This window comes from Pseudomonas sp. NPDC089758 (assembly GCF_044748705.1).
Lineage (GTDB): Bacteria > Pseudomonadota > Gammaproteobacteria > Pseudomonadales > Pseudomonadaceae > Aquipseudomonas > Aquipseudomonas putida_X.
Map to the genome: position 1 here is coordinate 56474 of NZ_JBIVGN010000019.1, position 56168 is coordinate 112641.

At 63.6% G+C, this 56168-nt stretch carries 54 protein-coding genes and 2 pseudogenes (2 of these 56 running past the window's edge); 18 read left to right on the forward strand and 38 right to left on the reverse strand.

All coding sequences use genetic code 11. The features are described from left to right. The 6 genes from ACIPZH_RS22105 to ACIPZH_RS22130 all read right to left on the reverse strand — a co-directional run. A protein-coding gene (locus ACIPZH_RS22105; protein ID WP_267818301.1) for a hybrid sensor histidine kinase/response regulator crosses the window boundary here: on the reverse strand, positions 1-1106 show its 5' portion. 1162 nt of this gene lie to the left of the window's left edge; the window shows 1106 of its 2268 coding nt (coding positions 1-1106); its start codon is at positions 1104-1106; its stop codon lies off the left edge, out of view. Beyond that, entirely contained in the window at positions 1103-1768 is a 666-nt protein-coding gene (locus ACIPZH_RS22110) for a chemotaxis protein CheW (protein WP_400637850.1), read from the reverse strand. Before ACIPZH_RS22110 ends, ACIPZH_RS22105 begins: the two co-directional genes overlap by 4 nt. Next, on the reverse strand, positions 1765-3009 hold the full coding sequence (locus ACIPZH_RS22115) for a CheR family methyltransferase (RefSeq protein WP_400637852.1): 1245 nt from the start codon (positions 3007-3009) through the stop codon (positions 1765-1767). The genes ACIPZH_RS22110 and ACIPZH_RS22115 overlap by 4 nt, the downstream gene beginning before the upstream one ends. Beyond that, on the reverse strand, positions 3006-3512 hold the full coding sequence (locus tag ACIPZH_RS22120) for a chemotaxis protein CheW (protein WP_400637854.1): 507 nt from the start codon (positions 3510-3512) through the stop codon (positions 3006-3008). The genes ACIPZH_RS22115 and ACIPZH_RS22120 overlap by 4 nt, the downstream gene beginning before the upstream one ends. A gap of 5 nt (positions 3513-3517) precedes the next feature. Beyond that, a complete protein-coding gene (locus ACIPZH_RS22125) occupies positions 3518-5140 on the reverse strand; it encodes a methyl-accepting chemotaxis protein (protein WP_400637855.1) in 1623 nt (540 codons plus the stop codon). 128 nt (positions 5141-5268) lie between these two features. Beyond that, positions 5269-5958 (reverse strand): tellurite resistance TerB family protein, encoded by a 690-nt coding sequence (locus tag ACIPZH_RS22130; protein ID WP_400637857.1) that lies wholly within the window; start codon positions 5956-5958, stop codon positions 5269-5271. Positions 5959-6224: 266 nt separating this feature from the next. On the opposite strand from ACIPZH_RS22130, the pseudogene ACIPZH_RS22135 reads away from it, so the two are divergent. From ACIPZH_RS22135 to ACIPZH_RS22145, 3 genes and pseudogenes are all read left to right on the forward strand, one after another. Beyond that, positions 6225-6347 (forward strand): annotated as a pseudogene (locus ACIPZH_RS22135) (ABC transporter permease); the annotation flags it as partial. Between the two features lie 17 nt (positions 6348-6364). After that, on the forward strand, positions 6365-7789 hold the full coding sequence (locus tag ACIPZH_RS22140; RefSeq protein WP_400637858.1) for a gamma-aminobutyraldehyde dehydrogenase: 1425 nt from the start codon (positions 6365-6367) through the stop codon (positions 7787-7789). A gap of 127 nt (positions 7790-7916) precedes the next feature. Next, positions 7917-8113: pseudogene (locus ACIPZH_RS22145) on the forward strand (toxin-antitoxin system HicB family antitoxin); the annotation flags it as partial. Between the two features lie 8 nt (positions 8114-8121). Here the strand turns inward: ACIPZH_RS22145 and ACIPZH_RS22150 are convergent. Further along, a complete protein-coding gene (locus ACIPZH_RS22150) occupies positions 8122-9228 on the reverse strand; it encodes an NADH:flavin oxidoreductase/NADH oxidase (RefSeq protein WP_241804349.1) in 1107 nt (368 codons plus the stop codon). A gap of 357 nt (positions 9229-9585) precedes the next feature. Here ACIPZH_RS22150 and ACIPZH_RS22155 point away from each other — a divergent pair, with 357 nt between their 5' ends. Genes ACIPZH_RS22155 through ACIPZH_RS22165 form a run of 3 tightly spaced genes read left to right on the forward strand, consistent with a single transcriptional unit; the run spans position 9586 to position 11648 of the window. Further along, positions 9586-10194 carry a 2OG-Fe(II) oxygenase gene (locus ACIPZH_RS22155; RefSeq protein ID WP_400637860.1) on the forward strand — a complete coding sequence of 203 codons (609 nt, stop codon included), beginning with the start codon at positions 9586-9588 and terminating at the stop codon, positions 10192-10194. Next, a complete protein-coding gene (locus tag ACIPZH_RS22160) occupies positions 10187-11056 on the forward strand; it encodes a hypothetical protein (RefSeq protein WP_400637862.1) in 870 nt (289 codons plus the stop codon). Before ACIPZH_RS22155 ends, ACIPZH_RS22160 begins: the two co-directional genes overlap by 8 nt. Before the next feature lie 31 nt (positions 11057-11087). Next, entirely contained in the window at positions 11088-11648 is a 561-nt protein-coding gene (locus ACIPZH_RS22165) for a hypothetical protein (RefSeq protein ID WP_400637864.1), read from the forward strand. A gap of 189 nt (positions 11649-11837) precedes the next feature. Here the strand turns inward: ACIPZH_RS22165 and recJ are convergent, their stop codons facing one another. Then, positions 11838-13547 (reverse strand): single-stranded-DNA-specific exonuclease RecJ, encoded by a 1710-nt coding sequence (gene recJ / locus ACIPZH_RS22170; RefSeq protein ID WP_400637865.1) that lies wholly within the window; start codon positions 13545-13547, stop codon positions 11838-11840. 12 nt (positions 13548-13559) lie between these two features. Further along, positions 13560-14102, reverse strand: coding sequence for a YaeQ family protein (locus ACIPZH_RS22175; protein WP_046784361.1), 543 nt, complete (start codon positions 14100-14102; stop codon positions 13560-13562). Between the two features lie 132 nt (positions 14103-14234). Between ACIPZH_RS22175 and ACIPZH_RS22180 the strand changes: the two genes are divergently transcribed. After that, complete coding sequence (locus ACIPZH_RS22180) at positions 14235-15434, forward strand: CaiB/BaiF CoA transferase family protein (protein ID WP_400626273.1); 1200 nt, start codon at positions 14235-14237, stop codon at positions 15432-15434. A gap of 14 nt (positions 15435-15448) precedes the next feature. Next, complete coding sequence (locus ACIPZH_RS22185) at positions 15449-16309, forward strand: TIGR02285 family protein (RefSeq protein WP_400637867.1); 861 nt, start codon at positions 15449-15451, stop codon at positions 16307-16309. A 128-nt stretch (positions 16310-16437) separates the two neighbouring features. On the opposite strand, the gene ACIPZH_RS22190 is transcribed toward ACIPZH_RS22185, so the two are convergent. The 6 genes from ACIPZH_RS22190 to xerD form a co-directional block, all read right to left on the reverse strand. Beyond that, positions 16438-16719, reverse strand: a complete 282-nt coding sequence (locus ACIPZH_RS22190; RefSeq protein ID WP_267818334.1) for a DUF3509 domain-containing protein — start codon at positions 16717-16719, stop codon at positions 16438-16440. A 79-nt stretch (positions 16720-16798) separates the two neighbouring features. Further along, positions 16799-17197: a histidine kinase gene (locus ACIPZH_RS22195; RefSeq protein ID WP_400637869.1), complete on the reverse strand. Its 399-nt coding sequence runs from the start codon at positions 17195-17197 to the stop codon at positions 16799-16801. A gap of 126 nt (positions 17198-17323) precedes the next feature. Beyond that, positions 17324-18733 (reverse strand): threonine synthase, encoded by a 1410-nt coding sequence (thrC, locus tag ACIPZH_RS22200; RefSeq protein ID WP_241804342.1) that lies wholly within the window; start codon positions 18731-18733, stop codon positions 17324-17326. A gap of 158 nt (positions 18734-18891) precedes the next feature. Beyond that, positions 18892-20196: a homoserine dehydrogenase gene (locus tag ACIPZH_RS22205; RefSeq protein WP_241804341.1), complete on the reverse strand. Its 1305-nt coding sequence runs from the start codon at positions 20194-20196 to the stop codon at positions 18892-18894. A gap of 82 nt (positions 20197-20278) precedes the next feature. Continuing rightward, positions 20279-21040: a bifunctional protein-disulfide isomerase/oxidoreductase DsbC gene (gene dsbC, locus ACIPZH_RS22210; RefSeq protein WP_241804340.1), complete on the reverse strand. Its 762-nt coding sequence runs from the start codon at positions 21038-21040 to the stop codon at positions 20279-20281. Between the two features lie 152 nt (positions 21041-21192). Further along, positions 21193-22089 (reverse strand): site-specific tyrosine recombinase XerD, encoded by an 897-nt coding sequence (gene xerD, locus ACIPZH_RS22215; protein WP_400637870.1) that lies wholly within the window; start codon positions 22087-22089, stop codon positions 21193-21195. 68 nt (positions 22090-22157) lie between these two features. On the opposite strand from xerD, the gene ACIPZH_RS22220 reads away from it, so the two are divergent. Continuing rightward, on the forward strand, positions 22158-23984 hold the full coding sequence (locus ACIPZH_RS22220) for a cation:proton antiporter (protein WP_400637872.1): 1827 nt from the start codon (positions 22158-22160) through the stop codon (positions 23982-23984). Positions 23985-23988: 4 nt separating this feature from the next. Here the strand turns inward: ACIPZH_RS22220 and ACIPZH_RS22225 are convergent, their stop codons facing one another. From ACIPZH_RS22225 to ffh, 6 genes are all read right to left on the reverse strand, one after another. After that, positions 23989-24396: an acyl-CoA thioesterase gene (locus tag ACIPZH_RS22225; protein ID WP_267818343.1), complete on the reverse strand. Its 408-nt coding sequence runs from the start codon at positions 24394-24396 to the stop codon at positions 23989-23991. Positions 24397-24490: 94 nt separating this feature from the next. Then, positions 24491-24841 (reverse strand): 50S ribosomal protein L19, encoded by a 351-nt coding sequence (gene rplS / locus ACIPZH_RS22230; protein ID WP_008094487.1) that lies wholly within the window; start codon positions 24839-24841, stop codon positions 24491-24493. A 42-nt stretch (positions 24842-24883) separates the two neighbouring features. After that, the gene (gene trmD, locus ACIPZH_RS22235) at positions 24884-25636 is read right to left on the reverse strand and encodes a tRNA (guanosine(37)-N1)-methyltransferase TrmD (protein ID WP_008094486.1); all 753 of its coding nucleotides are present in this window, start codon (positions 25634-25636) and stop codon (positions 24884-24886) included. Between the two features lie 3 nt (positions 25637-25639). Beyond that, positions 25640-26176: a ribosome maturation factor RimM gene (gene rimM, locus ACIPZH_RS22240; protein WP_241804336.1), complete on the reverse strand. Its 537-nt coding sequence runs from the start codon at positions 26174-26176 to the stop codon at positions 25640-25642. 5 nt (positions 26177-26181) lie between these two features. After that, the gene (rpsP, locus tag ACIPZH_RS22245) at positions 26182-26433 is read right to left on the reverse strand and encodes a 30S ribosomal protein S16 (RefSeq protein WP_012315971.1); all 252 of its coding nucleotides are present in this window, start codon (positions 26431-26433) and stop codon (positions 26182-26184) included. A gap of 235 nt (positions 26434-26668) precedes the next feature. Continuing rightward, complete coding sequence (gene ffh, locus ACIPZH_RS22250; RefSeq protein WP_241804335.1) at positions 26669-28045, reverse strand: signal recognition particle protein; 1377 nt, start codon at positions 28043-28045, stop codon at positions 26669-26671. 295 nt (positions 28046-28340) lie between these two features. On the opposite strand from ffh, the gene ACIPZH_RS22255 reads away from it, so the two are divergent. The 3 genes from ACIPZH_RS22255 (at position 28341) to ACIPZH_RS22265 (ending at position 31944) form a co-directional block, all read left to right on the forward strand. Continuing rightward, positions 28341-29150: an inner membrane protein YpjD gene (locus ACIPZH_RS22255; protein ID WP_241804334.1), complete on the forward strand. Its 810-nt coding sequence runs from the start codon at positions 28341-28343 to the stop codon at positions 29148-29150. Between the two features lie 9 nt (positions 29151-29159). Further along, entirely contained in the window at positions 29160-30365 is a 1206-nt protein-coding gene (locus ACIPZH_RS22260; protein WP_400637874.1) for a transporter associated domain-containing protein, read from the forward strand. Positions 30366-30642: 277 nt separating this feature from the next. After that, positions 30643-31944: an MFS transporter gene (locus tag ACIPZH_RS22265; RefSeq protein ID WP_241804332.1), complete on the forward strand. Its 1302-nt coding sequence runs from the start codon at positions 30643-30645 to the stop codon at positions 31942-31944. Between the two features lie 107 nt (positions 31945-32051). Here ACIPZH_RS22265 and purT read toward each other — a convergent pair whose 3' ends face one another. From purT to ACIPZH_RS22290, 5 genes are all read right to left on the reverse strand, one after another. Beyond that, entirely contained in the window at positions 32052-33233 is a 1182-nt protein-coding gene (gene purT, locus ACIPZH_RS22270) for a formate-dependent phosphoribosylglycinamide formyltransferase (protein ID WP_400637876.1), read from the reverse strand. 76 nt (positions 33234-33309) lie between these two features. After that, positions 33310-33777: a VUT family protein gene (locus tag ACIPZH_RS22275; protein WP_174142354.1), complete on the reverse strand. Its 468-nt coding sequence runs from the start codon at positions 33775-33777 to the stop codon at positions 33310-33312. Between the two features lie 59 nt (positions 33778-33836). Beyond that, positions 33837-34037: a DUF1289 domain-containing protein gene (locus ACIPZH_RS22280; protein WP_267818359.1), complete on the reverse strand. Its 201-nt coding sequence runs from the start codon at positions 34035-34037 to the stop codon at positions 33837-33839. Then, complete coding sequence (locus ACIPZH_RS22285; protein ID WP_400637878.1) at positions 34030-34554, reverse strand: gamma carbonic anhydrase family protein; 525 nt, start codon at positions 34552-34554, stop codon at positions 34030-34032. The genes ACIPZH_RS22280 and ACIPZH_RS22285 overlap by 8 nt, the downstream gene beginning before the upstream one ends. A 40-nt stretch (positions 34555-34594) precedes the next feature. Next, complete coding sequence (locus tag ACIPZH_RS22290; protein WP_241804328.1) at positions 34595-35194, reverse strand: CoA pyrophosphatase; 600 nt, start codon at positions 35192-35194, stop codon at positions 34595-34597. A 126-nt stretch (positions 35195-35320) separates the two neighbouring features. On the opposite strand from ACIPZH_RS22290, the gene ACIPZH_RS22295 reads away from it, so the two are divergent. The 4 genes from ACIPZH_RS22295 to ACIPZH_RS22310 all read left to right on the forward strand — a co-directional run bounded on the left by ACIPZH_RS22295 (position 35321) and on the right by ACIPZH_RS22310 (position 42839). Beyond that, positions 35321-35872 carry an NUDIX hydrolase gene (locus ACIPZH_RS22295; protein WP_267818364.1) on the forward strand — a complete coding sequence of 184 codons (552 nt, stop codon included), beginning with the start codon at positions 35321-35323 and terminating at the stop codon, positions 35870-35872. Between the two features lie 18 nt (positions 35873-35890). Then, positions 35891-36445, forward strand: a complete 555-nt coding sequence (locus tag ACIPZH_RS22300) for a murein L,D-transpeptidase family protein (RefSeq protein ID WP_241804326.1) — start codon at positions 35891-35893, stop codon at positions 36443-36445. 160 nt (positions 36446-36605) lie between these two features. Beyond that, the gene (locus ACIPZH_RS22305) at positions 36606-38285 is read left to right on the forward strand and encodes a ShlB/FhaC/HecB family hemolysin secretion/activation protein (protein WP_400637879.1); all 1680 of its coding nucleotides are present in this window, start codon (positions 36606-36608) and stop codon (positions 38283-38285) included. Positions 38286-38312: 27 nt separating this feature from the next. Continuing rightward, a complete protein-coding gene (locus ACIPZH_RS22310; RefSeq protein ID WP_400637880.1) occupies positions 38313-42839 on the forward strand; it encodes a hemagglutinin repeat-containing protein in 4527 nt (1508 codons plus the stop codon). Between the two features lie 61 nt (positions 42840-42900). Here ACIPZH_RS22310 and gspN read toward each other — a convergent pair whose 3' ends face one another. From gspN to ACIPZH_RS22370, 12 genes are read right to left on the reverse strand one after another with little or no spacing between them, the layout of a single operon-like run. Further along, positions 42901-43560 carry a type II secretion system protein N gene (gene gspN, locus ACIPZH_RS22315; protein ID WP_400637882.1) on the reverse strand — a complete coding sequence of 220 codons (660 nt, stop codon included), beginning with the start codon at positions 43558-43560 and terminating at the stop codon, positions 42901-42903. Next, a complete protein-coding gene (gene gspM, locus ACIPZH_RS22320) occupies positions 43557-43943 on the reverse strand; it encodes a type II secretion system protein GspM (RefSeq protein ID WP_400626243.1) in 387 nt (128 codons plus the stop codon). Before gspM ends, gspN begins: the two co-directional genes overlap by 4 nt. After that, entirely contained in the window at positions 43940-45028 is a 1089-nt protein-coding gene (gene gspL / locus ACIPZH_RS22325) for a type II secretion system protein GspL (protein WP_400637884.1), read from the reverse strand. The genes gspM and gspL overlap by 4 nt, the downstream gene beginning before the upstream one ends. After that, positions 45025-45615: a type II secretion system protein gene (locus ACIPZH_RS22330; protein ID WP_400637885.1), complete on the reverse strand. Its 591-nt coding sequence runs from the start codon at positions 45613-45615 to the stop codon at positions 45025-45027. The genes gspL and ACIPZH_RS22330 overlap by 4 nt, the downstream gene beginning before the upstream one ends. Further along, the gene (locus ACIPZH_RS22335; RefSeq protein WP_400637886.1) at positions 45612-45980 is read right to left on the reverse strand and encodes a type II secretion system protein GspI; all 369 of its coding nucleotides are present in this window, start codon (positions 45978-45980) and stop codon (positions 45612-45614) included. The genes ACIPZH_RS22330 and ACIPZH_RS22335 overlap by 4 nt, the downstream gene beginning before the upstream one ends. After that, positions 45977-46414, reverse strand: a complete 438-nt coding sequence (gspH, locus tag ACIPZH_RS22340) for a type II secretion system minor pseudopilin GspH (RefSeq protein ID WP_400637888.1) — start codon at positions 46412-46414, stop codon at positions 45977-45979. The genes ACIPZH_RS22335 and gspH overlap by 4 nt, the downstream gene beginning before the upstream one ends. 3 nt (positions 46415-46417) lie before the next feature. Further along, positions 46418-46852: a type II secretion system major pseudopilin GspG gene (gspG, locus tag ACIPZH_RS22345; protein WP_241804317.1), complete on the reverse strand. Its 435-nt coding sequence runs from the start codon at positions 46850-46852 to the stop codon at positions 46418-46420. An 18-nt stretch (positions 46853-46870) separates the two neighbouring features. Then, positions 46871-48073, reverse strand: coding sequence for a type II secretion system inner membrane protein GspF (gspF, locus tag ACIPZH_RS22350; RefSeq protein WP_241804316.1), 1203 nt, complete (start codon positions 48071-48073; stop codon positions 46871-46873). A 3-nt stretch (positions 48074-48076) separates the two neighbouring features. Further along, a complete protein-coding gene (locus tag ACIPZH_RS22355) occupies positions 48077-49525 on the reverse strand; it encodes a GspE/PulE family protein (protein WP_400637889.1) in 1449 nt (482 codons plus the stop codon). Further along, positions 49525-51477, reverse strand: a complete 1953-nt coding sequence (gene gspD / locus ACIPZH_RS22360; protein WP_400637891.1) for a type II secretion system secretin GspD — start codon at positions 51475-51477, stop codon at positions 49525-49527. The genes ACIPZH_RS22355 and gspD overlap by 1 nt, the downstream gene beginning before the upstream one ends. A 3-nt stretch (positions 51478-51480) precedes the next feature. Beyond that, positions 51481-51906, reverse strand: coding sequence for a pilus assembly protein PilZ (locus ACIPZH_RS22365; protein WP_400637893.1), 426 nt, complete (start codon positions 51904-51906; stop codon positions 51481-51483). After that, entirely contained in the window at positions 51903-53543 is a 1641-nt protein-coding gene (locus ACIPZH_RS22370) for a lipoprotein UxpA (protein ID WP_400626229.1), read from the reverse strand. The genes ACIPZH_RS22365 and ACIPZH_RS22370 overlap by 4 nt, the downstream gene beginning before the upstream one ends. Before the next feature lie 223 nt (positions 53544-53766). Between ACIPZH_RS22370 and ACIPZH_RS22375 the strand changes: the two genes are divergently transcribed. Further along, positions 53767-55827, forward strand: coding sequence for a PhoX family protein (locus tag ACIPZH_RS22375; protein WP_400637895.1), 2061 nt, complete (start codon positions 53767-53769; stop codon positions 55825-55827). Between the two features lie 166 nt (positions 55828-55993). Further along, positions 55994-56168, forward strand: the beginning of a protein-coding gene (locus tag ACIPZH_RS22380; RefSeq protein ID WP_400637897.1) for a TniQ family protein. The gene runs 515 nt beyond the window's last position; 175 of the gene's 690 nt are visible here — the first part of the coding sequence; its start codon is at positions 55994-55996; the stop codon falls past the right edge of the window.

Here is a 56168-nt window from a genome sequence, read left to right on the forward strand (position 1 = left end):
GAGGCCCGCAGGCGCACTGCGCCTTCTGGCGGTTTGCCCGCCAGCAATCGTTGCTCAGGCAGTTCGATACCATGGTCGACTGCATTGCGCAGCAGGTGGGTCAGCGGCGCTTCGAGCTTTTCCAGTACATCACGGTCGACCTGGGTCTTTTCACCGTCTATCTGCAGACGCACCTGTTTGCCCAGCGAGCGGCCCAGGTCCCGCACCATACGGCTCTGGCCGGTAAGCACATCGGCAAACGGGCGCATGCGGCAGGCCAAGGCCGTGTCGTACAGCAACTGGGCGCGCTGGCTGGCCTGCCAGCCGAATTCGTCGAGGTCGGCGGTCTGCTGCTGCAGGATCTGCTGGGTTTCCAGCAACAACCGTTGCGTCTGGGCCAGTGCCTCGAGCACCAGCAGGCTCTGGCCGCTGCCTTCCAATTGGGCTTTCAGGCCATCGAGGGCGCGCATGCCTTGGCCGTGCATGCGCTTGAGGCGCTGCAGCGTGGCCAGGTAGGGTTTGAGGCGCTGAGTCTCGACCAGCGACTTGCTCGACAAGTCGAGCAGGCTGTTGAGTCGATCGGCGGTTACCCGCAACACCCGCTCGCCACCTGGTGCGCTGCGTTTGCCTGTTTTGCGCGGCACAAGCGGCTCTGCTTCTGGCTCAGGCTCGGCAGTGATCGGGTCGGCCGCAGCTAATGGTTTGTGCAGCGGCTCCGTGGCAGGCGCAGGTGCACTGGAAGGGCCCAGCAGGCCAGACATCTGGGCCAGAAAACCGGGTACCGCGCCCTCCCCGGCGGGGTCACCGGGTGTGGCGACATGCAGCAACAGGTCGGTCCCGCGCAGCAAGGCGTCGATATGTTCAGCGCGCAGCAGCAGCCGGCCTTCCTGGGCCGCTACCAGGCAATCTTCCATCACATGGGCCACGCTGACGCCGTCGTCGATGCCAACGATGCGCGCAGCCCCTTTCAAAGAGTGTGCAGCACGCATGCAGGCTTCCAGCTGATCGGCCTGGGTCGGGTCACGCTCCAGTGCCATCAGCCCGGTGATGAGCACCTGGGTCTGAGCTTCCGCTTCCAGGCTGAACAGCTCGAGCAACGATGCGTCGCGCATTTGCTCAGGGGTCATGACAGGCTCCGCTGCACGGCAGACAGTAGTTGTTGATCATCCAGCACACGCACGCTGCGACCGCGCCACTGCAGCACGGCGGCGGTGAAGGGTGCGCTATCTTCAGTGCCCCCCGGTAGTGTGGGCTGCAGGCGATGAATACCGTCGATCTCGTCCACCGCCAGCACCACTGGCCCGCCTGCCGCCGCCAGAATCAACATGCGCGGCATCGCCCGGCTGCTGTGCGCAGGCTCGGAGAAGTGCGCCACCCCCAGCAGTTCGCTCAGCGACAGGCACGGCACCAGTGCGCCACGCACATTGGCCACCCCTTGCAGCACTCTGGAGCGCTGATGCGGCAAGGAATGCACCGGCTGCACCGGGGCGATCTCGGCCAGGCAGGCAGTGGCCAGGGCCAGCCACTCCTCCCCCAGACGAAACAGCAGCAGCGAGCGCCCGACGCTGGCCTCGGCCTGCGCCGCCTCCTGCACATGATCGTCCTGGACCAATGCATAGCGGTCCAGCAGACGGGTAGCGGCCGCCGCATGGATTTCACAGTTGCGACAATGGATATGCCTTTCCAGCAGCGGGCATTGCTTGTTGCCGTGCACGCCGATCCGGTTCCAGCAATCGTCGATACGCTCAACGTCCTCGGCGAGCAGTGCAATCGCGTCTTCAACGCTCATCGTTCAGCCCCCCTGCCAGCGCGTGTCGCGCGCTCCTGCAAGCGGCGGGCACCTGCTTCGTCGCCCTGGGCCGCCAGCAACATGGCCAGGTGCAGCAGCGCCTCAGGGTGCTGCGGCTCCAGGTACAGGGCTTTGCGGTAGTGAGTCTGGGCTTGCCGGGCATCGCCTTCGGTATCGCTGAGCAGTCCCAGCCAGTAATACACCTGAGCCGTGGGTTCGAATTGCTGCAGGTAGCGCTGGCAGTTGGCACGCGCTTGCGCGCCCTCCCCGGCGTTGGCCTGCTTCGCGATCAGGGCCAGCAACTCACTGGCGCTCTCGCGCGGCACCGCAGTGGGCGGGGCAACCGGCACCGAGCGCAATGGCCGCAAAATGGGCGCCGGGGCCGGCACGGGGCGGGTCGGTGCGACTGGCACCGGCGGGCTGAGCCGAGGCTGGACTGGCGTCTCCAACGGCTGGCGAACGTAGGCGAACGACTGGGCAATGCCCAGTGGCCGCATCCCCAACCTTGCCAGCAAACTGCCCTCGGCCGGCCCGATGAACAGCACGCCGTGCTCGTGGGTAAGGCGCTTGAGCACCTCGAAGACTCGCTGCTGGGTCGCCACGTCGAAGTAGATCAGCAAATTGCGACAGAACACGAAGTCGTAACAGCCATTACGGCTGCCCAGTGCCGGATCGAGCACGTTGCCCACGGCCAGGTCCACCTGTGCGCGCACCCGCTCATTCAACTCATGGCCCTCGGCAAGCGCATTGAAGTGGCGCTCGCGAAAGCCCAGTTCAGCGCCGCGGAACGAGTTGCGACCGTAGATCGCGTGCACGCCCTTGGCCACCGAGTTGGGGCTGATGTCGATACCGTCGATGCGAAACGCAGCCGGGTTCATCCCCGAATCGAGCAGGGCCATGGCCAGGGAATACGGCTCTTCGCCCGTGGAGCACGGCAGGCTCAGCAAGCGTAGCGGCCGTTCGCCGGCGAGTTCGTGCAGGCGTTTGTGGGCCAGCCCGACCAGCGCGGTAAACGACTCTGGGTAGCGGAAGAACCAGGTCTCCGGGACGATAACCGCTTCGATGAGCGCTTGCTGCTCCTCTGCGGAGCGCTGCAGGTACAGCCAATAGTCGTTCAGGTCTTGAGCATTGACCGCGACACAGCGCTGCTGCAGGGCACGCTCGACCATGGGCACGCCAACCGACTCGACATCCAGGCCGATGCGCGCTTGCAGAAAGCGGAAAAACCGTTGCTCGCTCATGCCGACACCTGCCCCGATGCTGGTGGGAACAGCAGTTCGCGCACAGGATCCGACAGCAAGTCATCGACCTCGATACGCTGCAGCAGGCCATCGGCGTCCTGGCGAACCGGGCCCAGGTAACGCGCTTCGGGGTTGTCCAGCCCATAGGGCTGAAACTCCTCGGCGAGGCAGCGCAAGGTCTCGGTAGCCTGTTCGAGGATCAGCCCCAGTTGATGCTCGCCGCGATAGTGCACCAGCACCAGCCGTGTGCTGGTGCGCGCAGTGGCAGGCTGGCCGAAACTCAGGGCCGACAGGTCGACCACCGGCACCAGCACGCCTCGATGGGCGACAATCCCAGCGACCCAGGCTGGCGCCTGGGCGATCGGCTTGAGTGGCCGGCGCGGCAGCACCTCGATCACCTCGCGCACATCCAGGGCGAAGCGTTGCTCGTTGAGACGAAACAGCAGGTACAGCTTGCCCTTGGCGCTGGCCGTTACTAACGCATGCGAGTACAGGTCACTCATGGCGGTCAGACTTTGAAGCGCGATACACCACCGCGCAGGCCCGCGGCCACCTGGCTCAACTCGTCGATGGCGAAGCTGGCCTGGCGCAGCGATTCCACCGTCTGTGTGCTGGCATCGCTGAGCTGAGCCAGTGCCTGGTTGATCTGCTCGGCCCCCGTAGCCTGGGCCTGCATGCCTTCGTTGACCATCAACACCCGTGGCGCCAGCGCCTGTACCTGATGAATGATCTGGCTCAGTTGCTCGCCCACTTGCTGCACTTCGAACATGCCTCGGCGTACTTCTTCGGAAAACTTGTCCATGCCCATCACCCCTGCCGATACCGCCGACTGGATTTCCCGCACCATCTGCTCGATGTCGTAGGTGGCCACAGCCGTCTGGTCCGCCAGGCGCCTTACTTCGGTGGCTACCACGGCAAAGCCGCGCCCATACTCGCCGGCTTTTTCCGCTTCGATGGCAGCATTGAGCGAGAGCAGGTTGGTCTGGTCGGCGACCTTGACGATGGTCACCACCATCTGCGTGATGTTGCTGGCCTTTTCGTTGAGAATCGCCAGCTTGGCATTGACCAGGTCGGCTGCCCCCATAACCTGGTGCATGGTGTCTTCCATGCGCGCCAGGCCTTGCTGGCCGGAACCGGCCAGGCTCGAGGCCTGGTCGGCGGCACTGGTGACTTCGGTCATGGTGCGCACCAGATCGCGCGAGGTGGCGGCGATTTCACGCGAAGTGGCCCCAATTTCCGTGGTGGTAGCAGCGGTTTCGGTGGCGGTGGCCTGCTGTTGCTTGGACGTGGCGGCAATTTCGGTGACCGATGTGGTCACCTGCACCGAAGAACGCTGAGCCTGGGACACGAGCTTGGCCAGCGCCTCGGCCATCTCGTTGAAGCCGCTTTCGATGGCGCCGAACTCGTCCTTGCGCTCCAGGCTCAGGCGCATGCTCAAGTCGCCCGAGCGCAGCTTGTCGAGGGCGTGCACCACGCGCTGCACCGGGGCGGTGATGGCGCGCATCAGCAGCAGGCCGCAGATGCCCGCGGCGATGATTGCCAACAACAGCGAAACGATCATGCTGCCTTTGGCAGTGCTCACGGCACCGACGATCTGGTGGTTAGCGGTGTCAGCGGCTTCGCGGTTGTACTCGATCATCGTGTTGAGGTGGTTCCGGCCCTGGGACCAGACCGGTGCCAGCACGTCCTTGATCAAGCGCTCTGCCTCGGCGTAATCACGCTGACGGTAGGCTTCGATCACCTGGCCAATGATTTGGGTGTAGTTCGCCTCCATCTGGATGAAGGCGTCGAAATGGGCCTGGTCGTCCTTTTCGTGAATGGTGCCTTGGTAGCTGGCCAGATATTGCTTGAGGCGTTCGTCGAAGCTTTTGAACAGCTCCATGTCGGCGGCTGTGATCTCGCGGTGGTCGGACAACCCCACCAACTGCTGGCTGGTGACATAGCTGTCGACCCAGGCACTGCGGATCATCGAGCTGTAGTAGACCCCGGGAATGCTGTCGGTACCCACTGCCTCCTCGGCACTTTCGATCGCCACCAGCCGCGAGTAAGCAGCTACGACCATCAGCAACATGATGGCGATGATCATGGCGAAACTTGCCAGGATCCGTTGGCGCAAGGTCCAGTTCTTCACATTCAGCCCTCAGGAATTCACAACGAGCGGGAAAAATCGCCGAAGTATAGCCCAGGCTTCCTACGCTTAGGCGGCTGAATATGCGGGGCAATCAGGCATCCCTGCCTTGAGATCAGGCCATTTGCGCGTCATTGACCTGCGGCGGCAAGGCGGGCCTGGCTTTCCAGTTCCTGACGCAACGCTGGGTCCAGGCGAAGCTGGCGGGCCAGTTCGTCCAGGTACGCGCGCTCCATGAAGTTCTCCTGATCGACCATCATCAGGCTGGCCAGGTACATCTCGGCAGCCATCTCTGGTGTTTGTGCGGCGCGCGCGACTTCGGCCGGGTCCAGCGGTTTGTTCAGCTCGGCGTGCAACCAGTGCTGCAGTTCACGGTCGCTGTCCAGGCGGGTGAATTCGCCTTCGATCAACGCACGCTCACGGTCATCGATGTGACCATCGGATTTGGCCGCTGCCACCAACGCCCGCAGTACCGCCTGGCTGTGCTGCTCGACCTGGGCCGGGGGCAGGCGATCGAGGGTTTGCGGTTCGGCCCCCTGCCCTGCGCCCTGACGGGCCTGCCAGTTGCCATAGGCCTTGTAGGCCAGCACACCGAGCGCGGCGAGGCCACCGTAGGTGATCACTTTGCCCCCGTACTTGCGCGCCTTCTTGTTGCCCAACAGCAAGCCCAGGGCGCCGGCACCCAGCGCCCCGCCCCCAGCGCCGGACAACAGGCTGCCCAGGCCGCCTGAGCCTGCGGCCGGCTTGCCTGCGCCGCCCTGTTTGTTCAGCAGTTCCTGGCCGGATTTGAGCAGTTGATCGAGCAGACCCCGAGTATTCATTGGCATGGCTCCACGCTGCGGAAAATGACGTTCAGAGTAAGGCCTGCAGGGCCCAGGGCCACCCGTGGATTTGCTTCCGGATGTTGCATCGGTAGGCAAAAAGCCAACTAGACTCGATTTCGCCACAAGCGCTTTACACCTATGACGATCGCTTCACTGCTTTCTTGATTGCAGCCGATAAATACCGGGCCGATTCCCAACTGGAAACACCTCGACCTGCGTCTGCAGGACGACCGAACGAGGGCCGCGCTCAGGCCGATGACGGGCCCATCGACGTGCCGGTGACCAACGTGGTTGCCATGCTGGTGATGCTGGTGACCATGCTGCCGATCCTCGGCGCCTATTACCTGACCCGCGACGGTGAAAGCGTTGCGGGCAGCGGCAAATGACCCACAAGGAGCCCCCGATGCAAACCAACATGCTGATCAACGGTCGCCTGGTCGCAGGCGATGGCCCGGCCTGGACCGTGCTCAACCCCGCCGAAGGCAGTGCCTTGGCACAGATCAACGAAGCCACCGAGGCCCAGGTCGATACGTCAGTGCGCGCCGCCGACCTGGCTTTCGACAGCTGGTCGCAGACCAGCCCGAAAGAGCGCTCGCTGGCCCTGCTGGCGCTGGCCGACACGATCGAGGCGCATGCCGATGAGCTGGCCAGGCTGGAGTCGCAGAATTGCGGCAAACCGTTCGCAGCGGCCCTGAACGACGAGATACCGGCCATCGCCGATGTGTTCCGCTATTTTGCCGGCGCCGCCCGCTGCCTCGGTGGCTCGGCGGCTGGTGAATACCTGCCCGGGCACACGTCGATGATCCGCCGCGACCCGCTGGGCGTAGTGGCCTCGATTGCGCCCTGGAACTACCCGCTGATGATGCTGGCGTGGAAGATCGCCCCCGCCTTGGCGGCTGGCAATACCGTGGTCATCAAGCCGTCCGAACTCACCCCGCTGACCGCCCTGCGCCTCGGCGAACTGGCCAAGAACGTACTGCCGGCCGGCGTGCTCAACATCCTCTTCGGCCGCGGCCAGACGGTGGGCAGCCCACTGGTGACCCACCCCAAGGTGCGTATGGTCTCGCTGACCGGTTCGATCCCCACCGGCGCGCACATCATCGGCGCCACGGCGGGCAGCGTTAAACGCATGCACATGGAGCTGGGCGGCAAGGCGCCGGTGCTGGTGTTCGACGATGCCGACATCGATGCCGCCATCGATGGCATCCGCACCTTCGGTTTCTACAACGCAGGGCAGGACTGCACTGCGGCCTGCCGCCTGTATGTGCAGGCGGGCATCTACGAACGCTTCGTCGAACGCCTCGGCAAAGCCGTGGCCAGCCTTAAAACCGGCCTGCAGGATGCCGAGGACACCGAACTCGGCCCGCTGATCAGCGCCCAGCACCGTGACAAGGTAGCCGGCCTGGTCGGGCGCGCCATCGCCCAGCCGCACATTCGCCTGGTCACCGGAGGCAAGGCACTACCGGGGGAGGGTTTCTTCTTCGAGCCAACAGTGCTGGCGGATGCGCTGCAGGATGACGAGATCGTGCGTCACGAGGTGTTTGGCCCAGTGGTGTCGGTAACACGCTTCACTGACGAAGCGCAGGCGCTGGAATGGGCCAACGACTCGGAGTACGGCCTGGCTTCGTCGGTGTGGACCCGCGACACCGGCCGCGCCCACCGCCTGGCGGCGCGGTTGCAGTATGGCTGCACCTGGGTCAATACCCACTTCATGCTGGTCAGCGAAATGCCCCATGGCGGGCAGAAGCATTCGGGGTATGGCAAGGACATGTCGATGTATGGGCTGGAGGACTACACCTGCGTCCGGCATGTGATGATCAAGCACTGAACGTGAGGTGAAGCTACCGGCCTCTGCTGAGACAAGTCCGCAAGGAGGCCGGTACAAAGTGGCGATCGTCCTCGCATGGATACCTAGGACCTTTCCTTCAAGCACGGTCCCTATCTCCTACAGTCCGGCTGTCGAGGAGGCCGTTGATGACACCTCGAAACCTGAGAACGCCTTGGCCGTGAGCCGCACAAGACCTATTCGGGGAAGCTGAGACTGCGCCTTGAGCCCACCCTTCCCGCCAGCGTGGCCGCAGAGGCCGAGCTGGCGGAAAAAAGCACCAATCAGTGGGTCAGCGATATGCTGCGCAAGGCCGCTTACAGCTGAGGGGTCAATCAGTCCCGCAGATCCGACTCATGTATCGGATTTGCCCGGCTGGTAGCCCGTTGATACTGCGCCGGCCATGTAGCCCTGTTACCGCCCAGGTCATCATCGGCATGCAACGGCCAGTAAGGGTCGCGCAGCAGCTCGCGAGCCAGGAAGATCAGGTCGGCCTGCCCGGTGCGCAGGATGTGTTCAGCCTGGGCCGGTTCGGTGATCATGCCCACCGTGCCGGTAGCGATTTCCGATTCCTTGCGTACACGCTCGGCGAAACGGGTCTGGTAGCCGGGGCCGGTGGGGATTTCCGCATTCATCGAAGTACCGCCGGAGGACACGTCGATCAGGTCGACCCCGAGCACACGTAGCCGGCGGGCCAGTTCCACGGTTTCGTCCGGGTTCCAGCCGTCCTCTACCCAGTCGGTCGCCGACACACGCACGAACAGCGGCAGTTCCTGCGGCCAGACCTTACGCACCGCCTCGGTCACCTGCAGCGTCAGGCGGATGCGGTTTTCGAAGCAACTGCCATATTCATCGCGGCGCTGATTGCTCAGCGGCGAGAGGAACTGGTGCAGCAGGTAGCCATGGGCGGCGTGGATTTCGACCACTTTGAAGCCCGCTTGCAACGCGCGTTCGGTGGCTTTGACAAACTCGGCTACAACATCCTGGATCTCGTCCTTGCTCAACTCACGCGGCGCCGTGTGTTCAGGGTCGAAAGCAATCTTCGACGGCCCCACCGGCTGCCAGCCTCCTTCCTCGATTTTGACGCTGCCATGCTTGCCCAGCCAAGGGCGATAGGTGCTGGCCTTGCGCCCGGCGTGGGCCAGCTGGATGCCCGGCACAGCGCCCTGGGCTGTGATGAACCGCGTAATGCGTTGCAATGGGGCGATCTGATCATCGGTCCACAGACCAAGGTCCTCGGCAGTGATACGGCCCTCGGCGGTCACGGCTACCGCTTCGGTGATGACCAGCCCGGCGCCGCCGACGGCGCGGCTGCCCAGATGAACGAGGTGCCAGTCGTTGGCCAGGCCATCGACGGCGGAATACTGGCACATCGGCGAGACGGCGATGCGGTTGGGCAACGTCAGCTGACGCAGGGTGTAAGGCTCGAGCAGCAGGCTCATGAGGGCACCTCCCAAGGACTCCAATGGTGATCCAGCCCGGGCATTCAAGTGCACATCCCTGGCCCGGTGCCGGTCATTAATCAGACTAGACCAGATTGGTGGGGGGGAGGTTCGATGGGATTGTTGACAGCGCTGACGCCATGGGTGCTACCACCCTCCAGAGCGATCTGATGCCGATCGACTGGCCTATCTAGAAATAACCTACAAGATAACTTTAATAATCCTACGGCCCGGTAAGAATCTCTTCTCAATAAGCGAGTGCTGCGTCCTATCGCCGCCCTACCCAAATAAAACTATCGTCACTGCCGACCTCGACTTGCGAAAGATCCTCGCAAATCGAGGAATATATCTATCGACATGACGATCATGATAATGGAAGAGCTTTTCTCATCACAAAATATATGCACGCTCGATAACGCCATTACCGACCACGAACAGCTGCTGCTTACCCAGGCATTTTCTGATGCCCTATGGAGATATGACTGGCCGGTAAACTCAACACCCTTCTCTCGTCCCTGCTGGCATTTTTTCATCGCAGGAAGCCGCCGCGAATCGCTCGAATGCTGTGAGGAAGAGCTGGAAAACAATAAACGTTGGGGTTTTCTGGCTCATATCTGGCACCGATTGAAAACAACGCACATTAAAGACTCCAGACTACTTGGCGTGTACGCAAACGGACAAACAACAGGGCAGGACAGCCCGATTCATCGAGACAACCTACCAAGCGAACCCGGCCAGACAGCAGTGATTTTCTGCAACGACTATTGGGCCACGACTTGGGGAGGCGAACTCATGTTTTGCAATGATGTGAAAAACGACATTATCGCCGCCGTACTTCCGAAACCTAAACGCATAGTAGTGTTCAACGGCGAAATCCCACACCGGGCAAAATCGCCAGCAATTGAATGCGATCGTTTGCGAGTCACACTTGCATTCAAAACAATTAGGAGCAAGTCGCATGAATAATCGTGTGGAAATATTTGTTGCCATGGTAGACCGGGTGGGCAAACCTGGATTCCAGGCTGGAGCAGCTTCGGCTGTCCATGATCAGTTTAATACCGATAAAAAGGGATTTTCACTGGTAGTACAAGGTGCTCAAACCAGTACCGCAGTCGCCTCTGTACTTTCAGTCACCCTGATGACGGCGGGGGCAGTACCATTTATCAATATCGCTACCAACACCCTCGCAGGTACGGTTACTTTCTTGAAAATCGTTGCCGAATACAATTCAAAAAAAGAGCTACAAATAGGAGACTATGTCAGCCTCGTAGGCAACGTCGCCGGCGTTGTCGCGGGATTTGCACTATTACTAGGTTCACCACTGACCGCAGGTTTTTTTACCGCGGTGTCCCTAGGAGCAAGCCTGATAGGAACCTATAATTCGGAGTTAGCCAAAAAAATCCAGAAAACTGCTATAGATCCAATATTCAATGCGTTGAAAAACAACGACGTGACGCGAGAGCCTACCTCCCCCTTAATAGCACCAAATCTGACAATAACAAATCCAAAGTCGATAACTGCTCATTTCGGCGGACTCATCACCGTCATCACATGGAACCCTACAAATCACGACATCAAACTAGATACTCGCTTGCTTGAACACTTTAAGGCCAATTCAAGTACCCAACCCGTCATCCTGGGTGGTGGCAACCTAGCAACTCCACCCTCTGTACCTCAGCCCCCAGGTGGAGCGACAGTGACGATAGGGATTGAAAGCTTAAACGGGCAGATACCCACAGGGCCCAAGCCATCAATCACTGTCGGGGTAGGCGGAGGCCAAGACCAATATGCTTGCTGTATTGCCCCTCAGCAAGACAAATACCGCTGACCGAAAACTATTCTGAAGAGAGGAATGATCAATGCTGACTTGGGGAGCGTGGATCAAACAAATGCGCAGCCTGCCGCCGCATGACCGTGCGAAGTGCCTGCTCGGAACAGGGTTCGCCTTCCTGTGCTTCCTGCCCATATTCATATACAACTTGAATATAAAAGTCGAACCCATCGCCGCGCCATGGATCCGCCTGCCAGCCTCACTGGCTTCCGACGTCGAGCCGTGGGAATACGATAAATCAATTTACACTGTGAGCATTTACTACAAAACACCCGGTGGTCGACGGACCAAAGCCGGAATATACATCTATAGGTCCCGCTATGATGCGGCCAATATAAGCAAAGCAACGCCTTTATTCGTGGAAATCGAAGACACACTTTCCGGCCCGATCGCGAGGACGTTATCGACTGAAGATGAAATCTTGTCCGACCTTTCACTCAGACACTATGTAAACGAAACAAGTGATCGAAAAGCTGTCGAAGGGATCGTGTTCTTCTGCACGCTCAGCCTACTCTCATTTATAGGGGCTGCAGTGATTCACTGGCAAAATCTGCGAAATAAGAGACAACAGGGGGCAGTCAGAACATAACCACATTTTTCGGCTTCGGCGCGCGAGTGCCGGAACGCAAAAGGACGTTGCAGCGATAGGGCCGCAGCGAACTGCAGAGCGACCAAGTGCCCACCGGTAGGTTCGCATTGCCTATGAGAATGAGCGCCGCGCCGGCGGCGCTCGATTTGCGCAACCCCGCAAAAATCGAGGCAGGCACCTGCAGGCTCCTCAGCGCGGCTCCATATGCGCAATCATCAATTGCACACTTTCGTTCCCGCGGAACTCGTTCACATCCAGCTTGTACGCCATCTCCACCCAGCGCACGGTCGGGTTGGGCCACACTTCGCGGTCAATGCCAAAGGCGATGCCGTCCAGACGAACCGAGCCACATTCGCTCTTGAGCACCACCTTCAGGTGCCGCTCGCCGACCACACGCTGCTCGACCAACTGAAACACGCCATGGAACAGTGGTTCGGGGAAGTGTTGCCCCCAGGGCCCGGCATTACGCAGGGCCTTGGCCAGGTCCAGGTGAAATTCCTCCACCGCCAGGCTGCCGTCCGAAAGCAGACGGCCGGTCAAATCGTCTTCGCGCAACTGGCGACGGACTTCTTCATCGAACGCTTCGGCGAACGCCGGGAAATGACTTTCGGGCAACGACAGGCCTGCAGCCATAGCATGGCCGCCAAACTTGCTGATCAACTGCGGATGGCGCGCCGCCACTGCATCCAGCGCATCGCGGATATGGAACCCCGGCACCGAACGTGCGGAGCCCTTGAGCATGCCGTCGCCAGCATCGGCAAAGGCGATGGTCGGGCGGTGGTAACGCTCCTTCAGGCGCGAGGCAAGAATGCCGATCACACCTTGGTGCCATTCGGCATCGAACAGGCACAGGCCGTACGGCATGGCCTCGACCGGCAAATCCTTGAGCTGGGCCAACGCTTCGCGCTGCATGCCCTGCTCGATCGACTTGCGGTCCTGGTTCAGGCCATCGAGCTGCTGCGCCATGTCCTGGGCCAGCGCCTCGTCCTCGCACAACAGGCACTCGATACCCAGGCTCATGTCGTCCAGGCGCCCGGCGGCATTGAGCCGCGGGCCTAAAATGAAGCCCAGGTCGGTGGAGGTGATACGCCGGTGGTCGCGACGTGCCACCTCCAGAATCGCCTTGAGCCCCGGCCGTGCCCGGCCGGCGCGGATGCGCTCAAGGCCTTGGTGCACCAGAATGCGGTTGTTGGCATCCAGCGGCACCACGTCGGCAACGCTGCCCAGCGCGACCAGGTCGAGCAGTTCACCGATGTTCGGTTGTGGTTGTGTTTCGTAGCGGCCCAGGCTGCGCAGGCGGGCGCGCAAGGCCATCAGCACATAGAAGATCACCCCGACCCCGGCCAGCGACTTGCTCGGGAAGCCGCAACCTGGCTGGTTCGGGTTGACGATGGCGTCGGCGTCCGGCAACTGCTGGCCTGGCAGGTGGTGGTCGGTGACCAGCACTTTGAGCCCGGCCGCTTTTGCTGCCGCCACACCCTCGACACTGGAAATGCCGTTATCGACCGTGATCAGCAAGTGTGGCTGGCGCTGCAGCGCCACCTCGACGATCTCTGGCGTCAGGCCGTAGCCATATTCGAAACGGTTGGGCACCAGGTAGTCGACATGGGCTGCCCCCAGCAGGCGCAGCCCGAGTACGCCGACCGTACTGGCGGTGGCGCCGTCGGCATCGAAGTCGCCGACGATGATGATGCGCTGGCGCTGGTCGAGCGCTTCGACCAGCAAGTCTACCGCGGCATCAATGCCTTTTAGCTGCTGGTACGGCAACAGCCTCGCCAGGCTCTTGTCCAGCTCTGCCTCAGATTGCACGCCACGGGCGGCATACAGTCGGGTCAGCAAGGGTGGCAGGTTACCGAGAAACGGCAGTGTCGGCGGCAGCGGGCGGGGTTCGATACGCATGGGTCGGTTGGCTCAGCCACGCTCACCGAGCAGCCACTGCAGCTGCACTTCGTGCTGGCCACGGTCGTCAGTGACGAACACCGTGCCTTCGCTGATCATCACGTCCCACTTGATGCTGCGCGGCATGTCCGTGGCCAGCACTTCGAGCACCTCTTGCGGTACAGCGGCGATGTTCAGGTTTTTCAGGTTCTTGACCGCGCCGACCACCTTGGACTCCCATACCCGCAAGCTGCCGTAGGCCAACAGGCTGGTGCGCTCGGTACGGCGCGAACACCAGGTCAGGCGATCAGCGTCAGGCTGGCCCACTTCGATCCAGTGCAGCACGCGGTCGTCCAGGCTCTTCTCCCACAGGGCAGGCTCGTCGACATCCGACAGGCCGCGGCCGAACGACAGATTCTCGTTGTACCAAAGTGCGTAGGCCAACAGCCGCACGGCCATGCGCTCCTCGGTTTCCGAAGGATGACGGGCGATGGTCTGCTTGACGCTTTCGTACACGCCGCGATCGAGATCGGTCAGATTCAGTTCGAATTTGTAGGTGGTGGACGGCTGGGCCATGGTCGACGGGCTTCTTGCGCAAAGAAAAGTCACACAGTCTACCCGATCCTGCTCTTCGTTGCGCCGCAGCAGTATCTGCCGCCAACGACCTATGATAAAACCACGCCTCTGCCCACTCGCCCCGGATGCCCCATGCCTACACCGAGCAAACCCCTCGCCGGCCTGAAAGTGATCGAGCTTGGCACCCTGATCGCTGGCCCGTTCGCCTCGCGCATCTGCGCCGAGTTCGGGGCCGAGGTAATCAAGGTCGAGTCGCCCGACGGCGGTGATCCGCTGCGCAAATGGCGCAAGCTGTACGAGGGTACGTCGCTGTGGTGGTTCGTGCAGGCGCGCAACAAACAGTCACTGACCCTGAACCTGAAGCATCCCGATGGCCGCGAGGTCCTCAAGCGGCTGCTGGCCGAGGCGGACATTCTCATCGAGAACTTCCGCCCGGGCGTGCTGGAAAAGCTCGGCCTGGGCTGGGATGTGCTGCACGAGCTCAACCCGAAACTGGTGATGGTGCGCCTCTCAGGCTTCGGCCAGACCGGGCCGATGAAGGATCAGCCAGGCTTCGGCGCCGTGGGCGAGTCGATGGGTGGCCTGCGCTACATCACCGGCTTCGATGACCGCCCACCGGTACGCACCGGCATCTCCATCGGCGATTCGATCGCGGCATTGTGGGGCGTGATCGGCGCACTGATGGCGCTGCGTCACCGCGAAGTCAACGGCGGCCAGGGCCAGGTAGTGGACGTGGCGCTGTACGAGGCAATCTTCGCCATGATGGAAAGCATGGTCCCGGAGTTCGATGTGTTTGGCTTCATTCGCGAACGCACCGGCAACATCATGCCAGGCATCACGCCCTCCTCCATCCACACCAGCGCCGACGGCAAGCACGTGCAGATCGGTGCCAATGGCGATGCGATCTTCAAACGCTTCATGCAGGCCATCGGCCGTCACGACCTGGCCGACGACCCGGCGCTGGCCAGCAATGATGGCCGCGATGCACGGCGTGACGAGCTGTATGGCGTTATCGACCGCTGGGCCAACAGCTTGCCGCTGGAGCAGCTGATGCAGACGTTGACCGTCGCCGATGTTCCGGCCAGCCGCATCTATTCGGCGCAAGACATGTTCAGCGACCCGCAGTACCTGGCCCGCGAAATGTTCCTGCAGGCCCGCCTGCCAGACGGTAAAGCGTTCAAGATGCCAGGCATCGTACCCAAGCTGTCCGAGACACCCGGCTCGGCCGAGTGGGTGGGCCCGGCGCTAGGCGAACACACAGATGCCCTGCTTGGCACCCTGGGGTATGACGCCGCCGCCATCGCCCGCTTGCGCCAGGCCGGCGCGGTCTGAGGTCGCCTCCGCCCGTGCGCGCGCGCCTGTCCCTGCTGTGCGGGCTGCTGCTCGCCATGGCCATCGCGCCAGTGCAGGCCAAGGAACGCCTGCTATGGCTGGTCCGCGACCTGCCGCCTTTCACCATCCTGGAGGGTGCGGCCAAAGGCCAAGGTGCGATCGACCGGATGCTGGCGCTGCTGATCGAGCAGATGCCCGAATACGACCACGACATCGTGCGCGTCACTCGGGCACGCGGCATACAGATGCTGCAGGACCCTGCCAGCTTCACCTGCGACCCGACCTTGATGTGGACACCGGAGCGCGCGAAGTTCGTGCACTTCTCCAAACCGGCGCTGGGGGCGATGAGCGGTGGCCTGGTCGTGCGCAAGCAAGCCGGACCGCTGCTGGCACCGTTTCTGGATGGCGCGCAGATCGATCTCAGGCGCTTGTTGAGCGATACGCAACTGAAGCTCGGCATCGTCGCCGGGCGCAGCTACAGCACCCAGATCGATGCGATCCTGCACCCGCTTCCCGACTCGGTTCTCAGCCGCCACTATGGTAACGATGCCACTGCCAACCTACTGCAGATGCAGCGCCTGGGGCGCCTGCAACTGGTGCTCGGCTACTGGCCGGAAGTGCGCTACCTGATCCAGCAACAAGGCGGCTCGCTCGATGACTATCAGTTTCACCCGATACAAGGCGTGGACCGCTATCAGTTCCTGCATGTGGGCTGCTCCGATACGCCATCGGGGCGCGCAGCCATCGCGCATGTAGACCAACTGCTGTCGGCGCTGCGCCAGGACACACTTCCAGCGCTCTATGCCAGTTGGCTGGACCCGGAGTTCCAGACAGAGTACCTGGAGCAGAGCAGCCATTTTTTCGAAGGGCGATAAAAAAGAAACCCCGGGACGCTGGGGAGGACGCCCGGGGCCAATCGAAAGTCCTCATGGACTTCCCGTGACAACCCGCCATCACCGGAGCTGTGTGCTGGCTGGCTGCCCTACTGTGTCTGATGCGCCACTCAGGCAAAGGTTCCCGCAGGTTGTTGGCGTTGCTGCAAAGCCGCGATGACACAGGGTTGCAGGCGCCCCTCGGCGATCTGCAGGTCACGGTGAAGGCCATCGACCAGGTCGATCAGCAGGCGCTGCTCCTGTAACTGGCGTTGGCTGACCGTTCGGCGCAAGGTCATGCCACCGAGGCTGTCGAAAACGGTGAGTTGCCGATTACCACTGGCATCGGCGGCGCCAAGCTGGGTCTGATAAGGGCTCAGTGCGTCATTAAGCAGGCTGCAGATTCTTTCCATCCGGATCACTCGCTGCGTGGTGGTCTATGAAGAAACTGACCAGCAAGCGCAACGGAAAGTTCGTTACGCTTGAGCTGTTTCAATGAGCATGCGTGGGGGATGTGAACCTTTGAATACGCTGCAAGGCCTGTTGCCAGCGCCGCACCGGCAGCGGCCACGGCAAATCGGCCAGCACCCAGAGGCCACGCTCGCGTGCTTGCTCGGCAAGGTTGGGACGGTGCTCGCTGGCACAGCCGACGAAAAGCAAGGCGTGTGAACAGCGGTTGCGCTGCAGACGTTCGAGCAGGGCCTGGCCGCCTTTCATCGAATGGTCGAGGATCAGCAGGTCTGCACCGCGCTTGCGTGCAAGGCAGGCATTGAGGTCAAGCAGATCATGGGTGATGCGCACGTCGAAAACGCCCAGGGCATTGCACGCCTGATGCAGGAGAATCTGGTGGGAAGGCCGAGCCTGGTGAATCAACACGTAGGGCTGATGCATGAGCCGCTCCTGAGGGAAGGACGGGCCACTGTATGCAGCGCTTAACGCGTTTTACATAGGAAAAATCTGAATGAAACCAGGGAAAAGTCTAAAAGCGGGGCCGCGCAGCGGCCCCCTTCATCACGATTAAAGCGGCTTGCCGCGGTTACCGTGCTGGCTGACGAAGGCCTGGACGGCCTTGAGGTCGTTGGCCAGAACCGTGCAGCGCTCCTCTCGGCCGAACAGGTCGCTCAGGTGCGCAGGCAGCTCCAGCGCCTTGCCGACGCCCGCCTTCTCCACGGCCTCCGGGAACTTGACCGGGTGCGCGGTGCCCAGCACCACCATCGGCGTATCCAGGCTGCGACGGCATTCGCGCGCGGCCTTCACACCGATCGCGGTATGCGGGTCGAGCACTTCCCCTGTGCTGGCGAAGACCTCGGCGATGGTCTGGCAGGTCTGCTCGTCGCTGACGGCCAGCGAATCGAACAGCTTGCGCGCCTCGGTCCAGCGGTCCTGGTCGACGCTGAAACCGCCACCCTGCTTGAAGTTGGCCATCAATTCGCCGATAGCCGCGCCGTTGCGACCATGGAGGTCGAACAACAAGCGCTCGAAGTTGGACGAGACCATGATGTCCATCGACGGCGACAAGGTCGCGTGCAGGGTTTCCTTGACGTACTGGTTGCCGCTCATGAAGCGGTGCAGGATGTCGTTGCGGTTGGTGGCAACCACCAGCTGGCTGACCGGCAGGCCCATGTTGCGTGCCAGGTAGCCGGCGAAGATGTCGCCAAAGTTGCCGGTCGGCACCGAGAACGCCACCGAACGCGCCGGGCCGCCAAGCTGCAGGGCAGCGTGGAAGTAGTAAACGATCTGGGCCATGATCCGCGCCCAGTTGATCGAGTTGACCGCGACCAGGCGGGTGCCTTTGAGGAACGACTGGTCGGCGAAGCTGGCCTTGACCATCTCCTGGCAGTCATCGAAGTTGCCTTCGATGGCGATGTTGTGGATGTTGTCGCCGAAGATGGTGGTCATCTGGCGGCGCTGAACTTCCGACACGCGCTGGTGCGGGTGAAGGATGAAGATGTCGACGTTGTCGCAGCGGCGGCAGCCTTCGATCGCGGCAGAGCCGGTGTCGCCGCTGGTCGCGCCGATGATCACCACGCGCTCGTTGCGCTTGGCCAGCACGTGATCGAGCAGGCGCCCGAGCAGCTGCAGGGCGAAGTCCTTGAAGGCCAGCGTCGGCCCGTGGAACAACTCAAGAACCCACTCGTTGCTGTTCAGCTGGCGCAGCGGAGCGACCGCGGCGTGGGCGAATTCGCCGTAGGTCTCTTCCAGGATCTTCTTGAAGTCGGCGTCGGCAATGCTGCCCTCGACGAACGGGCGCATCACACGGAAAGCCAGCTCGTGATACGGCAGGCCCGCCCAGGAAGCGATTTCTTCCTGGGTGAAGCGTGGGAGGTTCTCTGGCACGTACAGGCCGCCATCGCTGGCCAGGCCAGCCAGCAGGACGTCTTCGAAATTCAGGGCCGGTGCCTGGCCGCGGGTGCTGATATAGCGCATATGCAAACCTTCGGTTTGAGCGGCAAGCTGCGAGTTGCAAGAAAAAGCCGATCGGCATTTCTCTTACGCCCTGCACTGCCCTTGCCGCAAATTTAAACTGTTAAAAGCCTCAACACCGAACTGCTTTTTCTTGCAGCTTGCAGCTTGAAGCTTGCCGCTTAGTTGAGCTGTTCGACGCGGATACGCACGACCTTGCCGACCACGTCCTGCAAGGCTTCCAGAGCAACGATGGCGTCGTTGATGCTCTTTTCGACCACACGGTGGGTCAGCAGAATCATCGGCACCAGGCCGTCCTGTTCCTCGGCTTCCTTCTGCATGATCGACTCGATGTTGATGCCGCGCTCCGAGAGGATGCTCGCCACCTGGGCCAGTACGCCCGGGTGATCCTTGGCCTGGATACGCAGGTAGTAGGCACTCTGGCAGGCGTCGATCGGCAGGATCGGGTGCGCCGACAGCGAATCCGGCTGGAAGGCCAGGTGCGGTACGCGGTTTTCAGGGTCGCTGGTCATGGCGCGGACAACGTCGACCAGGTCGGCGACCACCGAGGAGGCGGTGGGCTCCATGCCGGCGCCGGCGCCGTAGTAAAGGGTGGAGCCTGCTGCATCGCCATTGACCATCACGGCGTTCATCACGCCATTGACGTTGGCGATGAGACGGTCGCTCGGGATCAGCGTCGGATGCACGCGCAGCTCGATGCCTTCTGCAGTGCGGCGGGCCACACCCAGGTGCTTGATGCGGTAGCCCAGGGCTTCGGCGTAGTTCACGTCGGCGGTGGTCAGCTGGGTGATGCCTTCGGTGTAGGCCTTGTCGAACTGCAGCGGGATACCAAAGGCGATGGACGCCAGGATGGTCAGCTTGTGCGCGGCATCGATACCTTCGACGTCGAAGGTCGGGTCGGCTTCGGCATAACCCAGCGCCTGCGCTTCGGCCAGCACGTCGGGGAAGGCGCGGCCTTTTTCACGCATCTCGGTGAGGATGAAGTTGCCGGTGCCGTTGATGATCCCGGCCAGCCAGTTGATGCGGTTGGCCGACAGGCCTTCGCGGATCGCCTTGATCACCGGGATGCCACCTGCCACTGCGGCTTCGAAGGCGACGATCACGCCCTTCTCACGGGCCTTGGCGAAGATTTCGTTGCCGTGTACGGCGATCAGCGCCTTGTTGGCGGTGACCACGTGCTTGCCGTTGTCGATGGCCTTGAGCACCAGGTCGCGGGCGATGGTGTAGCCACCGATCAGCTCGATGACAATGTCGATCTCCGGGTTGCTCGCAACGTCGAACACATCAGCGGTAATGGGGGTACCGGTAATCTGGCAGTTCGGGTTAGGCGAGCGCATGGCGATCTGTGCCACTTCAATACCGCGCCCGGCACGGCGGGCAATCTCCTCGGCGTTGCGCTGAAGTACATTGAAGGTTCCGCCACCGACGGTCCCCAACCCACAGATGCCTACTTTGACCGGTTTCACTGTGAACTCCCCATTGAACGGCCGGCACCTGCGCCGACCGTGAAACATGCCGTCACCCCATGACGACGGCGTACTGAATGATTTACTTGGCGGCCTGCTGTTGGCCGGCCAGGGCCAGTTTGGCCACTTGCGGTGCCGGTTGATAACCTGGAATCACCTGGCCATTTTCGAGCACGATCGCCGGCGTGCCGTTTACGCCGATCGACTGGCCCAACTGGAACTGCTTGCCGACCGGGTTGGTGCATTTGGCGGCCTTGATTTCCTTGCCGTCGATCATCTTGTCCAGCGCTGCGCGGCGGTCACTGGAGCACCACACGGCCTGCAGCTGCTCGTCACCCGGCGAGCCGAGCCCCTGGCGCGGGAAGGCGACATAGCGCACTTCGATACCGCGACGGTTGAGCTCTGGCACTTCGGCGTGCAGCTTGTGGCAATACGGGCAGGTGGTGTCGGTGAATACGGTGATGTGCGACTTGGTCTGGCCCTTTGCAGGATAAACCACCATCTCGGCGGCTGGAATGCCATTGATGAGCTTGGCGACCCCTTGGCGTTCGGTCTTCTCGGTCAGGTTGACCGGCTTGCCGTCCTGGATCTGGTACAGGTAGCCCTGCATGACGAACTGGCCATCGGCGCTGGCGTACAGCACACGGCCGCCCTGCAGCTTGACTTCATACAGGCCGTTGAGCGGGCTGCTGGCCACGCTCTCGACCGGCACTTCCAGCTCAAGGTTCTGCAACGACTTGCGAATCGCCTGCTCGGCAGCGGCATTGCTGTCGGTCGCCGCGGCAACGGCAAAGGTACTGGCCAGCGCCAACGCGGCGGCGGCGAAAATCTGGGTCACGCGCATGGGAACTCCTGAAGGCGGACAGGGGCCGAGGGGCGTCACCTGCGGAAAAACGCGGCGACCGTGCGGCCCTTGGTGCAAACCGCCCAAGCCTACCACAACACGCTACCGGTGAAGGGGTCTGCGAGTACCGGCCGGCGGAACATGAAAATCATTCATCCACGTGGGTGGTGCTGTGCGTGCAGTTGCTGCAGGCGGGCCTTGGCCACATGGGTATAGATTTGCGTGGTCGACAGATCGCTGTGCCCCAGCAGCATCTGCACCACGCGCAGGTCGGCACCGTGGTTGAGCAGATGAGTGGCGAAGGCGTGACGCAAGGTGTGCGGCGACAGTGGCTTGTCGATACCGGCTACCCGCGCGTGATGCTTGATGCGGTGCCAGAACGTCTGGCGGGTCATCTGCTCCCCGCGCAGGCTGGGGAACAACACATCGCTCGGGCGCCCGCTGAGCAGCTCGGCGCGCCCGTCGCGCAGGTAGCGCTGCAGCCACAGCACCGCCTCTTCGCCCATGGGCACCAGGCGCTCCTTGCTGCCCTTGCCCATCACCCGGAGCACGCCCTGGCGCAGGTTCACCTGGTCCAGGGCAAGGCTGACCAGTTCGGTAACGCGCAGACCACAGGCGTACAGCACCTCAAGCATGGCACGGTCGCGCTGGCCAATGGCTTCGCCAAGGTCGGGGGCCTGCAACAGGGCCTCGACGTCGGCTTCCGACAGCGACTTGGGCAAGGGCTTGCCCAGCTGCGGCATCTCTATCTGCAGGGTCGGGTCGACGGCAACGAGCTTTTCCCGCAGCAAGTAGCGAAAAAAGCCACGCAGACCGGAGAGAAAACGCGCTGTAGAACGGGGTTTGTAACCCTGATCCAGGCGCCAGGCCAGGTGATCGAGGATCAGCTCCCGACCGGCCTCAGGCAAGGCCAGGCCGTGATCCTGCAGCCAGCCATTGAACAGCGCCAGGTCACTGCGATAGGAGAGGCGAGTGTTGTCTGAAAGGCCTTTTTCCAGCCACAGGGCATCAAGGAACTGGTCGATCAAGGGGTGGTCAAGGGCAGGCATGAAAACTCGGTGGCAAACGACGAAATGACGCTTAGTCTTTCATAACAACGCCGGCATAGGGAGCCCGCATGAACGAACAGCAGATCCTTCTCAGTGTGGGCGGTATCGGTGCCGCCGCCCTCGCCTGCCAGTGGCTGGCCTGGCGCCTGAAGCTTCCGGCGATTCTCTTCCTGCTGCTGGCCGGCATAACGCTCGGGCCGTTGCTCGGCTGGCTCGACCCGCAAGCGCTGTTCGGCCCGTTGCTGATGCCTCTGGTGTCACTGGCGGTGGCACTGATCCTGTTCGAAGGCAGCCTGACCCTGCACCTCTCGCAATGGCGGGAGATCGGCAGCGTGGTGCACCGACTGGTCACCGTCGGCGCCCTGTCGACCTGGCTGGTGATCGCCCTGGCCACGCACTGGCTGCTGGGGTTCGACTGGCCGCTGGCAATCCTGTTCGGCACCTTGACCCTGGTCACAGGCCCTACGGTCATCGTACCGATGCTGCGCGTGGTACGGCCCAAGGCGACCATTGCCAACATCCTGCGTTGGGAAGGCATCGTCATCGACCCGATCGGTGCCCTGCTCGCCGTCGTGGTGTACAGCTTCATCATCGCCAGCGCCGATGGCGATGGCCTGAGCCAGAGCCTGGGCACCTTTGCCGGGGTGATCTTCTGCGGCAGCGCCCTTGGCGCCGCCGGCGGCTGGCTACTGGGGCAGATCATGCGCGAGCAATGGCTGCCGGAATACCTGCACAACCTGGCGTCGCTGGCTGCCGTACTGGGTATTTTCATCGCCGCCAACCAGATCGTTCACGAGTCCGGGCTGCTGGCGGTGACGGTCATGGGCATGTGGCTGGCCAACATGCGTGGCGTGGATGTACGGCAGATCCTGCACTTCAAGGAGAACCTCAGCGTACTGCTGATCTCTGGCCTGTTCATCCTGCTGGCCGCACGGCTCGACCTGCACGCCCTGCTGGGGCTGGGCCCGGCCGTACTGGCACTGCTGCTGGTGATCCAGCTGGTGGCGCGGCCGTTGAATGTCTTGCTGTCAACGCTGGGCTCCACGCTGAACTGGCGGGAACGGGCGCTGCTGGCCTGGATCGCACCGCGCGGTATCGTAGCCGCCGCAGTGTCGGCGATATTCGCCATCCGCCTGGATGAGGCCGGGCATCAGGACGCGCTGCTGCTGGTGCCGCTCACCTTCGCAGTGATCATCGGCACGGTCGTGCTGCAGAGCGCGACGGCGCGCCCCTTGGCGCGCCTGCTGAAAGTGGCGGAGCCTGCGCCCAGCGGTTTTCTCATCGTCGGCGCCAACGAGCCTGCACGCACCCTCGGCAAGGCTCTGCAGCAATTGGGTTGCCGTGTGTTGCTGACCGATTCGAGCTGGGAAAACATTCGTGCGGCACGCATGGAGGGGCTGCCGACCTACTTTGGCAACCCGGCTTCGCAACATGCCGACGCGCACCTGGACCTGGTAGGCCTCGGCCACCTGCTAGGGCTGTCACCTGCCGGGGAAATCAACGCCTTGGCCTGTGCGCGCTTTCGCCATGACTTCGGCCACGGCCGTTTGTATGTGCTGGCCAGCGGCCTGGAGAAGCAGCGCAGCGACAAACACCGGGCCAGCGAAGAGCACCGCGGCCAACTGCTGGGCTCCAGCCCGATGACCTACCAGCAAATGGCCAATCGCCTGCATCATGGCGCGGAGCTGTACAGCACCCACCTTACCGAGGGCTTCGACTGGGGCAATTACCAGGCGCTGCATGGCGAGCGCGCACATCTGTTGTTTGCCCGGGATACCCAGGGCTGGGTGCATGTATCAAGCCCCGAGAACCCGCTTGCGCCGCAGCCTGGCTGGACCTTGGTGGCACTGGTAGAACCGGCCCCCGTCACCGAGACGACTGCCGCGCCGGGTTGAGCCCTCAGGCCTGTGGCAACACCGGCACCGGGCGCTTGTCCTCGTCGATGGCGACAAAGCTGAACACACCATGTATCGCCCGCTCGCGCCCATCCAGGTACATGTTCTCGACGAATACGTCCACTTGAACCTGCAGGCTGGTGTTTCCGACCTTGATCACCGTTCCCACCAGCTCGACGATAGTGCCCGCCGGGATCGGGTGCTTGAAGTCAATGCGGTCGGTGGAGACGGTCACCAGCGGTAACCGGCAAAAGCGCGTAGCTGCGATGAACGACACTTCGTCCATCCAGGCCAGCGCAGTGCCGCCGAACAAGGTGTTGTGGTGGTTGGTGGTGCTGGGGAATACCGCTTTGGTCACGCGGGTCACCGACAACTCGGTGCGGCGCTGAATTTCCTGGTCTCGGCTGGTCATGTCCGTCACTTCTTTCGGGTTTCAAAACGCAAAAAAGCAGCCCGAAGGCTGCTTTTTTCTCGCTAGGCGGCCAGAGCCACCGGGCAAACTGTACTCAGGACAGTTTTTCCTTGATGCGAGCGGCTTTGCCGGACAGGTCGCGCAGGTAGTACAGCTTGGCTTTACGCACGTCACCACGACGTTTCACGGCCAGGCTGTCGATCTGCGGGCTGTAGGTCTGGAAGGTACGCTCAACGCCAACGCCGCTGGAGATTTTGCGCACGGTGAAGGCGCTGTTCAGGCCACGGTTACGCTTGGCGATAACGACGCCTTCGAACGCCTGCAGACGGGAACGCTCACCTTCCTTCACTTTAACCTGAACGACGATGGTGTCGCCTGGTGCGAAGGTCGGGATTTCCTTGCTCATCTGCTCGGCTTCGAGCTGCTGGATGATCTTGTTGGTCATGCTGTGCTCCTAAGATGGATACGTGATCCACCATCGATACGTTTAACTATCGTCCCGCTCGCGGAGATATTCCTCGAGCAGCTTCTTCTCTTCTCCAGAAAGCGAGCGACTTTCCAGAAGATCGGCGCGTCGTTCGAAGGTCCTACCAAGGGACTGCTTCATCCTCCAACGCCGGATGTGTGCATGGTTGCCACTTAGCAACACGTCGGGAACACGCTGATCCGCATACACCTCAGGTCGGGTGTAGTGCGGGCAATCGAGCAGACCGTCGGTGAAGGAGTCTTCCTCCGCCGAGTCCACATGCCCTAAAGCTCCGGGCAGCAGCCGTGTAACCGCATCGATCAGTACCATGGCCGGCAGCTCGCCACCGGAAAGCACATAGTCGCCAATCGACCACTCCTCATCGACATGAGCTTCGATAAAACGCTCGTCGATGCCTTCATAACGACCGGCGATCAGGATCAGCGATTCCTGTTCGGCCAGGCCTTTGACCGCTTGCTGAGTCAGCTTGCGGCCTTGCGGCGAAAGGTAAATCACCTTTGCCGATGCTCCGGTCGCTTGCCTGGCGCTAACCAGGGCGTCTTCCAGAGGCTTGATTTTCATCACCATGCCCGGGCCACCGCCAAACGGCCGATCATCCACCGTGTGGTGGCGATCTGTGGTGTAGTCCCGCGGGTTCCAGCAGGTCACCTGAAGCAACCCCTGTTTTACCGCGCGGCTGGTAATGCCGTACTCCGTGATGGCCGAGAACATCTCGGGGAACAACGTGATGACGTCTACGCGAAGGTTACCCATCGTTTAGAAGTCCGCGTCCCATTCAACCCGCATCACGCCTGCTTCCAGGTCGATTGCCAGCACACATTGCGCCGTATAGGGCAACAGACGCTCGCGATCATCCAGGCTGCCTGCGCAGGGCTTGACCACCATTACATCGTTCGCACCGGTCTCCAACAGGTGATCGACCTTGCCGAACAGCTGTTCGTCCTGGTTGATGACCTTCAGGCCCTGCAGCTGGTACCAGTAGTACTCGTCTGCGGCCAGGTTGGGCAAAAGGCTCCGCGCAATGCAGATTTCGTAGCCGCTCAGAAGACGCGCTTCATCACGATCATCGAGGCCTTTCAGTTTAACGACCAGGCCCTTTTGGGAGCCACGACCGCTGACCAGCTCGACCTGCTTTACCTTGCCTTCGTGCCGAAGCGTCCAGCTTGGATAATCCAACAGGTTTTCAATCGGATCGGTAAAGGAATACACCTTCACCTCGCCGCGAACGCCGTGAACCGAAAAAATCTTGCCAACGACGATGAGGTCGTCAGCCTTTTCTGGCGTCGCGTTCATATTGCTCAGGCAGCGGCCTTGGCAGCGTCCTTCAGCAGCTGAGCAACACGCTCAGACGGCTGTGCGCCTTGGCTCAGCCAGTAGCTGACGCGCTCTTGGTTGACCGACAGCTTGACTTCAGCGCCAGCAGCGATCGGGTTGAAGAAACCTACGCGCTCAACGAAACGGCCGTCACGGGCGTTACGCGAGTTGGTCACGGTCAGGTGGTAGAAAGGGCGCTTTTTCGAGCCGCCACGGGCAAGACGGATGGTTACCATGTGAACATCGTTCCTATAGTCGGTGCTGCAAATCTGAATGCCAAATAGGCACACGGGTGCCCAAAAGGCCGCATATTCTCGGGGAATACACGGACATTTGCAAATGACTTTTTCGACAAGGCCTCGCCCTGCCGTCCAGATTTGCCGGTTGAGCCACGGATTGCGTGGCCGTTGCCCCGCCGCAGCGGGGGTTCTGAGCGCTCATCCTGCAAAAGACAAGTGCTCGGAATAAGGGTTACAGCTTAGGCATGCCGCCACCCGGCAGCATCCCGCCCAGGCCGCGCATCATCTTGGCCATGCCGCCCTTGGCGGAGAATTTCTTCATCATCTTCTGCATCTGCTTGTGCTGCTTGATCAGCCGCCCGATATCCTGCACCTGGGTACCAGAACCCAGGGCGATCCGGCGCTTGCGCGAACCGCTGATCAGGTCAGGGTCGCGACGCTCGGCCGGGGTCATGGAGTTGATGATCGCCTCCATCTGCTTGAACTGCTTCTCGGCCGCGCCCTGGGCATTGCCCATCTGCGACAGGTTCACCCCGCCGATGCTCGGCAGCTTGTCCATCAGGCCGCCCAAGCCGCCCATGTTCTTCATCTGTAGCAGCTGATCGCGGAAGTCTTCGAGGTCGAAGCCCTTGCCCTTCTTCAGTTTCTTGGCGAGCTTGTCGGCCTTGGCCTTGTCGATGGTCTGCTCGGCCTGCTCGATCAGGCTGAGCACGTCACCCATGCCGAGGATGCGCGATGCCACACGGTCCGGGTGGAAGGGCTCGAGCGCCTCGGTTTTCTCACCCATACCGATGAACTTGATCGGCTTGCCGGTGATGGCACGCACCGAAAGCGCAGCACCGCCACGGGCATCACCGTCGACCTTGGTCAGCACCACGCCGGTCAGCGGCAGGGCTTCACCGAAGGCCTTGGCGGTATTGGCGGCGTCCTGGCCGGTCATGGCATCGACCACGAACAGGGTCTCGACCGGCTTGACCGAAGCATGCAACGCCTTGATCTCGTCCATCATGTCGGCGTCGATGTGCAAACGGCCGGCGGTGTCGACGATGACCACGTCGATGAACTTGAGCTTGGCCTCGCGGATCGCCGCTTCGGCAATGGCGACAGGCTTCTGGCTGATATCGGACGGGAAGAAGGTCACACCGATGTCGTTGGCCAGCGTTTCCAGCTGCTTGATGGCTGCCGGGCGGTAAACGTCGGCCGAAACGACCATCACGCTTTTCTTCTTGCGCTCCTTGAGGAAGCGCGCCAGCTTGCCGGCGGTGGTGGTCTTGCCCGCACCCTGCAAGCCGGCCATCAGCACCACGGCAGGCGGGGCAGCATTGAGCGCGAGGTCTTCGTTGGCCGCGCCCATCAGGCTTTCCAGCTCGGCCTGGACGATCTTCACGAACGCCTGGCCCGGGGTCAGGCTGCGCGACACCTCGGTGCCGACGGCGCGTTCTTTCACGCTGTTGACAAAATCCTTGACCACCGGCAGGGCAACGTCGGCCTCGAGCAGGGCCATGCGCACTTCGCGCAACGTATCCTTGATGTTGTCTTCAGTCAGCTTGGCCTTGCCGGTGACATGGCGCAGCGTCTGTGACAGGCGGTCGGTCAGGTTTTCGAACATGGTGATCCTTTCAGGCCAAGTAAAAGCCGAGGTTTGTCAGGCGCCCAGATGAATATGCACACGCGCTGGGCACAGCAAGGCGGCGATTATAGCGAAGAGCGGCGGCGGCGCACACCTCAGCTTCCCGGCGGCACCTTTGACGCTGCCAGGCGCAAGCCGCGAACCATCAGAAAATCCCCTCCCCCCACGCATCTGCCTTCGTTTGCGGCGTGCCGCTTGAAGCATGCAGTTCACTAGCCCCCCCAGCGCGATCTATGCCAAACTCCGTTTCTTTAAGGCTTGCCCACCAGGACTTATGGTCTCCTCACCCAGCCTCATCCCCAACCTGATCGCCGCCGGCCTATATATAGCGGCGACCGTTTATCAGGGTTCGCGCCTGGCCCAGTCGAACAAAGCCGACAAACGGCTGCTCGGCCTGCTCGGCGCCCTCGCCGTGATCGCCCAGAGCGGCGCACTGTTCTTTCAACTGATCACCCCGCTGGGGCTGAGCCTGGACTTCTTCAGCGCCGCCAGCCTGATCGCCGTGGCGGTCATTACCCTGACCCTGCTGGCCTGCCTGCGCATACCGGTGGAAAACCTGTTGGTGCTACTGTTCCCGCTCGGCGCCATCACGGCCCTGCTGGCCCAGTTCGCCCCACCCGGCACCGTTCCGCTGATCGATGAAGAGCCGGGGATTCTCGCCCATATCCTGCTGTCGATCCTGGCCTATGGGCTGTTCACCATCGCGGTGTTCCAGTCGCTGCTCCTGCTGCTGCAGGACCACCAGCTGAAAAACAAGCACCCTTCCGGGCTGATCCGCAACTTCCCACCGTTGCAGACGATGGAAAGCCTGCTGTTCGGCTTCCTTTGGGCGGGCTGGTGCCTGTTGTCGCTGTCGCTGATCTCCGGCTGGCTGTTCCTGGACAACCTGTTTGCCCAGCACCTGGTACACAAAACCCTGCTGGCCTGCGTGGCCTGGATCGTCTTCAGCGTACTGCTGTGGGGGCGCACCCGCCTGGGCTGGCGTGGCCACAAGGCGATCCGCTGGACGCTGGCCGGTTTCTGCCTGCTGATGCTGGCCTATTTCGGCAGCAAGCTGGTTCGCGAATTCATCCTGCATATCTGACGGTCGCCCATGGACACCCTGCCGTACGCTCCGCTACTCGGCACTCTGGCACTGGCGCTGCTGTGGTCGGCGCTGTTCAGCGCGGTAGATGCCGCCCGCCTGCAGCTCAACGGCTCGTTACGCCCCGGTCACGACGAGCAACCTGTATTGCCAGCCCAGGCCCTGGTGCTGTGTGCCAGCGTGGGCAAGCTTCTGGTGCTGGGCCTGGCCTGCCTGCTGGGCCAACGCTTCAACGGCGAGCACGGTTTCTGGCTGGCAGGCCTGGCCGCCACCGCTGGCTTGCTGATTTTTGCCGAGTACCTGCCGCGGCGCCTGGCGCGGCGCAATCCGCAGGCCTTCATCAGCCTGGGCGTCAGCCTGCTGAAGCTGCCATTGGCGCTGCTGCAACCCTTGGCCTGCCTGCTGGACGGCTGCGCCAGGCTGCTGTTGCGGCCGTTTCGCGTGCCGCCTACCGCAGTGGCCCTGCACCCGCAGGCAGATGATGACTTCAGCGACGATGAAGACCACGACATGCCGCGCCACGGCCTGCTCGATGGCCTGCACTCGCTGAACAAGGTCACTGTCAACGACATTCTGGTGCCGCGCAACGAGGTCGACGGCATCAACCTCGACGAGCCGATCGAGCGCATCATCGAGCAGTTGATCCTCAGCCGCCACACGCGCCTGCCGGTGTATCACAACGATATCAACCAGGTCGAAGCCATCCTGAACACCAAGCTGATCAGCCACCTGCTGCCCAAGGCCGAGCTGACGCTGGAGAAACTCCACGATGCCTGCTACGAGCCCTACTTCGTCCCCGAAAGCACGCCCCTGCAATTGCAGCTGCTGAACTTCCACAAGCAGCAGCGCCGGCTAGGCGTGGTGGTAGACGAATACGGTGAGGTACTGGGTATCGTCACCCTGGAAGACATACTCGAAGAGATCGTCGGCGAGTTCGAGGAAGAGCACAGCCTCGACAACCCCCATGTTCACCCACAGCCCGATGGCACCTTCGTCATCGAGGGCGCCGCTTCGCTGCGCGAAATCAACCGCACCCTGGGCTGGCACCTGCCCAGCGACGGTGGGCCGAAGACCCTGAACGGCTTGGTCACCGAGGCCTTGGAAAGCATCCCGGAAAGCGCTGTGTGCCTGAAGATCGGCCGCTATCGCCTGGAAATCCTCGAAACAGAGGACAATTGCGCCAGCAAGGTACTGGTGTGGACCGTGACCCGCTAGCTATACTCGGGTCACGCTTACCCAGCCCTGCCGTCCCGCCCGCTACCCGCACCCGGCGCCTCACGGCCAGCGCGCCCCACTGACGCGCCCTGCGGTCCTGCTTCAACACCCTGAACAGTGCCCGCTCCCGCCCCTATCCCCCTTGGGCTATCGTCAGTCGGGCGCACAAGAACAATACGCTCCGGCGTCCGCGAACCGTACCTGCCCTTTACTGGCCGGCGGAAACCTTCGCGGGCAAAGCCCATGGAGCACGACCAGACTGTTAGGGACCTATTTAATGACAACCAGCAGCACGTATGCCCAGGCGCCTGCCGCGCCGGTCAACTCCCCCGCGAGGGTCGCCACTGCCAGTTTCATCGGCACCGCCATCGAGTTCTACGATTTCTACGTTTATGCCACTGCCGCTGCGCTGGTGATCGGGCCCGTGTTCTTCCCTTCGGGGTCGGGCACCGCGCAGATGCTGGCGGCCTTTCTTACATTCGGCATCGCCTTCCTCGCCCGCCCGCTGGGTTCCGCACTGTTCGGGCACTTCGGTGACCGCATCGGGCGCAAGTCGACGCTGGTCGCCTCGCTGCTGCTGATGGGGGTATCCACCACGCTGATAGGCGTGCTGCCAGGCTACGACAGCATCGGTGTGTGGGCACCGATCATCCTGTGCCTGCTGCGCTTCGGCCAGGGCCTTGGCCTGGGCGGGGAATGGGGTGGTGCGGCGTTGCTGGCCACCGAGAACGCGCCGGCGGGCAAGCGTGCCTGGTTCGGGATGTTCCCGCAGCTAGGCCCTTCGATCGGCTTCCTGGCGGCCAACGGCCTGTTCCTGACCTTGGCCCTGCTGCTCAGCGACGAGCAGTTCCGTGAGTGGGGCTGGCGCATTCCGTTCCTGCTCAGTGCCGCGCTGGTGCTGGTAGGCCTGTACGTACGCCTCAAGCTTGAAGAAAGCCCGGTGTTCGCCAAGGCCGTGGCCCGCCACGAGCGGGTGAAAATGCCGGTGGTGGACCTGTTCAGCAAGTACTGGCTGCCGACACTGCTGGGGGCCGCGGCCATGGTGGTGTGCTATGCGCTGTTCTACATCTCGACGGTATTCTCGCTGAGCTACGGCGTCACGACGTTGGGCTACAGCCGCGAGACGTTCCTAGGCCTGCTGTGCTTGGCCGTGGTCTTCATGGCCCTGGCCACGCCGCTGTCGGCCTGGCTCAGCGACCGTTACGGGCGCAAGCCGGTGCTGATCGTCGGCGGCCTGCTGGCGGTGGCCTCGGGCTTCACCATGGAGCCTTTGCTGACCTCTGGCTCGACCACAGGTGTTGCGTTGTTCCTGGCCATCGAGCTGTTTCTGATGGGCGTGACGTTCGCACCGATGGGCGCATTGCTGCCAGAGCTGTTCCCTACTCACGTGCGTTACACCGGCGCATCGGCGGCGTATAACCTGGGCGGCATCGTCGGAGCTTCGGCGGCGCCGTTCTTTGCTCAGAAGCTGGTGAGCATGGGCGGGCTGAGCTGGGTAGGTGGGTATGTATCGGTTGCGGCGGTAATCAGCCTGATCGCTGTGCTGTGCCTGAAAGAGACCCGCCACACGGAGCTTTGAAGGCTTGAAGCTGCAAGCTTCAAGCCTCAAGCTGCAAGCAAAGGCATCCCCTTGCAGCTTGCAGCTTGCAGCTTGCAGCTTGCAGCTTGCAGCTTGCAGCTCAAAGCTTAGAACTCGACCTTGACCGCCTGCGCCGCGCGGGTCGCCTTGGCGCGCGCCGCTTCGATCGACTCATCACGTGCCAGGCACACACCCATGCGGCGCTGGCCGTTGATTTCCGGCTTACCGAACAGGCGGATCGCAGTATCCGGCTCGCTCAACGCTGCGCCGAGGTTGGCGAAGCTGGTCTGCTGCGACTGGCCTTCAGGCAGGATCACCGCCGAAGCGCTAGGGCCGAACTGGCGTACCACCGGGATCGGCAGGCCCAGAATGGCACGGGCATGCAGCGCGAACTGCGAGAGGTCCTGGGAAATCAGAGTGACCAGGCCCGTATCGTGCGGGCGTGGCGAGACTTCGCTGAACCACACCTGATCGCCCTTGACGAACAGCTCGACGCCGAACAAACCACGGCCGCCCAACGCATCGGTGACCGCCTTCGCCACACGCTGCGACTCGGCCAAGGCTTTCGGGCTCATCGCCTGGGGCTGCCACGACTCCTGATAGTCGCCCTTCTCCTGACGGTGACCGACTGGCGCAAGATACATGGTGCCGCCAACATGGCGCACGGTCAGCAGGGTGATCTCGTAGTCGAAGTCGATGAAGCCTTCGATGATCACGCGGCCCTTGCCGGCGCGGCCACCCTCCTGAGCGTAGTCCCACGACTTCTGCAGGTCGGCATCGCTGCGCAGCAGGCTCTGGCCCTTGCCGGACGAACTCATCACCGGCTTGACCACGCACGGGTAACCGACATCGGCCACGGCCTTGGCGTAGTCTTCAAAGGTGTCGGCGAAGTGGTACGGCGAGGTTGGCAGGTCCAGCTCTTCGGCCGCCAGGCGGCGAATGCCCTCGCGGTTCATGGTCAACTGGGTGGCGCGGGCGGTCGGCACGACGTTGAACCCTTCGTTCTCCAGCTCGACCAGCGTAGCGGTGGCGATGGCTTCGATTTCGGGGACGATGTAATGCGGTTTTTCAGCCTCGATAATGGCGCGCAGGGCGACACCATCGAGCATGTTGACCACGTGGCTGCGGTGCGCGACCTGCATGGCCGGTGCGTTGGCGTAGCGGTCCACGGCGATCACCTCGACGCCCAGGCGCTGCAGCTCGATCACCACTTCCTTGCCCAGCTCGCCACAGCCGCAGAGCAGTACACGGGTCGCGGTAGGCGACAATGGGGTTCCGATACGGGTCATTTCAGGTCCTCGAAGGCGTCCGGGGCCGCGCCAGTCTTAGCGCCGCCCGCTGAAAAAGGACCGGTATTCTACACCATCAGCCGGCCACGGCAGCCCGCCGCGCACGAAATGCCATGGCCAGCCACACCGCAGTCACGCCGGCGAACTTGGAGGCCATTGCGGTGCCGATCACGGCCGGTGTCAGGGCACCGATCATGCCGAAGAAAATGAAGGTATCGACCGGGATGCTCAGTGCCGAGCTCAACCACAAGCGGTCACGCAAGGGGCGCCGGGTGATGCTGAACACCAGCCAGTCGATCAGCTCGGAAACGAAGAACGCAGTGGCGCTGGCCAGGGCAATGGCCGGCTCGGACGTCACGTACGACAGCACCAGGGCCAGCAGCATGGCGATCAGCGCGCCATGGCCGTAGCGGGTCTGCACCATGTCACGCAGGATGAACACCAGCCCGCCCCAGGCGGACCAGATCACGTCCAGATGCGGGGCGCTGGAAAAGGCAAAGTTGATCAGTACAACGCTGCTGATGTAAGCGATTAGAAAGAACATGGGCAGTGACCGTCCGGCAAGCGGCACAGATTACCTGATTTTCGAGTCAACCGCAGCGCTTACATGATCAATCCGGCAGCCACCGCCCGCTCATGGCAACGCTTGAGCACCGCCCGGCGTTCGGTATTGTCCATCCGCCCCCAGCGGCCGATCTCTGCCACGGTACGCTGGCACCCGGTGCACACATCCTGCTCGTCCAGCGCGCAGATGCTCACGCAGGGCGAAGCGACCGGGCGCTCAGTGGCGATCACCTCACTCATCGTCCACCTCCAAGTCCCGCGCATAGCGCTGGGCGTTGTGCACATAGTGCGCGGCGCTGGCCTCGAGCAGGCGTTTTTGCTGCTCGGTGAGCTCGCGCACGACCTTGCCAGGCGAACCCATTACCAGCGAGCCATCGGGGATTTCCTTGCCCTCGGGGATCAGCGCATTGGCGCCGATGATGCAGTGCTTGCCGATGCGCGCACCGTTGAGGATCACCGCATTGATGCCGACCAGGCTGTAGTCGCCAACCGTGCAGCCATGCAGCATGGCGTTGTGGCCGATGGTCACGCCCTTGCCCAAGGTCAGCGGCGAACCCATGTCGGTATGCATCACGGTACCGTCCTGGACGTTGCTGTCCTCGCCGATATCGATCAACTCGTTGTCACCGCGCAGCACGGCGCCGAACCACACACTGGCGCGCGCCTGCAGGCGCACCTTGCCAATCAGCATGGCATTGGGGGCCGCCCAACTGGTGGCATGGCTCTCGACCCGCAGGTCGCCCAGGCGGTATTTCATTCTCGCTCCTCAGGGTATCAGCGGCGAAGGGGGGCGCCGTTCAGATCTCTACATAACGCTCGGGTGGCTGATGCAGGCTGATGCCTGCGTCATACAGCAAATTGACCAGTTCGACGATCATGATCGCCGACAGCCCCCAGATCTTGTATTCGCCATATCGATAGCTGGGCACATACCAACTGCGGCCCTGGTAATCGATACGGTGGGTGTGGTCACGCGGGTCCTGGCGGAAGAATTCGAGCGGCACGCTGAATACTGCCGCGATCTCCGCATCATTGGCGCGGTATTCGACGAAATCGGGGATAACCCCGACGAATGGCGTCACTTTCAGCCCATGCAGGGAAATCAGCGGGCTCAGGGGGCCGAGTACTTCCACCAGGCCTGGCGGCAGGCCGATCTCTTCTTCGGCCTCGCGCAGCGCGGTGAACACCAGGTCGGGGTCTTCCGGGTCGCGCCGGCCACCGGGGAAGGCGACTTCGCCGCCATGGGTGGAAAGGCCCTTGGCACGCAGGGTCAAGACCAGCTCGGGCGCTTCGCTACGGGTAATGGGCAAAAGTACCGCAGCCTCGGGGAACCGTCGGTCGGTTTCCAGTGAAGCTGGTTGGTGGTTGCTCATTCGGCGAAGTAGCTCGTCCAGCATTGCGCACTCTCGTTTCCAAGGCCTGCCCTGCATGATGCACCAAAGCCGCGAAGCACCCAAGCCCTGTACGCTTGCGGCAGGTATGCCTGGCGCGCCAAGATAGCCTGGGCTCAAGGGAAGAACAGCATGAAATTCTGCAGCGCGTGCGGCCAGCCGGTCATTCAGCGGATACCCGAAGGCGACAGCCGCCTGCGGTATGTCTGCGATCATTGCCAGACCATTCACTACCAGAACCCGAACATCGTTGCCGGGGTGTTGCCGGTGTGGGGCAGCCAGGTGCTGCTGTGCCGGCGAGCCATCGAGCCCCGCCGCGGCTTCTGGACCTTGCCCGCCGGGTTCATGGAGAACGGCGAAACACTGGACCAGGCCGCCCGCCGTGAAACTGTCGAAGAAGCCTGCGCCCGGGTCGGCGCGATGGCCCTGTACCAGTTGTTCGACCTGCCGCACATCAACCAGGTGCATGTGTTCTTCCGCGCCGAGCTGGCCGACCTGGACTTCGACATCGGCACCGAAAGCCTGGAGGTGCGGTTGTTCGACGAACACGAAATACCGTGGGGCGAGCTGGCTTTCCGGACCGTCACACGCACACTAGAATGCTATTATCGCGACCGCATCGGGCAGCATTACCCCATAGGCCATGAGTACCTGCCACCGATGAACGTTTCGCCCACCACTTAAGCTTGCAGGTACCGCTTCATGCGCTGGTTGTTTGCCCTTTTCTGCCTTTGCGTTACCTCGGTGTCCCAGGCGGCCTTCACCGAAACCATCATTCGCAAGCCGCAGCCGCCTTTGCCAGCAACATCGCAATCACAGGCAGCCATGCAGCCGCTGATCGACAAGGTGCTGGTGATCAAGTCCGAGCGCCGCCTGCAACTGATCAGCCGTGGCGAACCGCTGAAAACCTACCGTATTTCGCTGGGCAAGCAGCCCAAGGGCGCCAAGCAGCGCGAAGGCGACAAGAAAACCCCCGAGGGCCTGTACTGGCTGGACTGGCGCAAGCAAAGCGACCGTTTCAACCTGTCCATGCACATCACCTACCCGAACATCAGCGACGCCGCCCGTGCCACACGCGAAGGCTGGAGTGCCGGCAGCATGATCATGATCCACGGCACCCCGATCAACGACGAGTATCCCGAATGGTATTTCCATACGCTTGACTGGACCGATGGCTGTATCGCCATGCGCAACTCGGACATGCGCGAGGTCTGGGACCTGGTACCAGACGGCACATTGATCGAGATTCGACCCTGATAGTCCGGCATTCCGGTTGATGCTGTAGGAACCTTCCCACTTCAATCAAGCATCTGCCCTACCGCAGTGTAGGTAGCAGACTGCATCCAATCGACTGGCAAAATTTTTAGCATCCACGCAAACGAGTACGCAGGCCGTACGCCATTTGCGGGGATCCCCAATGCCATCCCGATACCGCCACATCGCCAGCAGGCTGCTTGCCTGCTGCATGACCAGCTTGCTGGCCCTGCCACAGGCATTGGCGGACGACCCTGCCAGCCTGCAACTGCGGGATCAACAGCGCACACTGCGCCAGTTCGAGCAGCAGCAACGGCTGCAGCGCTGGCAACGCCCTCCAGCGGCGCAACCCGACGCCCCCCTCCCGCCGAACCCACACCGCGACAGCCACTGCTGGGCGATCACCGGCGTTCGTCTGGCCGGCCACCGGCAGCTTTCGGCACAGGCCCTTGAGCCGGCCATCCAGGCACTGACAAAACCCTGCATGGGCATCGCCGACATCAATCGCGTGCTCAAGGCCATCACCCAGCGCTACGTGCTCGCCGGTTACCCGGCCAGCCGCCCCTACTTGCGGCAAGCACCAGCGCATGACGCACCGCTGGACATCGTCATCATCGAAGGCTTCGTCGAATCGATCGAGCTGGATGCCGAGCTGCCGCTTTCCCTGCACAGCGCATTCCCCGATCTGCTGGGCAACCCCCTGTACCTGCCAGACCTCGAGCAGGGGCTGGACCAGCTCAACCGCCTGCGCGCCTACGAGCTCAGTGTCGACCTGTTGCCAGGCGAACTGCAGGGCGGCACGCGGGTGCTGCTGCAGCCTCGCCACGTGGCTTCACGCTGGCACCTGGACAGCCGCTTCGATAACCGGGGCAGCCCGTTGACCGGGCGTCACCGCCTGAACCTCGGCCTTGGCGTGGACAGCCCCTTGGGCCTGAACGACGACCTGCGCCTGTCGCTGTCGACCACGGTCATCGATGCGCCGGGGCGCAGCCAGGGCGTCGCCCTCTACTACAGCCTGCCCTACGGCCCATGGACCTTCACGCTGAATGTCGGCCAGCTGCGCTACAACGCGCCGATTCCGCAGGGGCGGTACGACAGCAACGGCAGCAGCAGCTACCAGAGCGTCGGCGCCGAGCGCATGCTCTGGCGCAACCAGTACGGCATGCTCAGCGCCAGCGCCCGGCTGGACCGCAAACGCCTGATCAACCGCGCCGGCTCTGCCGTCATCGGCCTGCAGAGCCCCACCCTGACCAGCGTGGAGGCCGGGCTCAACCTGCTCTGGCTGGACCACGGCCTGTGGCACGCCTACATCGGCGTCGCCCAAGGCACCCACTGGCTGGGTGCCGAGCAACCCGCCAGGCACGCGACAGCGCCGAAGCCCGACTATCGAAAATACCGCGCCAGCCTGCTGCACCTGCGCCAGGGCCCTGCGAACTGGCCGTGGCGCTGGCAAAGCGAGCTTGGCCTGCAGTACAGCACCGATGCCTTGCCGGCCGTCGAGCAGATGTTGTTGAGCGACGATTCGGCCGTGCGTGGCTTTCGCCTGCGTACCTACAGTGGCGCCAGCGCCGCCGCCTGGCGCAATACCTTCAGCCAACCGCTGCCACTGCCCTGGGCCACACCGGCTACGGTGCGCCCCTACCTGGGCCTGGACCTGGGCTGGGAACGGCTGGCGCAAGGCGCTTCGCCGCGCCGGCTGGCAGGTGCCACGGCGGGTATCGAAGTGACCCTGCCGCACAGCCGTCTGCGCCTGGACTATCAGCGCGCCCTCTATGCCAGCGACCTGCACCGCCCGATGCTCGAACCCGGATTCTGGGTAGTTGAGTGGGCCCTGAACATCTGACTGACCCACAACAAAGAGAACGAGAACATGCTTACACTCTCGCAGATACCCGCTATCCGTCCCGATACCTTGCGCTGGGCCATTTTTCTCGCCCTGCTCGCCTCCACCAGTGCGCTGGCCCAGAACGGCCTGGAGGCGGCCATCGGCCCTGGGGGTACACCGCTCATCAACAACAACCATGGCGTACCGGTTATCGACATCGTCGCGCCCAATGCCAGCGGCCTGTCGCACAACCAGTTCCTCGATTACAACGTCGCCCGCCCCGGCGTGGTATTGAACAACGCGCTCCAGGCCGGGCAGTCGCAACTGGCCGGCGCGCTGGCGGCCAACCCCCAGTTCCAGGGCCACGCAGCCTCGACCATCCTCAACGAGGTGATCAGCCGCAACGCCTCGCTGATCGAGGGCCCACAGGAGATCTTCGGCCGCCCGGCCGATTACATCCTGGCCAACCCGAACGGCATCACCCTCAACGGCGGGAGCTTCATCAACACCACCCGGGCCGGGTTCCTGGTCGGTACGCCGGAGTTGCAGGACGAACAGCTCAAACACCTCAACACCCTCAATGCCAGCGGCACTCTGCAAGTGCTCGCAGGCGGGCAGCGCAATGCCGAAGGTGCGCTTGACCTGATCGCACCACAGCTCGACAGCAAAGGCGTACTCCTGGCCCAGGGCGACCTCAACGTCACCGTTGGTCGTAACCGCCTGCGCCACGACGACGGGCAGGTCATCGAGCATCTGCCGGGTACGCCGTCGAGCATCGACGCCAACCTGTTCGGCGCCATGCGCGCCGGGCGCATTCGTGTCGTCAGCACTGCCGAGGGCGCGGGGGTGCGGGTGGGGCCGGTGCAGCTCAAGGCCGACCAGGGCATCACCCTGCAGTCTGCCGGCGCGCTGCAGGTCAGTGGCCATGCAGACCAGCCAGGGGAACTGACCACCGACCACGGCGCCTTGCAACTCACCGCCGCCGATGACCTGCGCCTTGGCGCGGTCGACGGCAAGGCCGAGCGCATCGAGATAAAGGCAGGCAAGAAGCTCACCCTGGACGCCGAAAGCCGCCAGAGCATCGCCCGCGAGCAGGAAAGCTGGAACAAGAAGTTTTTGTTCATCACCCGCGAGACCTACCAACGCGAACGTACCACCACCGACCAGCACGTGCGCGGCACACAGCTGCAAGCCAGTGACAGCGTGCTGTTGAAGTCCGGCGCCGACATGCGCCTGGTGGCAGCCGACGTGGTTGCAGGGGGCGACCTGACGCTCGACAGCGCTGCCGACCTGGGCATTGCCGCCGGCACCACCAGCCAACGTATCGAGGAGCAGGTACGCCACCGCAAAGACCTGTGGCGCGGCGACAGTGATACCAGCCAGTACCAGGAGTCGGCACAAAGCAGCACGCTCAATGCCGCGCGCATGACGGTCAAGGCCAATGACACCCTCACCGTGCAAGGTAGCAAGCTGCACAGCCGCGCCGACCTTGACATCCACGCCAGGAACCTCGACATCGGCACTACGGCGCTGCAGGAGCAGGGCACAGGCCTCAACTACAGAGGCGACTTGGTATCGGGCACTTTCTTTGGTGGCCGCAAGGGCAACGATACCCAAGGGCAGCGCCTGGCCGGCAGCGCGGTCACGGCCGATGCCAAGCTGAAGGTTGCGGCCGAACAGGTGAGCATCAAGGGCAGCAACGTCCACGGCGCCCAGGACGCGGTGCTGTACAGCGAAAAAGGCGCCTTGGCGATCGAGGCCGACCACGCCAGCACCGTTGCCACCGAGCGCGACAGCAACAGCAAGCTGTTCGGCCTGATCGGCAACGATCGCGAGCGCACGCAACACAAGCAGCAGGTGTTGGGCAGTGACGTCAGTTCTGCCAGCAACCTGCGGCTGGCCAGTGCTGAAGAATTGCGTATCCAGGGTTCGAAAGTGACGGCCGGCGGGCATCTGCAGGTCGAGGCCAAGGGCGACCTGTCGATTGGCAGCACACCGTCACGCGATGAAAGCCAAACAAGCAGCCAGCGACGCGGTTTCACGGCCAGCGCCAAACAGACCGAAACGGCCGAAGACGGCAAGCCCGAGTCGCGCCAGTACGCCGCAGGCGTTGCTTACGAAGTGGTCACCACCACAGGCCAGCAGCGTGAAACATCGCAGGTGGCCAGCGAATTGACGGGCGCTACGGTTGGCCTGAACAGCGGCGCGCACCTGCAGGTCAACGGCTCCAACGTACAGGCCAAAGCCGGCGACCTGGACGTGCAGGCCAAACAGCTGACCCTTGGCGCGACACGCAACGAGCGCGAGTCGTCCAGCGGCTCTACCCACAGCAGCGGCGTCCTGCAGGTGACTGGCGGTATCGACCGGCTGGGCAGCCTGTTCGAAGGCCATCGCAACAACGAAGGCGTCACCGAACGCGACAGCAAGACGCAACGCACCCGTTTGCAGGCCAGCGGCGACCTGAAGCTCAGCGCCGACGAATTGATCACCGAAGCGGCAAGCGCCAACGCAGGCAACACCCTCGAGATCACTGCCAAACGCATCGACAACCGTGCCGTGCAGGACACCCATGACCGTGAAGTGCAACGCAATGACGGGTCAGGCAGCCTCGGCGCCAGCCTGGAGTACCGTGACGTGACCCGGCCGATCGAACGCTTGGTCCAGGGTGAAGAAGCAGCGCGCTTCCAGCAGGCCTCGCCCGAAGACGCAATGGTGGCACCGAGCGGTGGCGGCGACATGACCCTCGACCACCTCAAGCGCTTGGAAAACCAGCGCCGTGGCTTTGCCCAGGTGAGCGAACTGGCAGGGGCAAGCGTGAAGGTCAAGGCCGATACCCTCGCTGACCAGGGCACCGCCTGGCGCGCCAACGCCGGCGCCCTGCAGGTCGACGCACAGCACCACCAACTGCGCGCCGCCGAAAACACCCGGGAGGATAGCCTCCAGCGCCTGTCCTACGGTGGCGACCTGCGCGTGGATACCAGTTCGGGGAGTGACCTGAACGTACGCGTTTCCGGCAAGGGCGGCTCGCAGGACAAACAGGCGGTCGCCCGCACTGCAGTACCGGGCAGCCTGTATGGGCAACAGGGTATCCAGGTTCAGCTGGGCAGCGATGGCCGCTACGAAGGCACGCGCATCGAGGGCGGTGAAGGTGATGTGCTGATCCAGAGTGCCGGTACCCTGTCACTGCCCCAAGCCACCGACCACACCCAACAGCGCTCACGCCAGCTCGATGGCAGCGCCTGGGCCAAGGTCGGCAACCGCCCGGGCAGCACTGGCGTCGACGGCCGGGGCTATCTCAACCATGCCTGGGAGCAGGCGACCCAAACCAATGCCCAGGTGGCGCAGATCGACGGCAAAGGCCAAGTGCGCCTGACCAGCGGCGGCGACATGCTGCTCGAAGGCACGCGTATCGGCAGCCGCGAGGCCAAGGTCGGTGACACCCTCCTGCAAAGCGCTGGCCGCTTGCACATCAAGGCTGCGAGCAATACCCGGCAGGCCACCGGCGGGGGCCTGGGCGGCGGCCTGGAGCTGGCCGTGAAGACCGGCACCACCCAAGGTGGCGCCATCGGGGGCCACTTCAACCACGGCAAGAAGAACGAGGATGCTCGCCAGGCAATCGATGCGCAGTTGCAAAGCGCGGGCAAACTGACCCTCGGCAGCCGCGCTCGCGAGGACATCGCTGTGCACCTGGCGGGCCTGCAGGCATCGGCCGAGTACATCGACATCGACGCCGCCAAGGGCGGTGTGCTGGTCGAAGCGTCATCCACTGTCGAGCGCCACGACAACCTGGACATCACCGCTGGCGCCGGTTTCAACACGTCCAAGGGCGACACCGACACCCTTGGGCTGCATGGGCGTGCCCGGGTCGACCTGAACAAACGTGACAACCTGATCTGGAACGCCGGCAACCTGCGCGCCGAGCGTATCGGCCTGCACAGCCGCGGCGACACCCGCATCGAAGGCGTGAGCCTGGAGGCCGGGCACATCAGCGGCGCAATTGATGGCGACCTGCGCATTGCCAGCCGCAAGGACAGCGTCGATACCCTGACCTTAAACGGCGATGCACGGCTGAGCAAAGAGCAAAACCCGCAGGGCTATGTAAACGCTGCCACGGCCGTCGCAGGGCCGCTGGGAGGCAAGGTCAGGGAAAAAGCAGGTTCTGCCCTGGCCAAAGTAGACCCGGGCGTTTCGCCCACCTTCAGTCTCGATGTGTCGCATGTTCAGCGTGATGGCGTTGCCCAGCAGACGACGCTCAAGGGCAGCGAGGGGGTAGACCTTGCGGTGGGTGGTGACGCTCACCTGACGGGCGCACGCGTGCAATCGGCCATGGGTGACGTCACACTCACCGCCAGCGCGGTGACCCAGCAAACGCTGAGCGGCGATGATTACCGCCGCGATGTATCGATCGATGCGTCGAATTCGCCGGTAGACCTGGGTACCGCCATTGCCCAGATCAGCAAAGGCAAAGGCGCCGCAGACGGCGAAAATGCACTGGACTTAGGCCTGCTACGCACCAGTGGGCATAGCCGCAGTGAGCAGTGGGCTGCGGGGGTTGAAGGCAAAGCCAACTGACCCAGAGCCCCTGTCGCCGGCAAACCGGCGACAGGGCCATGAGCTGCACGGCAACCGCTGCTTACCAACGCCACGTCTGTTGCCCCGTCAATGCCTGTGGCCCCAGCAGCCGAGCAGCACGCAGCAGCGGTGTAAGTGCGGCGTCCGGCTGCAGTTCGGCCGCTATCACTGCCTGGCGCCCCAGAAGGTCTGCATCCAGCGCCAACCGATGCTCACGCTGTTGTATCAGCTGCCCATGCAGGCGCCAGCCTGTGCGGCAATCCATTTCTAACCAGCCCTGCCCCAACCCCAGCGACCAAGGTTCGCTCAAAGCCAGGTCAGTGACCGCGATGCGGCCTTCGCTGGTACGGCACTGCCGCCCCGCGCCTTGCAGGCGCAGCGTGCCCTGCCACTGCCCGGCCAGGCGGTAGGCGGTCTGCACACTCACCTGGGGAGCCTCTGCGGTAACGTGCATCCGCCAGCGCCATGGCCAGCCTTCGGCCTGCAACTGCCAGCCCTGGCCCTGAAAGCCCAGCTGTGCGTTGGCCTGCAAGCGCCACGGCTGCAACGCCCAGCGCACCGGCCCGACAGGCCCGATCTGCTGCGCCTGGCCCTGCCACAGGCTGCCGCTGACCCCCTGCATCGGCAGGCCAAAGCCCAGTGCAACCCAGGATGCCGGCAAATACACCAGCAACGTCAGGCTGAACACCAGCCCGGCCCACAGCAGACCACGGCTGCTCATGGTTGCACCACCACGTCGAAACGCAGGCCTTTGGCATCCTGCTCCAAGCCCCACTGCAGCGGTTGAGCCCCCTCTGCGCGCAACGCCTGCAGCCAGCGCTGCAACACCTGCTCATCGGCCACCAGGCCGCGCAGCTGCCACACCTTGCCTTGCACCTCGACCTCGGCCACGTCGATGCGCCGGGCCTGGGCAGACTGGCGCAGCCGCTCCAGGCTCACGGCTGGGCCGCTGTGGAAGGCGGCGGCCTGCACTGCCAGCCCATGCCACTGGCTGAGCTCGCGCCATTGCGACACGCCCTGGCGCAGGGCCAGCAACGCCAGCAGAACGCCGATCAGGCACCCGGCAAGCAACATTCGATGACGCTCAAACCACTCGCGGGTCATGTTGGCGCTCCCAGATCGAAAACCACGTGTGCCGAGGGTGCAGCGCTCAGTACCTGCACCGCCGCTGCGGCGGCGCTGGCCATTTCGTGCCAGGGCGGCTCGCCCCCCTCGCCCTGCAGGCGCAGGTGCCAGCGCTGGCCGTCATAGCGCACCGCTTGCAAGCGCCAACCTGGGTGCTCATGCAGCCAGGCCTGCAGACGTGCCTGCAGGTCTTGAAGCTGGCGCTCGCGCAGGTGCTGTTGCAGCTCGCTTTCGCGCAGGCGCTTGAGGGCCTGCGCCGCTTGCCCAGGGCTGGCCTGGGCGCCGGTGACGGCCAGCACCTGCGCGCGCCAGGTGTGCACCTGCCGCCATTGCTGGCCCGCCCATAGCCCGCACCACACCACGGCCAGCACCAGGCAGGCGACAACAAGCCCACGCGGCAGGGCAGGCATACGGGGCGCGGAGCGTGCCTGACGGGTGCGCTGGAACAGGCTTGGGAGGGTGTCGAGCGGCGCCAGGGTACCTGGCCAGCGCCCGACCTGGCTGGCATTACGCAGGCTACCCCAGGGCTGCTGCGGCACCTCACCCAGCGCGTCAGGCCAGGCCAGCCAATGGGCATGCCCCTCTTCGCTGTGCCCCAGGTACAGGCACAAGCCAGGTGCGCGCTGCCACTGCCAGCCCGTCCCGGGCTCAGGCGTGGGCAACAGCTGGAACTCGGCCCAACAGCGCTCGATCTCAAGCCCCCATTGGCTGCACTGCCCACGCCATCCCTCCAGCGCTGCCCGCGCTACCGCCAACAGGCGCAACTGCCCTGCCTGGCGAGCGAGGCAAGCGCACTGCACCTGTTCGGCGTTCTCCAGCAAGTGGTCTTCCAGCAGCATGGGCCACTCGTCACGTTTGAGGCCTGGCGGTACGGACAGCTGAAACTGGCTGCACCGCTCGCCCGGGATGATCAGCGCTACCCGTGCGCCCAGGTTCGCCGGGGGTTCGCCCTGCCCTTGCCGTTGGGCCACACCGTTTTCGACCAACAGCCAGTCCCAGACCACGCCCGGGCGCAGCAGCAACCATGGCCGCGCTGGCACACGTCGACGCCATTCAAGCTTCATGAACGCCCCCAAGGGAGCGTGAAGGTGCAGACATAGGGGGCTCCGTCACGCTGCAATTGCACGCGCACACCCCGGCCGGGGTGCGCGGGTTGATCAGAAGGCCAGGGCAGCCAGCGGCCTCCCTGGTGATAAAGCACATTCAGCGCACTGACCTGCTGCAGTTGCTCACGCATGACCCAACGGGGTTCGCTGGCCGCGTACAAGTCTGCCGAGGTTTCCAATATCAGGCGCTGCTCACGGGCGTCGAAGCGCAGGCGTTGGCGCTGCAGGCGCGAGCCACCTTCGGCCTCAGGCACAGCCGTGGCTGCCACCCAGAGCAACTGCTGGCGGTCGGGCTGCCAGTCGAGCCAGCGGCTGGCCAGTGGCAGGCGTTGCTCATACACCCGGCGCAATACCGGGCTGTCGAAGCGCCGCTCCAGGGCCAGGCAGAACTCCAGCACACTGTTCTCGTGGCCCGTCACCTGCAGCCGCTCGCGAACCTTGAGCCAGCCATTGACCAGCGCTGCGAGCATGACCCCAAGCAGCGCGGTCAAGGCCATGGCGACCATCAGTTCGATCAGGGTCAAGCCTGCCTGCCGCCGCTTCATGGACGCTCCAGAAAAACCGTGTACTGGCCCAGCGGCAGGCGCTGATCGCGGTCGGCATACAGCTGCATCTCGCCGCGGCGCAGGTCGCGCACACCGGTACGGCGCAGCTGCAGCTGCCAGTGGCACGCCTGCCCGCCCTGGTTCAACACACCACTGGGCTGGTTGCTGGCCGGCCAGTACTGCTCCACGGCAAAGCGTGCCTGCAGCTCGCGAGCGCACAGCACGCCAAGGCGATGCCATTGCACACTGTCCTGAACGGCCAGGCGCTGACGCAGAACCTGGCTGGTGATCACCGCCAGCACTGCGGCAATCGCCAGGGCCACGGTCACCTCCAGCAGGGTGAAGCCCTGTTGCCTGCGCTTCATGGTTCCAGCCCCACACGCAACTGGCCGTTACGCCCCCACGCCCAGCGCTGACTGCCGCCCGCCCAGTGCCAGCGCACCGAACCCGGTTGAGCCCACCCTTGCGGCGTGAACTGCAGAGGCGGCTGCAGGCTGGCCGGCCAGTCGGGGCGCAGCCCTTTGGGCCAGTCCCCAACGCTCGCGGGTTCGGCCACCCAGCCCTCGCGCTCACGCCGCACGAACTCTGGACGCTGGCCGGTCCAGCGCAACCCGCGCAGTTGCCCGGCATGCCGGGCCAGTGCAGCCTGGGAGCGGACCTGCGCAGCCAGCCGCTGCAACGCCTGATCGACGCTGGCCTTGCCGCTGTCCAGCCAGGCCACGGCAAGCCCGGTCATGAGGCCGGCAATGGCCAGCACCACCAGCAATTCGAGCAGGCTGAAACCGCGCTGCAGGCGCATCGCTCACAGCGCCCAGTTGCCCAGGTCGGCGTCCTGGCCTTCGCCGCCCGGCACACCATCGGCACCCAACGAATACACATCGACCCGGCCATGCTCGCCAGGCATACGGTACTGATACGGGGTACCCCACGGGTCATCCGGCAGGCGGCGTACATAACCATCGCTGCGCCAGGCACGCGGCAGCGGCTCCTGGGCCGGTTTTTTCACCAGCGCAGCCAGGCCTTGCTCATTGCTGGGAAAGCGCAGGTTGTCCAGCCGGTACATGTCCAGCGCCTGCTCAAGCGTGCTCAGGTCGGCCATGACTTTCTGCCGCATGGCCTTGTCCTGGTTGCCCAGCACGCTGGGCGCGACCACGGCGATCAGCAGGCCGATGATGAAAATCACCACCATGATTTCCATCAGGGTGAAGCCGTGTTGGCGCTTGCGTCGATGCTGCATGGGGTTGCTCCTAGTCATCTACAGTTGCAGGCCCTGGTTGAGTTGCATGATCGGCAGCAGCACCGCCAGCACGATGAACAGCACGACGGCGCCCATCACCAGGATCATCAGGGGTTCGAAAAGCGCCATGGCCGTATCCACCTGGCGGGCAAAGCCACGCTCCTGGTCGTCGGCCACGCGCTCGAGCATGTCGGCCAAGGTGCCGCTGGCCTCGCCACTGCCGACCATGTTCACCAGCAAGGGCGGGAACTGCTGGCAGGCGTCCAGCGCCCGGTGCAGGCTGGTGCCGCCCTGCACCTGTTGGCGCACCTGCTCCATGGCCAGGCGGATGCGGCGGTTGCCGACGGTTTCAGTGGCCACCTGCAAGGCTTCGAGCAGCGCGACGCCGCTGCTGGTGAGGATCGCCAGGCTGCGCGCCAGGCGGGCACTTTCCAGCACCTGCAACAGCCCGCCTGCGCGCGGCAGGCGCAACAGCAGGTCGTCGCGGCGCAGGCACCAGTGCGGCTTGCGCAGCAACCAGCTGGCCAGCAGCGACGTGAGGGCCGCCAGCCCCAGCAACCAGGGGCCGGCGTGCACCAGGCCCTGGCTCAGGCCGATCAGCAAGGAGGTGATCAGCGGCAGGCTCTGCCCGGCATGGGCAAACTGTTCGGTGAGCTTGGGTACGACGAAGGTCATCAGGCCGATCACCACCGCCAGCGATACGCCCATCAGCACGCAGGGGTAGATCAGTGCGGTCCGCGCCTTGTGCTGCTGGCGCTGTACCTGTTCCAGGTGGTCTGCAAGCCGGGTAAGCACCTGGGCCAGCCGCCCCGAGCGCTCACCGGCTTCGACCAGCGCGCAGTACAGGCCGGTGAAAGGCGCGCCCTGGCGGGCCAGGCTGCGGGCCAGGCCAAGGCCTTCGGCGAGCGAGCCACGCACAGCCACCAGCACCCCGTGCAGGGCTGGCTGACGCAACTGGCGTTCAAGCGTCGCCAAGGCATCGACCAGGGGGATGCCCGCGCCGGTCAAGGTCGCCAGCTGGCGTGTCAGCTCACACAGCTGGGCACGGCTCAGGCGTTGTCGGCGAGGCTGCCGGGCACCGTTTTCCAAGCGCTGCAACTGGCGGGGGAACAAACCCTGCTCGCGCAGCAACTGGCGTGCGTGGCGTTCGCTATCGGCCTGCAGGCTGGCTTTGTGGGTCTTGCCGGCCAGATCAACGGCCTGGTAACGAAAGGTCGGCATGGGTCAGCCCTGCACCACACGCAGTACTTCGGCCAGGCTGGTCTCGCCGCGGGCCAGGCAGTCACTGGCCATCGCCACCAGGCTCTGGCGGCGCTCGGCCAGGTAGTCCTGCATGGCCAGTTCACTGGCGCCGTCATACAGCAGGCCGATGAGACCGGCGTCCAGTTCGATGAATTCGTACAGGCCCAAACGGCCGATATAGCCAGTGCCCTGGCACTGCTCGCAGCCCACCGCGTGGTAACTGCTGCCCAGCGCCGCCAGCTCAGGCCACAGCGCACGTTCGGCCGGCTGCAGGGGCTGCGCCACGGCGCAATGGCACAACCGCCGCACCAGGCGCTGGGCCAGTACACCGCGCAGGCACGATGCGATCAGGAACGGCTCGACGCCCATGTCGCGCAAGCGGGTGACCGCGCCCACTGCGCTGTTGGTGTGCAACGTCGACAGTACCAGGTGGCCGGTGAGGCTCGCCTGCACGGCGATCTGCGCAGTTTCCTGGTCGCGGATTTCGCCGAGCATGATCACATCCGGGTCCTGGCGCAGGATGGCACGCAGGCCGCTGGCGAAGGTCAGCCCGGCGCGCGGGTTGATGGCCGTCTGGCCGATGCCGGCGATGGCGTATTCCACCGGGTCCTCCACGGTGAGGATATTGCGGCTGCCGTCATTGAGGCTGTTGAGGCTGGCGTACAGGGTGGTGGTCTTGCCCGACCCGGTCGGCCCGGTGGACAGCACGATGCCGTTTGGCCTTGTCAGGCAGCTGCGCAGGCCGCGCAGTACTGCCGGGGGCATGCCCAGGTTGTCCAACGCCAGCAAGCTGGCCTGTTTGTCGAGCACACGCATGACCACGCGCTCGCCGTGGATGCCGGGCAAGGTCGAGACGCGCACGTCCACCTCACGCCCGGCGGCGCGCAAGGTGATACGGCCGTCCTGGGGCTGGCGTTTCTCGGCGATGTCCAGGCGCGCCATGACCTTGATCCGCGACACCAGCATGGCCGACAGCGCGCGCGGCGGGCGCAACACCTCGCGCAGGTGGCCGTCGACACGCAGACGCACCACCAGGCTCTGCTCGAAGGTCTCGATATGGATGTCCGAAGCGCGCAGGCGCAGGGCCTGGCCGAACAGGCCGTTGATCAGGCGGATCACCGGCGCTTCATCATCGCTTTCGAGCAGGTCCTCGATGCGCGGCATTTCGCTCATCAGGCTGTCCAGGTCGACCTGTTCGCCGATGCCTTCGATCAGTGCTTTGGTGGCGGCATCCCCGGCCTGATACAACTGCCCGAGGCGTTCGTCGAACGCCGCAGCTTCCAGGTAGTGCAGGGCCACGGGCTGGCCGTGCACACGCAGCAGCTCCTGCAGCTGGTTACTGTCGGCATCGCGGCGCAGCCACAACTGCCAGCCAGCCTCGGTCGGGGCCATGGCCAGCCCGGCCTGACGCGCAAGGCGATAGGGCAACATCACCAGTCACCCCCGTCCAGGCGTGCGCGGCTGGCGGGGAACACCCGCAGCAGCTGGCCGTCCTGCGCAAGGCCTGGCAGCTTGAGCGGCGTGGTCTGCTGCAGGGTGCGGTACTTGTCTTCGCTCAAACCCGCCAGGCTGGGCCCATCACGCAGGATCCGCGGGCGGATGAAAACCATCAGGTTCTGCTTGGTGTTCTTGCTGGCCTCGGACCGGAACAGCCGGCCCAGCCCTGGAATATCACCGAGAAACGGTACACGTTGATCGCTGGTGCTCAGCTCATCGCTGATCAGCCCGCCAAGGATCACCAGGCCATTGTCCTCGACCATGACCTTGGTCTTGATCTCGCGCTTGTTGGTGATCACGTCGCTGGCGGCGCTGGAGTCGGCGATCGATGAGACTTCCTGAACGATATCCAGGCGTACGCTGTTATCGATATTGATCTGCGGTTTTATGCGCAGCTTCACCCCTACTTCCTTGCGCTCGATGGTCTGGTAGGGGTTGGCGTTGTTCTGCGTCACGGAGCCGGTGACGAAGGGCACTTCCTGGCCGACCAGGATCGATGCTTCGGCGTTGTCCAGGGTCAGCAGGGTTGGCGTGGACAACAGGTTGAAGCCGCTCTTGCCCTTCAGTGCGTTGATCAGCATGGCGAAGTTGAAGCCACCGCCGAAGTGGCCGATACCGGCCGTCACGCCTGTGGTGGCCGACAGCAGGTCGCCCAGCGCTTCGTTGTCGCCACTGGCGGCAGCGCCCGCGATGTTGGCGATGTTCACCCCGTTGCTGCCGAAGTTGACGATGCCAGCGCCGAACTTTTCGTCGGCGAACAGCCACTGCACGCCAAGCTCCTGGGCGCGGCTGTCGGACACTTCGGCGATGATTGCTTCGACCACTACCTGGGCGCGGCGAATGTCCAACTGCTCGACGATGGAGCGGTAGGCGGCCAGTTCGCTGTCGGGGCCGACCATGACAACGGCATTGGTGCCCTCCTCGTACTCCAGGCGTATGCCCGAGTCGCTGGCGGCGGCCATCACCGGCTGGTCCTTGGCCTCGCCCTCGCCTGTTCCCTCGCTGGGCACGACGCCTTCCTGGCTCAACCCGCGCAGCACCTTCACCACCTCGCCAGCATTGGCATGGCGCAGGTAGATCACCTGGGTGTTGCTGCTGTGCCGGTTCTCAGTGGGCTGATCGAGCTGGCCCAACAAGGCTCGCACACGGTCGGTGCTGCCACGTACCAGCAAGGCATTGCTGCGCGGGTCAGCCACCACCTGGGTGCTATCTGCGCCCTGCTCGCGGGCCAACAGGCGGGTCAGCAACTGGGCGGTATCGGCGGCGCTGGCATGGCGCAGCGGCATGACCTTCAGGGGTTCGTCACTGACCTGGTCCAGCTGGCGCAACAGGCTGTCGATGCGTTCGAGGTTGCTGCGCCAATCAGTGACCACCAGCAGGTTTGCCGCAGGGTAAGGAGTGATCACACCGACACGGGGGTCGATCAGCGGCTTGAGAATACCGAGCATCTGCTCGCTGGCGGCGTTACGCACATTGAATACGCGGGTGGCCACGCCATCGCTGCCTTCGCTGGGCTTGCCGGCGGCCTCCACCGGCACCGGCTCAAGGCGCGCGGCCTGGTCGGGGACGATTTTCACGCTGCCATTGGGCAGATCGACCGCGGCATAGCCTTGGGCACGCAGCTGGGCAAGAAAGATATCGTAGATGGCATCGGCATCGTGGCGGTCGACGGTACGCACCGTGACCTTGCCTTTGACCCGCGGGTCGACGATGAAGGTGGTGCCGGTGATGCGCGACACGCTGTCGATGAACTCGCCCAGCTCGGTGTCGACGAAGTTCACCTCGTAAAGCGGTGTGCCGTTGTCATCGAAGGTTTCCGGTTCCTCTGCCCAGGCCGCAGACAGGGCCAGGGCCAAGGCAACGGCCACGCAATATTTCACCCGCATCGTTCATCCTTGCCGCTTGAAGCCGGTCACGACGGGGCGTGGCGGCCAGGGCAAGCGTTCGCGCCGCCCCTGGTTGTCGAAAATCAGGCCATCGGCGTCGATGTCCTGCAATACGATCCCTGGTGCCAAGCGCTGGCCACGGCCCAAGGTACGCACCTGCTGGCCATAGCGCAGCACCACGACGCTGGCCGACAACGGCTGTGCCTTGAGGCCGCCGAGGTACTGCAATGGCAAGCGGGTGAGCGCAATCGAGCCATCGTCGCCTGGGGCCTGCCAATGGCCGACCAGCAACCCCGGCAGCGGCGCGTCGAGGGCGACCGGGGCGCTGGCCGGTTGCGGCTGGCGCGCCAGCTGCAGCACGCATTGGGCGGCAAGCCACCCGGCCAGCGTGAGCAGGCTGCCGGTCATCAGGCGAGCGGCGAGTGTCATGACACCAGCTGCCGTGGGTGCCAGCCTGGGTGGCCTTGCACGTAGCGCACCTGCGGTACCTGCAAGGCCGCCAGTTGCCAACCCGGCCGCTGTCGCCCGAGCCAGGCCTCGACCCGCTGCCACAACGGCTCACCCGCCTGCTGCTCGAATTGCAGGCCAAAGGTGCGGCACAGACCCTGCACCGGCTCCAGGCCAGTGATGCGTTTGCCTTGTGGGCTGTAGCTCACCCCCCAGGCCTGGCTCTGCCAGCGTGGCAGGTCCTGGCTGTTGTCCAGCAGCAAAGGATCACCGAACAGTTGCTCGGCCGCGTTTTCCAGCACCTGCTCGACCTGCCGGGCCGGCGCCTCGACCACCGGTGCCGGGTAGCCACCGGTGAGGCTGATCAGGTGCTCGCGCGTGATGGCCTCGCCAGCGGCCAATGGGTAGTCATAGCGAAGGCCCGGCAACAGCACCGGCATACTGCTGTCATCGGCCAGGGCCTGGTGCAGCAACGCGTCCCAACTGCCGCCACGCGTGTCGCGACGCCACAGCGCCTGTGGCGCAAGCGCAAGCGGCTGGTCGAGCCACGCTGCATGGCCTGCACGCTGCTGACGCAACTCGGCCTGCAACTGGCTGGCGCGCAACTGCGCTGCGGCTGAGAGTTGCTGGGCCACTGCCGGAACAAAACGCCCATCGAACTGCCATTGCCCAGCGACCTGTTGGCAACGCAGGCGGAATGCACCGCTGCCCCGGCAACCGGCAAACAACACCGGTATGCGCCGGCCACTGGCCTGGGTCGCCTGTACCGGTGTGGGCCACAGGTCCTGGCCCCGCGCGCAGAGCAGCACATCGATCTGCGCCACGCGCTCGGCCAGCCACAGGCCTGGGCCGGTGCCGACATCCGCCAGCGCCACCACCAGGTCCGCTTCGCGGCGGGCCTGCTCGAAGGTCGGCAGCAGCGATTGGTACCACTGTTTGAGCGAGGCTTTCTGGTCCTGGGCGTAAGGGTCGGTGACGCCCACCACGGCGATGCGTGCACCGCCGCGCTCGAAGACGTGCAAAGGCTCCAGGCCCAAAGTTTTGCGTTGTTCATCGGCAATGCCTGCAGCAAGCGTCATCGCCGAAGACTGGTGGTAAAGCGCGGCACTGCGCTGTGGCCAGAGCACGCGCTCATCACTGCTCACACGGGCTTCGCTACCCAAGAGTTGGCTACCCTGCACACCGCTCTCGCCCTGGGTCAGATAGGCCAGGCCACTTCCGTTCCAGCCCTGGCCATTCTCGAGGGTCAGGCTATTGCCCGGCCCCGCCTCGGCGCGCAGTTGTTCCAACAGGGCCGCGAGCACGGCATAGCCACCCAGTTGCACGCTGGCCGCCTGGCTGGCATCGAGCAAAGGCGCGAGTTCAGGGTGAGCCGCGCTGGCGCTGGCGCCGGTCATCCACGGTGCCCGGCCCAGGTGGCTGACCGGGCCCAGGCGCGTTGCCGGCACCACGGGCCGGCCGGGCTGGCGCGCATCGAGGGTGTCGGCGACGTACAACAGGTCCAGGCTGGCATTGCCGCCGCGCTGGCCCGGGAATGCAGAACAGGCACCGAGCAACGGTGCCAGGGCACCGACACCCATCCATCTGATCATCTCGCGCCTGTACACACTGCTTACCATCGGGCCCGCCATCCTTATCGAGTTCTTTCTGGGCCCCGGATGTTGCGGCGTTGGCATTACAGTTTGATGGCAGAAATCCGACAACCATTCCAGATTGTTCTTTCTGGCCAAGCGATAAGAACTTAAAGTTTTAAAGCGACGTTAATATTTCTGCCAAAGAATCATCATCTTTGCGCTCTAAAGTCGCGGTTTCCTCCAACTCAGCCAATACAAGGACACCCTGATGAGTCGAGAAACCGGCGACAACCTGGACCGCAACCACAGTGGCAACCTGCCGATGGCCAGCGTCATGGACGCCTACCTAAGCCGTCGCAGCGTGATGCGTGGCAGCCTGGGTGCCGCTATCGCCATGATTGCCGGTACCGGCCTGACCGGCTGCTTCGACAGTGGCGATTCCGACAACGATGACCCGGCAACCGAGCCGCCGGTTACCGAACCTGAAGTACCGAAACTGGCACTGGGCTTCCAGTCCATCGCGGGCTCACGCACCGATGCCTGTGTCGTCGCCGCAGGCTACAGTGCCTACGTGCTGGCACCGTGGGGCACGCCGATCAACAGCAACGGCAACCCGTGGAAGTCGGACGGCAGCAATACCTCCAGCGACCAGGCCAACGCCATGGGCATGCACCATGACGGCATGCATTTCTTCCCTATCAATGGCAGCTCTGAAGACGGCCTGCTGGCGATCAACTTCGAATACATCGATGCCGCCGCCCTGCATCCCAACGGCCCGACCACCGACGCCAGCGGCAATCGCCCGGCCGAAGAAGTGCGCAAGGAAATCAACGCCCACGGTGCTGGCGTGGTGCGCCTGCAGAAGCTCAACGGGCGCTGGCAGGTGGTCGACAACGACCCGCTCAACCGCCGCTTCACGACCGCCTCACGTATGGAAATCACCGGCCCCATGCGTGGCACCGACCACGTCAAGACCAAGTACTCGGCTGACGGTACCCACTGCCGCGGGACCAACAACAACTGCGGCAACGGCTACACACCGTGGGGCACTTACCTGACCTGCGAAGAGAACTGGCCTGGCATCTTCGTCAACAAAGACACCCGCCCGGAAGACCAGCGACGCATCGGCGTCGGCACCTCCAGCGGCCAGTACAAGTGGGAGACCGCTGCCGGTGACAGCACCGAACAAAGCGATGAGTTCGCCCGCTTCGACGTGACCATCAAAGGGGCCAGCGCCACCGACGACTACCGCAACGAAGCCAGCACCTATGGCTACATCGTCGAGATCGATCCGTACAACAGCAGCACCTTGGCCACCAAGCGTACCGCGCTCGGCCGCTTCCGCCACGAGGGCTGCTGCCCGGGCCTGGCGGTGGCCGGTAAACCGCTGGTCTGGTACATGGGCGACGACTCCAACAACGAGTACCTGTACAAGTTCGTCTCCACCGCGCTGTGGGATGCCGCCGACGCAACCCCGGCCGACCGCCTGGCCACCGGCGCCAAGTACATGGACCAGGGCAACCTCTACGTGGCCCGCTTCAATGCAGACGGCACAGGCGAGTGGATTCTGCTCGACGTGGCCACCGCCACCACTGGCGGCAGCACCCTCGGGGCGCTGTACGGTAACCTGGCAGGCATCATCCTCAACACCCGCGGGGCGGGCGATGCAGTGGGTGCAACGCCGATGGACCGCCCGGAATGGACAGCGGTCCACCCGCTCAATGGCGATGTCTACCTGACGCTGACCAACAACAGCGCGCGCACTCCGGACAAAGTCGATGCGGCCAACCCGCGTGGCCCGAACCGCCACGGCCACATCATCCGCTGGCACGACAGCGACGATCACCTGAGCTTCACCTGGGACATCTTCGTGTTCGGCGCCAACGCTGCCGGTACCGCCGATATCAACCGCTCGGGCCTGACCGAGCTCAACCAGTTCGCCAGCCCTGACGGCATGAGCTTCGATAGCCGTGGCGTGTTGTGGTTCGAGACTGACAACGGCGAGAGCACGGTCACCGATTACACCAATGATCAGGTGCTGGCGGTGATCCCTACCGACCTGGTGGATGCCACTGGCAAACAGGTACCGGTCAATGCCCAGAACCAGGTGGACTTGCGCCGCTTCTTCGTCGGGCCTAACGGCTGCGAGGTGACCGGCATTGCCTTCAGCCCGGACAACAAGTCGATGTTCGTCAACATCCAGCACCCGCAGAACTGGCCTTACACCGACAAGGCCACCGATGTGACCGCGGCGGGGACCACAGTACGGCCGAGAGCTTCGACCGTGGTGATCCAGCGTGATGATGGCGGGGAAATCGGGACTGCCTGATCGGCTTGTGCATCAGGGCCGCTTTGCGGCTGGTTTTGTTGAATTAAAACTGTCGTCGAACAATTAAAACTGTCGCCGGTGGAGGGGAGCCTCTCGCTTCCCTTCATCGGACAGCTTCACCAGCCTCCTCGCGTCATCCCTCCCTACCTTGTACTGGCGTTTTTTCATGCCCCTCCCGATTCAGCCTGATGAAACTCTTCCGTCATACGTGAGAAGGAACCTGCTGCTTTATTGGGCCGAGCCCAAGGTAGAGATCTTCGAAGACCTGCGTACACGCCATGTGATAAAGACAGCCGAAGTCAGGAGGCTCGCTGAAGCCCTCGGCTGGCCTGGGTGCTATG

Excerpts from the sequence above, each read along its gene's own strand:
- ACIPZH_RS22120 (WP_400637854.1), bottom strand. The coding sequence starts at position 3,512 with ATGAGTGACCTGTACTCGCATGCGTTAGTAACGGCCAGCGCCAAGGGC.
- dsbC (WP_241804340.1), bottom strand. The coding sequence starts at position 21,040 with ATGCGCGTGACCCAGATTTTCGCCGCCGCCGCGTTGGCGCTGGCCAGT.
- ACIPZH_RS22335 (WP_400637886.1), bottom strand. The coding sequence starts at position 45,980 with ATGAAGCGCAGGCAACAGGGCTTCACCCTGCTGGAGGTGACCGTGGCC.
- ACIPZH_RS22300 (WP_241804326.1), top strand. The coding sequence starts at position 35,891 with ATGCGCTGGTTGTTTGCCCTTTTCTGCCTTTGCGTTACCTCGGTGTCC.
- ACIPZH_RS22225 (WP_267818343.1), bottom strand. The coding sequence starts at position 24,396 with ATGACCAGCCGAGACCAGGAAATTCAGCGCCGCACCGAGTTGTCGGTG.
- ACIPZH_RS22190 (WP_267818334.1), bottom strand. The coding sequence starts at position 16,719 with ATGGAAAGAATCTGCAGCCTGCTTAATGACGCACTGAGCCCTTATCAG.
- ACIPZH_RS22290 (WP_241804328.1), bottom strand. The coding sequence starts at position 35,194 with ATGCTGGACGAGCTACTTCGCCGAATGAGCAACCACCAACCAGCTTCA.
- gspD (WP_400637891.1), bottom strand. The coding sequence starts at position 51,477 with ATGCGGGTGAAATATTGCGTGGCCGTTGCCTTGGCCCTGGCCCTGTCT.
- ACIPZH_RS22275 (WP_174142354.1), bottom strand. The coding sequence starts at position 33,777 with ATGTTCTTTCTAATCGCTTACATCAGCAGCGTTGTACTGATCAACTTT.
- ACIPZH_RS22280 (WP_267818359.1), bottom strand. The coding sequence starts at position 34,037 with ATGAGTGAGGTGATCGCCACTGAGCGCCCGGTCGCTTCGCCCTGCGTG.
- ACIPZH_RS22160 (WP_400637862.1), top strand. The coding sequence starts at position 10,187 with ATGAATAATCGTGTGGAAATATTTGTTGCCATGGTAGACCGGGTGGGC.
- gspM (WP_400626243.1), bottom strand. The coding sequence starts at position 43,943 with ATGACCCGCGAGTGGTTTGAGCGTCATCGAATGTTGCTTGCCGGGTGC.
- ACIPZH_RS22265 (WP_241804332.1), top strand. The coding sequence starts at position 30,643 with ATGACAACCAGCAGCACGTATGCCCAGGCGCCTGCCGCGCCGGTCAAC.
- thrC (WP_241804342.1), bottom strand. The coding sequence starts at position 18,733 with ATGCGCTATATCAGCACCCGCGGCCAGGCACCGGCCCTGAATTTCGAA.
- gspL (WP_400637884.1), bottom strand. The coding sequence starts at position 45,028 with ATGAAGCTTGAATGGCGTCGACGTGTGCCAGCGCGGCCATGGTTGCTG.
- ACIPZH_RS22255 (WP_241804334.1), top strand. The coding sequence starts at position 28,341 with ATGGTCTCCTCACCCAGCCTCATCCCCAACCTGATCGCCGCCGGCCTA.
- ACIPZH_RS22130 (WP_400637857.1), bottom strand. The coding sequence starts at position 5,958 with ATGAATACTCGGGGTCTGCTCGATCAACTGCTCAAATCCGGCCAGGAA.
- gspF (WP_241804316.1), bottom strand. The coding sequence starts at position 48,073 with ATGCCGACCTTTCGTTACCAGGCCGTTGATCTGGCCGGCAAGACCCAC.
- ACIPZH_RS22195 (WP_400637869.1), bottom strand. The coding sequence starts at position 17,197 with ATGCATCAGCCCTACGTGTTGATTCACCAGGCTCGGCCTTCCCACCAG.
- ffh (WP_241804335.1), bottom strand. The coding sequence starts at position 28,045 with ATGTTCGAAAACCTGACCGACCGCCTGTCACAGACGCTGCGCCATGTC.
- ACIPZH_RS22330 (WP_400637885.1), bottom strand. The coding sequence starts at position 45,615 with ATGAAGCGGCGGCAGGCAGGCTTGACCCTGATCGAACTGATGGTCGCC.
- ACIPZH_RS22370 (WP_400626229.1), bottom strand. The coding sequence starts at position 53,543 with ATGGTAAGCAGTGTGTACAGGCGCGAGATGATCAGATGGATGGGTGTC.
- ACIPZH_RS22365 (WP_400637893.1), bottom strand. The coding sequence starts at position 51,906 with ATGACACTCGCCGCTCGCCTGATGACCGGCAGCCTGCTCACGCTGGCC.
- rpsP (WP_012315971.1), bottom strand. The coding sequence starts at position 26,433 with ATGGTAACCATCCGTCTTGCCCGTGGCGGCTCGAAAAAGCGCCCTTTC.
- ACIPZH_RS22355 (WP_400637889.1), bottom strand. The coding sequence starts at position 49,525 with ATGTTGCCCTATCGCCTTGCGCGTCAGGCCGGGCTGGCCATGGCCCCG.
- gspH (WP_400637888.1), bottom strand. The coding sequence starts at position 46,414 with ATGCGCCTGCAGCGCGGTTTCAGCCTGCTCGAATTGCTGGTGGTGCTG.
- rplS (WP_008094487.1), bottom strand. The coding sequence starts at position 24,841 with ATGACCAACAAGATCATCCAGCAGCTCGAAGCCGAGCAGATGAGCAAG.
- gspN (WP_400637882.1), bottom strand. The coding sequence starts at position 43,560 with ATGAGCAGCCGTGGTCTGCTGTGGGCCGGGCTGGTGTTCAGCCTGACG.
- ACIPZH_RS22305 (WP_400637879.1), top strand. The coding sequence starts at position 36,606 with ATGCCATCCCGATACCGCCACATCGCCAGCAGGCTGCTTGCCTGCTGC.
- ACIPZH_RS22375 (WP_400637895.1), top strand. The coding sequence starts at position 53,767 with ATGAGTCGAGAAACCGGCGACAACCTGGACCGCAACCACAGTGGCAAC.
- ACIPZH_RS22115 (WP_400637852.1), bottom strand. The coding sequence starts at position 3,009 with ATGAGCGAGCAACGGTTTTTCCGCTTTCTGCAAGCGCGCATCGGCCTG.
- trmD (WP_008094486.1), bottom strand. The coding sequence starts at position 25,636 with ATGGGTAACCTTCGCGTAGACGTCATCACGTTGTTCCCCGAGATGTTC.
- rimM (WP_241804336.1), bottom strand. The coding sequence starts at position 26,176 with ATGAACGCGACGCCAGAAAAGGCTGACGACCTCATCGTCGTTGGCAAG.
- ACIPZH_RS22285 (WP_400637878.1), bottom strand. The coding sequence starts at position 34,554 with ATGAAATACCGCCTGGGCGACCTGCGGGTCGAGAGCCATGCCACCAGT.
- ACIPZH_RS22150 (WP_241804349.1), bottom strand. The coding sequence starts at position 9,228 with ATGAGCCTGCTGCTCGAGCCTTACACCCTGCGTCAGCTGACGTTGCCC.
- ACIPZH_RS22140 (WP_400637858.1), top strand. The coding sequence starts at position 6,365 with ATGCAAACCAACATGCTGATCAACGGTCGCCTGGTCGCAGGCGATGGC.
- ACIPZH_RS22110 (WP_400637850.1), bottom strand. The coding sequence starts at position 1,768 with ATGAGCGTTGAAGACGCGATTGCACTGCTCGCCGAGGACGTTGAGCGT.
- ACIPZH_RS22165 (WP_400637864.1), top strand. The coding sequence starts at position 11,088 with ATGCTGACTTGGGGAGCGTGGATCAAACAAATGCGCAGCCTGCCGCCG.
- gspG (WP_241804317.1), bottom strand. The coding sequence starts at position 46,852 with ATGCAGCATCGACGCAAGCGCCAACACGGCTTCACCCTGATGGAAATC.
- recJ (WP_400637865.1), bottom strand. The coding sequence starts at position 13,547 with ATGCGTATCGAACCCCGCCCGCTGCCGCCGACACTGCCGTTTCTCGGT.
- ACIPZH_RS22155 (WP_400637860.1), top strand. The coding sequence starts at position 9,586 with ATGACGATCATGATAATGGAAGAGCTTTTCTCATCACAAAATATATGC.
- ACIPZH_RS22260 (WP_400637874.1), top strand. The coding sequence starts at position 29,160 with ATGGACACCCTGCCGTACGCTCCGCTACTCGGCACTCTGGCACTGGCG.
- purT (WP_400637876.1), bottom strand. The coding sequence starts at position 33,233 with ATGACCCGTATCGGAACCCCATTGTCGCCTACCGCGACCCGTGTACTG.
- ACIPZH_RS22295 (WP_267818364.1), top strand. The coding sequence starts at position 35,321 with ATGAAATTCTGCAGCGCGTGCGGCCAGCCGGTCATTCAGCGGATACCC.
- ACIPZH_RS22310 (WP_400637880.1), top strand. The coding sequence starts at position 38,313 with ATGCTTACACTCTCGCAGATACCCGCTATCCGTCCCGATACCTTGCGC.
- xerD (WP_400637870.1), bottom strand. The coding sequence starts at position 22,089 with ATGCCTGCCCTTGACCACCCCTTGATCGACCAGTTCCTTGATGCCCTG.
- ACIPZH_RS22180 (WP_400626273.1), top strand. The coding sequence starts at position 14,235 with ATGCCTACACCGAGCAAACCCCTCGCCGGCCTGAAAGTGATCGAGCTT.
- ACIPZH_RS22175 (WP_046784361.1), bottom strand. The coding sequence starts at position 14,102 with ATGGCCCAGCCGTCCACCACCTACAAATTCGAACTGAATCTGACCGAT.
- ACIPZH_RS22220 (WP_400637872.1), top strand. The coding sequence starts at position 22,158 with ATGAACGAACAGCAGATCCTTCTCAGTGTGGGCGGTATCGGTGCCGCC.